Below are 56,242 nucleotides of genomic sequence, written 5' to 3'. Positions count from 1 at the left end.
CCCACCGGAAGTGGTTGCCTCTGGGGCCCGTCCCGCCACCGACTTTCATTGATTCTTCCCGTCAGTTACAACTGGTACAGCACCGCAGCATGCACCGGGAAAGGCGTCAGGATCGCCTGCCCAATGTCCAGTTCAGGAAGCGGCCGGGTAACTCTCAAGAATGTAGTCCGCGGCTGCCGGGCCCGTGATGCGTCGGCGGCTTGTGCGCCAATCGATACCACAGCGCCTCATGGCGGCCCGAAAGATGATGTCCTGCACGGGGGTGATGCTGTGGAGCAGGCACCAGCTCGTGTACAGGCCGTAGAGGCAATCCGGTCCCAAGGGATGCTGCGTTTCATCCGGGACGGTGGCTTCAAGGAGGAATCGTTCAAAGTGTGACTTGGCCATGACGGTTCTTTCCAGGGGGTGCATCAATGTGCCACCGTGCTGCAACAGCGGCTCTCTTTGCGGCCGTGCACCCGGCGGCAAAGGTTCCGTCCCCAAACAGGCTGACTAGGGACTGATACGAATTTACGAAGTTCCGGCCCTACTGTCCAGAGCCGACTCCCAGCTGGCCGGTAGCGTTTTCAGTCCGTAGACGATTGTGCTGTCCATCCGTTCCAGGCGGGCTCCCGGGGCGAGTGCCAGTCCAGGCAGCCGGGACAGGATGGCTTCCAATGCAATCCTTGCTTCAAGCCTTGCAAGGGGCGCACCGAGGCAGAAGTGGACGCCATGGCCAAATGCCAAATGACGGATCTGGCCCCGGTCGACGTCGAACTCTGCAGGGTGCTGGAATTGCCGCTCGTCGCGGTTTGCGGAGCCGATCCACGCCACCACCGGTGCGCCGGCAGGCATCTGAACGCCGCCGAGGGTGGTGTCGGCGACCGTGACCCGGTACATGGACTGGACGGGGGACCGAAAGCGGAGGACTTCTTCGATGGCCTGGGGGAGCAGTGCTGGCTCCTTCACTAGCCGATCGATAGTTCCGGGCACTTCCGTGAAGCAAAGGACCGCGTTGCCGATGAGGTTGGTGGTTGTTTCGTTGCCGGCCACGAGTAGCAGGGCGCAGAAACCCAGCAGTTCGGCCACATTTAGTTTCTGCCCGTCAATTTCGGCTGCGAGAAGGTTACTGATCAAGTCATCGCCGGGACGGCTCCGTCGCTGGTCGATCAGGTCGAGGAAGTACCCGGTCATCTCCCGGTTGGTGGCCTGGTGGTCTTCTGTCTGCGCATTGGTCCGCGTTTGGCTGACGATGACGTCGGACCACTGCTTGAAGCGGTCCCGGTCATCTGCGGGGATCCCCATGAGTTCGGAGATCACGATCACCGGCAGCGGGTACGCCAGCTCTTCGATCAAATCGGCTGTACCGCGGGAAGCGAACCCGTCCAGAAGCTCGTCGGTCAGCTCCGAGATGCGGGGAGCAAGCGCGTCCACTGCTTTCGGAGTGAAGGCCTGGGTCACCAGGGAGCGTAATTGCCGGTGGCGCGGCGGGTCCGTGGTGATGAGGCTTGAGGCGAACAGCTGGCCGGTCTCGGAGGGGTCATCACCGCCCATTCGCGAAGAAAATGTAGCGTGCTCGGAGAGGACCCGCTGCACGTCGTCATACCGGAAGGCGTGCCAACTTCCCGATTTCTCGTCGTGGAAGACTGGTGCGGCTTCCCTCATTCGCTCGTAATGGGGGAAAGGATTCAGCGGGTGCTCATTGGCTGCGGCGAAATCCATGGCTGGCCTCTCTGCTCAGCCTGAGTTTAGCCGAACCGCGTTCCGGCGTCAGTAGGTAAGCGGCGGCTTGGCCTTCAAAAGGGAAGGCTTTCCGGAGCGGCGTACAGGCCCGTTTCGTTACCTTGTGCTTCGGGCCGTGAAGCCAGGTTGCTTTGCGCGTCGGCGCGTTTCACCACCGGTTGAAACGGATCCGGACCGGTGATTGGTTGGGACTAACGGCTTTGAAAGGGAAGAACATGACGGAACATTCTGATCTCACTCCGCAGCGCCTGCGGCACGTCCTGGGCCATTTTGCCTCCGGGCTGACGGTGATTACCGCCGCTACAGAGAGGGGACCGGCGGGATTCACCTGCCAGTCCTTCTCCTCCCTCTCCCTGGACCCGGCGCTGGTTACCTTCAGCCCCGCCCGCAGCTCCAGCACGTGGCCGCTGCTGCGGCACGCCGGGCGCTTCACGGTGAACATCCTGCCTGCCGAACACCATCATCTCGCCGTCCAGTTTGCCCGTTCCGGGACCGACAAGTTCGCTGGCGTGGAGTTTTCCGCCTCGCCGCTGGGAAACCCGGTGCTGGATCAGGCCCTTGCGTGGGTGGACTGCGAACTGCATCAGGAATACGACGGCGGCGACCACACCATTGTGCTCGGGGCGGTGCGCGCACTCGGTGCGCGCGACGGCGGAGAGCCGCTGCTCTTCTTCAAGGGCGGCTACTTCGAAGGAGTGCAGTCACGCGCCGGATTGCTGGAAAGCGTCGCATGATTCAGGTCAGGTCCGGCTGCCACAGGCTGCGGCGGCGCCCCGCCCGCCAGGCAGCCGGGGGCGCGCAGGAGGTACCCGACTTTTCGATGCCGCCCATGCCGACCTTCAGGCGCTAGCCGGGCCGGGTGTTCTTCTGCCACCGGGCCCAGTCGGCGGGTTCGAGGGTCGGCCTGCCAAGGAAGTATCCCTGGCCGGCCGTCATGCCGAGTGAAGTGACGGCATCCAGCTCCGCAGCGGTTTCGATTCCCTCCGCCACGAGGAGAGCGGCTGTCTCGGCTGCAAACCCGACCATTGCCGCCCCCAACGCGCGGTGGCTTGGGTCCGAATCGATGTCCCTGATGATGGCGCGGTCAAGTTTGATGAGGTCCGGCTTGAGTTGGACGATGTGCTGCATGGAGGCAAATCCCGCCCCGGCATCATCGATGGCCACCCGCACCCCTGAACTCCGCAGTGGCGCAAGCACGCCTAGCAGTTGCCCGTAGTCGTCCACTTTCTGGCGTTCTGTCACTTCGAGAACCAGACGCGACGGGTGGATTTCGCCCTGCGAGATCGCTTCGAGGACCCGAGGGTCCAGGCACACGCCCGGAGAGAGGTTGATGGCCAGGTAAATATCCCGCGGAAGCCTCGCCCCGGTGCGGAGCGCTGTGCGCAAGGCCAGGAGTTCCAGGTCCGCCTCCATGCCGACGGAGGCAGCCTGCATGAACCAGGCCTCAGTGGTGGTGCCATCGGAGAAGGGAAACCGACTTAAAGCTTCGGCGCCGACGACGTTTCCGCTCCTGAGGCATTGGATCGGCTGGAAGGCAGTAACGATGCCGTGGCCGGACACCAGGGCTGTGACGCGCTCCCGGATCTGTTCCGCGGTATGGTCCGAGGAGGAAGGGTTGTCAATGGCCCGGGCGGTGCCCTCGAAACCTGTCCCCGTTCCGTCTGCTCCGTAGACCGTTTGGCCGGCAACTTCCATCAGCACCCGGCTGCCGTCCCGGTGCCGGCAGACAAGGACGAGGCCGGTGAAGGTGGACTCGTCCTCGACGACCGGTTGGGATTTGAGGGCAGCTGCAAGGTCTGCGGGATCCAGGACCAGACCGATGGGACTGCCTACCAGCTCCGATGGACTGTATCCGGTCAGCTGCTCGCACATCGGACTGGAAAACGTGATGGTTCCGGTAGCGTCGACTGCCCAAAGCCATTCGCGGCTCGTTCGCATCACTTTGTCGATGTACCCGGACGATTCCGACGCCTGGGCGCGTTCCCGTTTCCGCTGCCGGTTCAGCTGGAGGGCCGCGAAAACGACAATGGGCACCAACGAGAGCGCCGCAATATCCAGGGCCCAGAGCCGGCCGGCGGTCCCGCCGCGGCCGTCAGGCGCGAACAGCGAGGGAATTCGCACCACGAAAGCAAGCACCACCTCTGCCAGGACCACCAGGGCGAGCCAGCACCCGGCGGGGATCCGGCACAGGCCGGCCGGAAGAATTTCGCGGATGCGCCGCAGCTGCCCCGTTCCCGGCGTGACCGCCGCCCGGTTCCTGGCCTTCCCCGTTACCGGGTCCGGCATTTGCATGCAATAAGCACCGGCGTACGACTGATCACGAGACCCCCCTCTGCTGGACAGTTGCCGTCATCATGCCACAAGTGCCACATCTTCGTGATGAAGACAGTCCGCACCCGCCGGTCTTTCCGTCGAGCGATGTCCTCGAGAAGAGTCTTCGGGATGCGTCCGAGCAGTTCGATGCCGCCCTCGGTGAGGAGCGTCAACTCCCGGCCGGACACGGACTGCCCCCTGTCACGACGCCCTCAGCCCGCTCAACGGTTCCAACGTCGAATTAACGGTCAGCACGGCGGGACCCCCGCCCTCCGCGTACGAGATGGCCGAAACCGAGCCCGGGCTGACGACGATCCGCTGGAACTGGTCAAGCTGCGTGCCCAGGGCGTGGGCAACGGCGGCTTTGATCGGGTCCGCGTGGGAGAAGCAGACGACGACGCCCCCGGCGTGCGCGGTGCGCAGCGCCTCCAGCGCTCCGACAATCCTGGCCTGCATCTCCGCGAAGCTCTCGCCGTCCGGAAATCGGAAGGCCGACGGGCTGTGCTGTACGGTCTGCCATTGCGGCAACCCCGCCAGATCGGCGAGCGCGGACCCGGTCCACTCGCCGAAGTCGCATTCGATCAGGCCGGCGTCCTCGTTGACAGGGAGCCCGGTGCGGGCCGAGGTAGGTTCCGCCGTCTCGCGGGTGCGTTCCAGGGGCGAGGAGTAGATGGCGTCGACAGCCAGGCCTGCAAGCCGTTCCGCGACCCGTTCTGCCTGGACCCGGCCTCGATCGGACAGGTGCAGTCCCGGGGCGCGGCCGGGCAACACCGTCCCTGTCGTGGGTGTCTCCCCGTGGCGCACGAGAAACAGGAGGGTGCTTCGCGGTGTCGCTTTCATCGACGGCGCTGCTGCAGTCATCACCCTCCAGCGTAGGCCGTGCCAGGGGCACGTGCGCAGGAATCTTTGCGCATTTCCCTCGATTCGCCGCGCATCCGGGGACTACGGTAGAGAGGTGAGTGATCGTCCCGAGATTTTCACCGTTGGTGAATTGCGTGCAGCCGGCCATGTCCTCAAGGATCTGCGCCACGAGATCCGCGGCAACCTGCTCGCCGCGCTCGCTGCCGGGCGTAATCCGTGGCCGGGGATGTACGGTTTCAGCCGGACCGTCCTTCCGCAGCTCGAGCGGGCCTTGATTGCCGGGCACGACGTCGTCCTGCTTGGCGAGCGGGGGCAAGGCAAAACACGCCTCCTGCGCACCCTTGCGGGGCTGCTCGACGAGTGGTCCCCGGTGATCGAGGGTTCGGAACTGAACGAACACCCTTTCGAACCGATCACGGAACACTCCCGTGCCCGTGTTCTCACCGAGGGTGACCGGCTGCGGGTCTCGTGGCGCCACCGCTCGGAACGATACGTCGAGAAGCTCGCTACGCCGGACACCTCCGTAGCCGACCTCATCGGCGACGTCGACCCGATGCGGGTTGCCGAGGGCCGCCGGCTCGGGGACCCGGAAACCATCCATTACGGACTCGTCCCGCGCTCCAACCGCGGCATCATAGCCATCAACGAACTGCCGGACCTTGCCGAGCGGATCCAGGTCGCTATGCTCAACGTGATGGAGGAGCGCGATATCCAGATCCGGGGTTACGTGCTGCGGCTGCCGCTGGATGTGCTCGTTGTCGCCTCCGCAAACCCCGAGGACTACACCAACCGCGGCCGGATCATCACGCCGCTGAAGGACCGCTTCGGCGCCGAGATCCGGACCCACTACCCGATAGAGCTGGAGGACGAGGTGTCCGTCATCCGGCAGGAGGGGCGGCTGGTGGCCGACGTCCCGCCCGTCATTCTTGAGATCCTGGCGCGCTACACCCGTGCACTGCGGCAATCCCCGGCCATCAACCAGACCTCCGGAGTCTCGGCGCGGTTCGCCATCGCAGGCGCCGAAACAGTCGCCGCCGCGGCGCTGCGGCGTGCCAGCGTCCGCGGCGAGGACCAGGCCGTCGCGCGGATCATCGACCTGGAGACCGCAGTCGAGGTCCTGACGGGCAAGATTGAGTTTGAATCCGGTGAGGAAGGGCGCGAACAGGCGGTCCTCGACCATCTTCTTCGCACGGCCACTGCCGAAGCCGTTCGGGCCCACTTTCACGGACTGGACCTCGGTCCGCTTGTAGCGGCGCTCGACGGCCACCGGACAGTGACCACCGGCGAACACGTCACCGCACGGGAGTTCCTCGAAAACCTTCCGTCCCTTGACTCATCCGGCCTCTATGACGAGATCAGCGGGCGCCTGGGCGCCAGGAACGACGGACAGCGCGCCGCGGCAATCGAACTTGCATTGGAAGGTCTTTATCTCGCCCGGCGGATCTCCAAGGAGTCCGACGACGAGGAAACGGTCTACGGCTAGGAACCAGGTCCGGGGATAGGCGGCATCATGGGTGTGCACAACTCCAAGTACGGCCGGTACAGGGGAGGGCCTGATCCGCTCGCCCCGCCGGTCGACCTTGCGGAGGCGCTCGACGCGATTGCCGAGGACGTCATGGCGGGCTACTCACCCCGGCGCGCCCTTCAGGAGTACCTGCGGCACGGCGGCCGCAACCGTGAAGGTCTCGACGATCTCGCCGGCCGCGTGGAACAGCGCCGCAGTGAACTTCTGGGCCGCCACCGCCTGGACGGCACCCTCAGCGAAGTACAGAAGCTGCTCGATACCGCAGTGCTTGAGGAACGCAAGCAGCTCGCCCGCGACGCCATGATGGACAACACGGACCGCGCTCTCAGGGAGATGCAGCTGCAGAACCTGCCGAAGTCCACCGCGGCAGCGGTCAACGAGCTCGCCTCGTATGACTGGCAGTCAAGCACAGCCCGGGAAGCCTACGAGCGGATCAAGGATCTGTTGGGCCGTGAGGTCCTCGACCAGCGGTTCGCCGGCATGAAGCAGGCCCTCGAAGGCGCCACGGATGAGGACCGCGCGGCGGTTAGCGGGATGCTGCAGGACCTCAACGAACTTCTCGACAAACACCGGCGCGGCGAGGATACGGTGGCGGACTTCCACGAGTTCATGGCCAGCCACGGCCACTTCTTTCCGGAGAACCCGCAATCAGTCGAGGAGCTGATCGATGCACTCGCCCGGCGCGCGGCCGCAGCGCAACGGCTCCTGCAGTCCATGTCCGCCGAGCAGCGCGACGAGCTGATGCGGCTGTCCGCGCAGGCATTCGGCTCGCCCGAACTCATGGACCAGCTCAGTCAACTCGACGACACCCTGCGCGCTCTGCGCCCGGGGGAGGACTGGACCGGCTCCGAACGTTTTGAAGGGCAGGAGGGACTTGGGCTGGGCGACGGCACCGGCGTGCTCCAGGACATCGCCGAACTCGACGATCTGGCCGAGCAGCTCTCGCAGTCCTATAACGGCTCACGCCTTGACGACCTGGACCTTGACGCGCTGGCCCGCCAGCTCGGGCGGAGCGCCGCCGTGACGGCCCGTACCCTCGCCGAGATCGAGAGGGCCATGCAGGACGGCGGCTACCTTCGGCGCGGCGCCGACGGCGACCTTCGCTTGTCCCCGCAGGCCATGAGGCGGCTCGGCAAGTCACTGTTGCGGGACACTGCCAAGCAGCTGTCCGGCCGGCAGGGCCGCCGGGATACGCGCGTGGCCGGGGCGGCCGGCGAGCAGATCGGCTCCAGTCGTCAATGGGAGTTCGGGGACGCCGGGCCGTGGGACGTTACCCGCACCATGACAAACGCCATCCGCCGGACCGTGGCCGGCGGCGGTGACCCGGGCCGCGGGGTCCGCCTCGAGGTGGACGATATCGAAGTGACGGAGACTGAGGCACGCACCCAGGCCGCCGTCGTCCTGCTCGTCGATGTGTCGTTCTCAATGGCCGCAGAGGGGCGATGGGTGCCGATGAAGCGCACCGCCCTTGCCCTGCACCATCTCGTCTCCACCCGGTTCCGCGGGGACCGGCTGCAGCTGATCACCTTCGGCCGCTACGCGCAGACCATGGACATCGGTGAGCTCACGGCCCTGGCATCGCGGCGGGAGCAGGGAACCAATCTTCATCACGGGTTGTTGCTGGCCAACCGCTTCTTCCGCCAGCACCCGTCAATGCAGCACGTGCTCCTCGTGGTGACCGATGGCGAGCCTACCGCGCACCTGTTGCCGGAAGGGGACTCGTGGTTCGACTATCCGCCTGACCCGGAGACCATCCGCGTGACGATCGCCGAGCTCGACCGTCTCGGCCGCGCAGGAACGCAGGCCACGTTTTTCCGGCTGGGCGATGACCCGGGGCTCGAGCGGTTCGTCCAGCGTATGGTCCGCCGCATCGACGGCCGGGTTGTTGCGCCCGAGTCCGGAGAGTTGGGGGCCGCCGTCGTGGGAGAGTATCTCCGTGCCCACTTCCGCGGCCGCCCTTACGACGACGCCGACTGGGCTTCTTAGGGTCGGGAGCCGGGCTAGGCGTGGGGGTGAGCAACCCGGCCTTGTCTGGACCCTCAGAGGTGCAGTTCCATAAAAACGCTGTTCGGATCCAGGGCGTAGTCGGCAAAGGGCGGGCATTCGGTGAATCCGTTGCGGGCATATAGGCGCCGTGCGGGAGCGAAATACTCTTCGGTTCCCGTCTCAAGGTAAAGGCGCCCGCAGTCCCTGCTTCGGGCTTCGCCCACGATGTGCCTGAGCATCAGGGTGGCCACGCCGCGTCCCCGTGCGCCTGCCGTGGTGCGCATGGACTTGATTTCGCCGTGCTTCGCTGAACCGGGCGCGGCGTCGAGGAGTTTGAGCGCGCCACACCCGAGGAGCTCGCCTTCGTCGCGGGCCGTCCAGAAGGTGATCGAGGGTCCGGAGAGCGCTGAGTGGTCCAGCGCGTGCACACTTTCGGCCGGCGAGGTGGCGTACATGTCGGCCAGGTGTTCGCTCAGGAGTTGGTGGACATCCGCGCGCGCCGGGTCGTCCCGGTCAATGTGAATCATCGCCCCAAATTTACCGGTCCCCCCTCGTAATATGCCAAGCCGGCCCCGCCGTTCACTGCACCAGCAGTACCGGTAGCAGCACAAAAGGCCAGGGGACGACGGCGGGGTTCCTCCGCCGTCGTACTCTGCTGTCAGGCACCGATGCAGCCCGGCCGCAGCCCCCGGATCAGTAGCATCGGGCCAGGACGAAGACGTCCATATAACCAGCAAAGGAATAGCGAATGACGAGAATGCTGATTATTGGTCCGCCCGGTTCCGGCAAGGGAACCCAGGCGGAACGGATTTCGGAACGCCTCGGCGTAGTGGCGATCTCAACCGGCGATATCTTCCGGGCCAACGTCAAAGGCGGGACCCCGCTCGGCGTCGAGGCCCGGAAGTACATGGATAACGGAGACTTCGTGCCGGACAGCGTCACGAATGAAATGGTGCGGAGCCGCCTCAGCCAGGACGACGCCAAAGAGGGCTTCCTGCTGGACGGCTACCCGCGCACCGTGGCGCAGGTGGAATACCTCGACGGAATCCTCGCGTCGTGCGACCAGAAGCTTGGCGTAGTCCTCCAGCTGACTGCGGACGACGAGGAACTGGTCTCCCGCCTGATGGGCCGGGCCAGGGAAACCGGCCGGAGCGACGACAACGAAAGCGTCATCCGCCACCGGCTGGACCTGTACCACCAGCAGACGGAGGCCGTGGTGGCCAAGTATGCCGGCCGCGGGATCCTCGCGCAGGTGGACGGGATCGGCGGAATCGAGGAGGTCACGGAGCGGGTTCTGGGCAGCATCGATGACGTGCTCAGGGTGCCGGTCCGAGGACAATAGAAAAATAAAGGGGGAGGACGACGGCGGTTCGCACCCCCGTCGTCCTCCCGCCTTTTGCGGCGGGTACTTCGTGGAACCCACCGTGTTCGCCTCCAACCACGCCGCACCCTTCGGCGGGGGTCAGCTTTCACTCAGCCGGGCCGGGGATAATTAGACGAGGCGCGGCGCCCGGGATCACCGCTGGCGCGCGGCATCGAAATCATCCAGACGGAACTGCGGAGGTCATTTGGCGTTGCTAGTTGATGGAACAGTACGGACGGCTGCCGGGCAGACCGCCGGGCAAACTGCCGGGCAAACCGCCCGGCACAGTGCAGTGGGGCAAAGGCTGGGCGGTTTGGACGTCCTGCGGGGTGCCGCCGTCGGTGCCGTTCTGCTGGGACATTCGTGGCCAGGGGTATTTCAAGGTGCCGGCATCGTCGGAGTGATTGTCTTCTTCGTGCTGAGCGGCTACCTGATCACAGGGGTGCTGCTGAGGGACATCGAACAGCATCGCGAAGTCCGTTACGGCCGCTTCTATGCGCACCGGGCCTTCCGGCTGTTGCCGGCGCTCATCGCCTTCCTTAGCGTCTACGCCGTCGTTGAACTGACGGCGGACGTGCTGGGGGACCGATCCAAGGGGATCATCGGTTACACCCTCCTGGCCGGTTTCGGCTACCTGAAAGACCTGCCGCTGCCTTTTGACGTCAGCATGGCGATCGGGCCGCTCTGGACGCTGGCGGTGGAGGAACAGTTCTACCTGATCTGGCCGGCACTGCTGGTGGTCGCGCTGGGGAGGAACCGCCAGGGACTGCTGATCGGCTGGTCTGCGGCCGTCGTCTTTTCCCTGATGACGGCGAGCGTCCTGGCCATGCTGATCCTGGCTCCGCACCTGCACTCCCTGGTCTATGCGCTTCCTACGACGTGGGGCCTCGGGCTGATCATCGGTTCGGGGCTGCGCCTCTACCGGGTCAAGATGTTCAGCTGGTTCGCGGGCCGCCGGCCCCGGCGGCTGGCCCTGCTTGGCGCTGTTCTTGTCCTCGCCGCGCTGGTGTTCTTTCCCAAGGCCAACGAGTCGCCGGCCTTCTTCTTTGTCGGAGGTCCGCTGGCGATGGCTGCCGCGGCGGTCCTGGTGGTGCTGGCCGCCTCCCGTTCGCAGGTGCTGCCCCGGTGGACGCGGCCGCTGCAGATGCTGGGCACTGTTTCCTATGCGGCATACCTCTGGAACTACGTGGTCATCCTCTGGCTCAACGGCGGTTCCACTGCCGACTTGCCGCCGCTCGTGGCAGTGTCGGCCATCGTGCTGACGCTGCTTGTGGCGGTGGTCAGCTGGCATACGGTCGAAAAGCTGGGTCGCACGGGGCGCGACCGCTTCGACAGGTATTGCCAGGCCAGGGCCGATGCCCGGACGTGACGAGGGTCATGCTTTTGGGATGCGGATTGCTGATCGTCTAAGGTTGATGCCCGATGGCAGCTTTTGATGAAACGTCCGATCAGTCGAGGCCCGCGCAGCCGCGCGGGCCGGTCTTCGTAGATGCATCAGGACGGCGCCTGCGGCTCGTGAAGCTTCTTGGCCTCGGGTCGCTCGGGCTCGTGGCGGCATACGTGGTGCTCCTGGTGGTTGCATTCGTTGGCGGACCCAATGTCGCGGCTCCGTACCTGCCGCTGCCTGCCCGCCCGGCAGCTCCCGCGGCCCAGGACATTCCTCCTTCCCAGTCGGCGCCGACGTCCACCGCCGCGGCCCCGGCCCCCCAGGCCGTCCCGGCCGAACCTGCAGGGCAGGCCGCATTCCAGGCTCCGGTGATTGCGCCGCCGGCCGTTCCGGTGACGCCGCCGGCCGGTGCTACGGGCAGTGCTACTGAAGTGCAGAAGACTGCCCCCTCTGCGCCCGCTACAGTTCCTGCACCGGCCACGGAGCCGACGGCACCAGGCAAGAGCGGGACGGCCCCGGGCCAGGCTGCGCGTCCGTCTACCCCGCCGCAGCCGTGAGTCTGAGCCGCCCGGTCAAGTCCGCAGTCAAATCCGCAGTTCCCGCCAGCGTAAGGGCTCACTGGTTCGTCCTCATCGCCGTCATCTTTGCGCTGGGTGTTGCACTCACCGTCCAGGGATACATGCACCACCTCGCCGGAATCGGCGATGACTCCGTACCGTCGAGCACCTCTGCGGGAAACGTGCCCCAGGCAGTCTCCGGCGGCGGCCCGGTGGTCGATTCCCGTGGCGGGGCGGTCCGCACCGTGAGCCCTCCGGACCACACGCTCGCACTGACGTTCGACGACGGGCCGGACCCTGTCTGGACGCCTCAGATCCTCGACGTCCTGCGGAAGCATCACGTGCGTGCGACGTTCTTCGTTGTTGGCTCGGCGGCGATCGACAACCCGGACCTCGTGCGCCGGATCATTGCCGAAGGCCACGAGATCGGCGTTCACACACTCACGCACACAGACCTCGGCACTGCTCCGTCGTGGCGGCGTGAACTCGAAGTCCAAGGTGCCCAGGAAGCCATCGCCGGCATCACCGGACAGACGACGTCGCTGCTGCGTCCGCCGTACAGCTCGGGGAACGATGCGATCAACGACAGCACCTGGTCGGCAATGCGAACGTCCGCGGACGAGGGCTACATCACGGTGCTGAGCAGCGTCGACAGCGAGGACTGGCGGCGGCCGGGCGCAGCAGCCATCGAGCGGAATCTCGCCCCTTCCGGGCCGCAGGGGCAGGTGCTCCTCATGCATGACGGCGGTAGTGACAGGGCGCAGACAGTCGCGGCGCTCGATTCCGCCTTGTCGCGATTCGCCGGCCAAGGCTATCGCGTGACAAGCGTCGGTGACGCACTCGGTATTGACAGCATGCGGGAGGCCGCCGCCGCGGAGAAGATGACCGGAACGGCGTTCGTGCGGGGCATCCAGCTGAGCGACTTCGTCGTCACCGCCATATCGTGGGGGCTGGTTGCGGCCGGCATCGTGACGCTGGTCCGCGCCGTCCTCGTCATCGGCTTCGCCGCCCGCCACAGCCGGGCTGCGCGGCGTCTTCGGACCGTGAGCAGGGGGCGGCGGCGGGTGGACGTGCCGGTCAGGCCAGAGATCACAGAGCCGGTCAGCGTGATAGTCCCCGCTTACAACGAGGCTGTCGGCATCGAAGCCGCAGTCCGGTCCATCGCCGCCTCGAACCACCCCGTTGAGACCATCGTGGTCGACGACGGCTCAACCGACGGGACCGCGGACATCGTGGAAGCCCTTGGCCTGCCTGGTGTCACCGTGATCCGGAAGGAGAACGGGGGCAAGCCCTCCGCCCTTAACGCCGGGCTCGCTGCCGCCAGCCACGAACTTGTGGTGATGGTCGACGGCGACACCGTCTTCGAACCGGACACGGTCCATGCCCTCATCCAGCCCTTCGCTGACCCGCGCGTGGGGGCAATTTCGGGCAACACCAAGGTGGCCAACCGCGGCGGCATCCTTGGTGCGTGGCAGCACATCGAGTACGTCGTCGGCTTCAATCTGGACCGCCGGCTGTTCGACGTCGCGGAGTGCATGCCAACGGTTCCCGGGGCTATTGGCGGCTTCCGCCGCGACGCCCTCCTGCGGGTCGGCGGAGTAAGCGACGACACGCTCGCCGAAGACACGGACCTCACCATGTCGCTGTGCCGCGACGGCTGGCGCGTCGTGTACCAGGACGATGCCCGTGCGTGGACCGAGGCCCCCGCTACCCTTGGCGCCCTGTGGAAACAGCGGTACCGCTGGTGCTACGGCACGTTGCAGGCAATGTGGAAGCACCGGGGTGCGGTGGTGCAGCGGGGAGCGGCCGGCAAGCTTGGCCGACGCGGGCTCGGCTACCTGCTCGTTCTCCAAGTGCTGCTTCCCCTGTTCGCCCCCGTAGTCGATGTGTTTGCTGTCTATGGACTGATCTTCCTCGATCCACTCCGGATCGCGGCACTCTGGCTCGTCTTCCTCGTCGTTCAGATGCTCATGGCCACCTATGCGTTCCGGCTCGACAAGGAACGGCTCGGGCCGCTATGGACGCTTCCGCTCCAGCAGTTCGTCTACCGGCAGCTGATGTATCTCGTCGTCATCCAGTCAGTGGTCACCGCCTTGGCGGGTGTCCATCTCGGCTGGCATCGGATGGAGAGGTACGGCAGCCTGCGTGTCCCGCCGGCCGCCGGGGGACAAACGTAGCCCGTCCCGTCCTTGGAAACAGGTGCAGGGAGTAGGGTTTGCCATAGTCGACGAAGGAGTCAACATGAGCTACAAATACCGAACCGTCCGGGTTCGCGGTACGGAAATGGTGGGAACAATTGCCCGGAAGCATGGCGGTGCGCCGGAAATTTACGAAACGTCCAGGGACGCAAGCACCTCGGTGGTTCCGGTGTTCTTCGAGGCGACGGGCGAGGTCCGCTTTTTCGACCGGTCAATGCTGGAGGACGTCGTGACGCCGGCCGGCTAGCTAGCTGCGAAAGCCGGGCGGATAGGCCGGTGTGGACGCCTGCCGGGGTGCCGTGCATGATGAAGCCGTGACTTCTGATGACTCAGCCAACCTCGAGGTGCCACGCCGGGCAACTCCGGCCGATGCTGCGGCTGTGGCCCACATGCTCCACGATTTCAACACCGAGTTCGGAACGCCCAGCCCGGGCATCGACGAGTTGGAATCGCGGCTCTCCCGCTTGTTGGGAGGGGAGGACGTGGTGGTGCTGCTTGTCGGCGAGCCGCCAAGCGGACTTGCGGTGGTGAGTTTCCGGCTGAATGTCTGGTACCCGGGGCCGGTCGCGATCCTGGACGAGCTCTACGTTCGTCCAGGCCGGCGGGGCCGGCGCCTGGGCAGCGCCCTGCTCGCCGCGTCATGCGAGCTGATACGGGGCCGGGGCGGCGGACTGCTCGAAATCAACGTCGACGGCGAGGATACAGACGCCCGCCGGTTCTATGAGGCCCGAGGGTTCACCAACACCGAACCGAACGGCACGGAGCCGATGCTGTATTACTACCGGGAGTTCTGAAGAGCAGCCTGGGCGCCAACCGGATTCTCAACGGCGCCTATCCGTGTCAGGATCAGGTATGCCCCACCGCCTGATGCTGCTCGACACCGCCTCGCTGTACTTCCGCGCCTTCTACGGGGTGCCCGACACGATCCGCCGCGCCGATGGCACACCGGTGAACGCCGTACGCGGCCTGCTCGACATCATCGCGCGGCTCACCACCGATTACGAAGCGACGCATCTCATAGCTTGTTGGGACGACGACTGGCGTCCGCAGTGGCGGGTGGACCTGATCCCGAGCTACAAGTCGCACCGGGTCGCGGAGGTGGTGGCCGGTGGCCCCGACGTGGAGGTGGTGCCTGACGCCCTGGATGCGCAGATCCCGATGATCCGCCGCGTGCTCGAGCTCGCCGGCATCGCCGTTGTGGGGGCTGCTGAGCATGAGGCCGACGACGTCGTCGGCACCTATGCCAGCCAGGCCGGCCTTCCGGTGGACGTGGTCACGGGAGACCGCGATCTCTTCCAAGTGGTCAGCGACGACCGTGACGTGCGGGTGATTTACACCGCGCGCGGCATGAGGAACCTCGAGGTCGTCACCGACGCCGTCATCGTCGGCAAGTACCGCGTGCTGCCCGAACAGTATGCGGACTATGCGATCCTCCGCGGTGATTCCTCCGACGGGCTGCCGGGTGTTGCCGGGATCGGCGAGAAGACCGCCGCGTCGCTTCTCGGGGAGTACGGCACGCTCGCGACGCTGCTTGAGGCGGCTGCGGATTCGCAGAGCGGGCTGTCCGCGCCAGTACGGGCCAAGCTCGAAGCGGCAACGGACTACCTCACAGTGGCACCCGAGGTCGTGAACGTCGTTCGCGACCTCGGGCTGCCGACCCTCGAGGAGGCGGGCGCGCAGCTGCACCCTATAATCGGCGATTCGCGCGCGGAACTGGAGCGTCTTGCCTCCGAATGGAACCTCGGAGGTTCGGTCAGGCGGCTCCTCGAAGCGCTCGACCGACGGGACTAAAGAACGCGGCGACCGGGGACAATTGAATCAAAGCCAACGAAACGAGAACACCATGACCACGCTCAAAGAACGCCTCCATGGCGACGTCGTAATCCACATGAAGGACCGGAACAAGGTGGCGCTCACCACGGTGCGCAACGTCCTCGGCGAGATCGAAACACGCGAGAAGTCGGGCAAGACCCCGATCGAACTGGACGACGCCCAGGTAACCGGGCTGCTCCAGAAGGAGGCGGCCAAACGCCGCGACACAGCGAAGATCTACACCGAAGCCGGCGAAGCCGACCGCGCCGCGGCGGAAATCGCCGAAGCCGAGGTCATTGAGGCCTACCTGCCCAAAGCCCTGACACGGGATGAGGTCGAGGCCATTGTCGACGAGGTGATCGCCGGCCTGAAGGCCGACGGCCAGGAGCCATCCATGCGCCAGATGGGCGCCGTGATGAAGCCGGTCACGGCCAAGGTCGCTGGGCGCTTTGACGGCAAGACCGTCAGCGAGATCGTCCGAACCCGCCTCGCTTAGCGCGGCCGGGGGAGCCTGCCCGGATCGCAGCGCCTTAGCTCTGGTGCACGAGGGCTAACGCGACGAGAATGGGCTCGTGCTCCTACCTCGCCCCGGCGGGGACGTCAACGCGATGAGCGCCGGCGCCCGAAGGATCCAGCGCATCTATCTCACGTTGACGCTGGGCAATACCGTTGCGGCATCCTTCATCTGGGGTATCAACACACTTTTCCTGCTGGACGCCGGGCTCAGCAACCTGGAGGCCTTCGCCGCCAACGCCTTCTTCACGGCAGGCATGGTGCTGTTCGAGGTGCCCACCGGAGTGGTTGCCGACGGCTGGGGGCGCCGCGTTTCGTTCCTGCTCGGCACGGTCACCCTGGCCGTATCCACCTACTTCTACTACCTGCTCTGGCAGCTCTCCGCCCCCTTCTGGTGGTGGGCACTGGTGTCGGTCCTGCTCGGTCTGGGCTTCACCTTTTTCTCGGGGGCAGTGGAAGCCTGGCTGGTGGACGCGTTGCGTTTCTCGGGCTACGAGGGCGGCCTGGAGGCGGTACTGGGACGCGGTGTGATGGTTTCGGGTGTTGCGATGCTTGTCGGTTCTGTGGCTGGCGGCGTCATTGCCCAGGCCACCAACCTCGGTGTGCCGTTCCTGATCCGGGCGGGGGTGCTCCTGGCCATGTTCGTGGTGGCCTTCAGGCTGATGCACGACGTCGGTTTCACGCCGGAGCGATCGGCCCACCCCGTGCGGGCGGTCCGTACCGTCCTTGCCGCCTCGATCGAGAACGGTTTGAAGAACCCGCCCGTGCGATACGTGATGCTGGCCGCACCGTTCAGCGCCGGAGTCGGGATCTACGTTTTCTATGCCTTGCAGCCCTACCTGCTGGAGCTCTTCGGCGACCCACGGGCCTACTCCGTGGCGGGGCTGGCGGCGGCAGTGGTGGCCGGGGCCGAGGTGCTCGGCGGCTGGCTGGCGCCCCGGATCCGGCGCCTGGTGCGAAAGCGCACCACCGTGTTGATCATCAGCGTCGGGCTTGCCGCAGTGATTTTGGTGGTGCTCGGGTTCACCCGGATGTTCTGGGCGGCGCTCGCCCTGCTGACACTCTGGGCGGTGGTGGACGCCGCGGGCGTCCCCGTACGGCAGGCCTACCTCAACGACATGATCGCCTCGAAACAGCGGGCAACCGTGCTGAGCTTCGACTCGCTCATCGGCTCAAGCGGTGGCGTGGTGGTGCAGCCTCTGCTCGGCCGGGCAGCCGATGCCTACGGCTACGCGGCCTCGCTGGCGATCGGCGGCGTGATCCAGCTGGTGTCGGTGCCCTTCCTGTTAGCGAGCCGCCGCCAGGGACCCCCGGCCGACCTTGCCAACGTCCCCGCCGGCACTCCGGAGTCCTCACCGTCGTAGCCGCGCGGACCCAAAACATTCAGTGTTGAGTGTCACTCCGGGCGGGGGTAACGTGACCTTCACCCAACTCGCACCACCATGACTCGGGAGTAACCATGCCTAAGGTGAGACGTCGAATTGCCGCCCTCACGGCGGCCCTGGCAATGAGCGTGACGAGCGGGGCGGTCACGAGCCCCGCTTTTGCCGATCCGCGGGAAACTGAAAAGAACGCGACCGCCACAGGCTATGGCGGCGCTGTCAGCACCGTTGACCCGGAGGCCTCCGCGGCGGCGATCGAGGTGCTGCGGAAGGGCGGCAACGCGGCGGACGCCGCTGTGGCCGCAGCCGCGACCCTGGGGGTGACCGAGCCGTACAGTGCCGGGATCGGCGGTGGCGGCTACTTTGTCTTCTACGACGCGAAGACTGGAAAGGTGGGTACCATCGACGGCCGCGAGACCGCCCCGGCAGCGATGCCCAAGGATGCTTTCATCGACCCGGCGACAGGCAAGCCCTACAACTTCACGCCCGAGCTCGTCACGAGTGGCGTCTCAGTCGGCGTCCCGGGCACGCCGGCCACCTGGGAGCGTGCGCTCGAGCGCTGGGGAACTCTGGACCTTGGTGACGCCCTGAAGCCCGCTATTAAGGTGGCAACCCGCGGATTTGTGGTGGACAAGACGTTCCGCCAGCAGACTCTCGACAACAAAGACCGCTTTGCAGCCTTCACATCCACCAGCAACTTGTTCCTCCCCGGCGGTGACGCACCCGCCGTCGGCAGCATTTTCCAGAACCATGACCTGGCCGCCACCTATCGCCTCCTCGCGAAAAAGGGAACCGACGCCTTCTACGGCGGCCCGCTCGCGGAGGAGATCGTCTCCGCGGTGAAGGCCCCGCCGAAGACGGCCACCACGGCGCTACCTGTTCCGGTCGGCTTCCTGGAGACCGAAGACCTGGCAGCCTACGAGGCGCTGGACCAGGATCCCACGCACGTGGAGTACCGGGGTCTGGACGTGTACGGCATGGCCCCGTCGAGCAGCGGCGGCACCACCGTGGGCGAAGCGCTGAATATCCTGGATCCGTCCAACCTTTCTGCGATGTCGAAGCCTTCTGCGCTGCATCACTACCTTGAGGCGAGCGCGCTGGCCTTTGCGGACCGCGGCAAGTACGTGGGCGACCCGGCGTTTGTGGACGTCCCCACCGGGGAACTGACCGATCCATTGTTTGGCAAGGAGCGTGCATGCCAGATCAATCCGGCGGAGGCGGCCACCAAGCCCGTCGCGCCGGGAGACATCGCGTCCTATGACGGCGTGTGCCCGGCCGCCGCTGCTGCGCCCGCCGACGAGAAGGACACTGAGAATATCTCCACCACGAACATGACGGTTGCGGACAAGTGGGGCAACGTGGTGGAGTACACGCTCACCATCGAGCAGACCGGCGGCTCCGGAATCGTGGTTCCAGGCCGCGGGTTCCTGCTCAACAACGAGCTGACCGACTTCTCCACCGTCTACAAGGAGGAGGACCCGAACCGGATCCAGCCGGGGAAGCGCCCGCGTTCCTCGATGTCGCCCACGATCATCCTGAAAGACGGGGATCCGTTCCTGGCCCTCGGTTCGCCCGGCGGATCGACCATCATCACCACTGTGCTCCAGACCATCCTCAACCGGGTGGACTTGGGCATGGACATCTCGGACGCGATCGCGGCGCCGCGGGCAGCGCAGCGCAACACGGCCAATGTCACGGCTGAGCCCGCATTTATCGACGCCTATGGTGCGGATCTGACCGCGCTCGGCCACAAGCTGGTACCCGCCGGGGACGCCTTTACCTCGGCGGCGGAAATCGGTGCGGCGACAGCCATTGAGTTCGGCCCCGACGGCCGCATGGTTGCTGCGGCCGAGCCCGTGCGGCGCGGCGGCGGCTCGGCGATGGTGGTTAAACCGTCGCCGTGATGCGTTCGCAAATGGAGGCCGACGGCGGCAGTGACTCCCGCCGTCGGCCTCTATTTTTTTGCTATTTCCGGGAAGGCGAACTGCGGCCATAATGGCGGTATGAACGCTGGGGAGACCCCCGGGGACGGCCATTAGCTACGACCGCGACGAAGGCCTCCCAGGCACCGTCCCGGCCCCTCAAAACAGCCGGGAGCCGGCGGGAGCCGGCATAGCCGCCCTCGCAGGCGCCGCCTTCGGGGCCGGCATCTCGATCGCTTCAAACCAGGAGAATTCGACATGCTCAAGGAACGTGAAATCGCAGCGGTCCTCCCTGCCAAGGACATCGCGAGGGCACGTGACTTCTATCGGGACGTTGTGGGGCTGGACGACCCGGAGGTCATGGATGACGAAAATGTGATGTACCGCTGCGGCAACGGAACAACATTCCTGCTCTACCAGACCGACAACGCGGGCACCGCAAAAAACACCCAGATGGGCTGGATGACGGACAACATCGAAGCCGAGGTCGAAGAACTGCGCGGCCGCGGCGCCACCTTCGAGGAGTACGACTTTCCCGGCCTGAAGACAGAGCACGGCATTGCCACCAATGCAGTCGGCAAAGCCGCGTGGTTCCTGGATACGGAGGGCAACATCCTCAACATCTTCCAGCGCGCATAACCGGACGGGTGGCCCCCGGCATCCTGAGGCGGGGGCCACCCGCATGTGCGCTCCTGGCGGCCCGATGGCGGTAGCCTGACAGCAGTGACCCGCACGCTGCCTACGCCGAAGGATTCCTCCATGCGCCTCGCCATTTTGGACGATTACCAGTCTGTCGCCAGGGATTACGCACCTTGGGAACGGCTTGCGGCCGACGGCGTCGAGGTCACTGTCTTCGCGGAGCCGTTTGGGGGCGACGCCAGCGCAGTGGCGGGCCTGCGTGGCTTCGACATCATCGTCGCGATGCGGGAACGGACCGCCTTCGGGCGCGAGCGCCTGGCGCAACTGCCTGACCTGAAACTGCTGGTGACCACCGGGATGGCAAACCAGTCGATTGATCTTCGGGCGGCGGAGGAGCGGGGCGTCGTGGTGTGCGGGACCGGCGGCTCCCCGACGGCGGCACCGGAACTGACGTGGGGACTGCTGCTGGCGCTTGCACGCAGCATTCCGTTCGAGGACCGGAGCCTGAGGGACGGCTGCTGGCAGTCCACCGTTGGCTTTGAGCTCGCCGGTAAGACCCTGGGAGTGCTGGGCCTGGGCAAAATCGGCCGTCGGGTCGCCGCGTACGGTCAGGCGTTCGGCATGGACGTCATCGCGTGGAGTCCCAACCTCACCGGCGAGGCCGCCGCGCAGGCCGGCGTCGGGAAGGTCAGCAAAGAGGCGCTCTTCCGCGATTCGGACGTTGTCTCGGTGCATGTGCGGCTCTCGGAACGCTCCCGGGGCGTTGTGGGCGAAGAGGAGCTCCGCCTCCTGGGGCCGCGTGGTGTGCTGGTCAATACCTCCCGCGGACCCCTGGTCGATGAAGAGTCCCTCATCCGGGGACTGCACGAAGGATGGATCGGCGGAGCCGCCCTGGATGTTTACGACGTGGAACCGCTGCCGGCGGGCCACCGTCTGCTGTCGGCGCCGCGGACAGTCCTGACACCGCACATGGGATATGTCACGGAGCAAAGCTACCGGGAGTTCTACGGTGGTGCTTTTGAGGACGTGCAGGCCTGGCTCCATGGAACTCCGATCCGGCTGCTGACGGCTGCTCGCGCTGACAACTGAGCCGCACCCGGCCGCTACAGGAGGGCCGCGCCGATGTCCTGGCCGATCCGGCGGAGCAACGCGGCCGAAAGCCCGGGGTCCTTCGAAGAGTCCTGGTCGGTGTAGTCGGCCAGCGTGTAGACCCGGGCCAGGGCCATTTCCGGCCACCGCTCCGGCGGGAGGAGCGAACGCCCGGCGACAGCGATGATCGGCCGGGGTCCGGAACGGCGGGCGACGGCGGCGGGCAGCTTCCCGGCCAGGGTCTGTTCGTCGATGCTTCCTTCGCCGGTGATGACAACGTCGCAGTGCTCCTTGCGGGAGTTGAAGTCCAGCAGATCCAGGAAGTAGTCCGCCCCGGACACCTGTTTGGCTCCCAGCAGCAGGCAGGCGTAGCCGATTCCTCCGGCACTTCCGGCCCCTTCATGCGTGGCCCGGGACGCGGCGTCCTCGAATCCGGCGTCGGCCATCGTGCGGACGAAGTGCGCCAGGCCCTTGTCGAGCAAAGCGACGTCGTCAGGTCCGGCACCCTTCTGGGGGCCAAAGACTGCCGGCGCACCCTGGGCGCCGAGCAACGGATTGTGGACATCGCTGGCGACGATGAGCTCGGTGTCCGCCAGTTCGGGGAGTGCGGTCCGGTGGACGGAATGGATGCGGTCCAGCGCCCGGCCGCTGCCGTAAAGCAGCCGGCCCTCCGCGTCACGGAAGCTGAATCCGAGGGCAGTGAGCATTCCCATGCCCCCGTCGGTGCTGGCGCTGCCGCCCAGGGCCAGCACGATTCGGGCCGGGTTCAGGCTGAGGGCAAACAGGATTGCTTCGCCGAAGCCCCTGCTGGAAGCATCCAGCGGCTCCAGCCTGCCGTCGGGCAGGAGCCCGAGGCCGCAGGTGTTGGCAACCTCGACGACGGCGGTGACGCCGTCGAACGCGATGCTTGCCGGAACGTGTTGGCCGGTGGGCCCGGCCACCGTGTACTGGTGCCGGGTGAAGCCGGAGGCGACGGCGGCGTCGACGCTGCCGTCACCTCCGTCAGCCAGCGGGAGCAGTTCGCAATGGACCGTCCCAACCCCCGCCCCGCCCGAGGCACGTAGCCCGGCCGCCAGGGCGTCGGCCACCTCGCCGGCAGTGAGGCTGCCTTTGAACTTGTCGGGAGCGATAAGCGTTCGCACGGTCTTCGGGGCGGTTGCGTTGGTCATGTCAGATGGATTCCGAGTAGGCGGGACGGCGGTCGGCAGCGTTCACGTCGCCAGTGTGCCTGGGCGCATGGTGGCCGTATTCGGTGAGGTCGTCGTCGAGGCCGGCGACGTCATCGGGGTGGATGGGGTGCTCGGCGGGCATGGGCTCGACGGTTTCGCCGGCGAAGACCCGGCGGGCGCGGTCCGCATCCAGGGTACGGTCCCACCAGGCGATGAAGAGGGTGGCGACGGCGTTGCCGGTGAAGTTCACCAGGGCCCGGCATTCGGACATGAACTTGTCGATGCCGAAGATGAGCATGATGCCGGCCGCCGGGATGGTGCCGATGGTGGTCAGGGTGGCGGTCAGGGCGATGAAGCCGCCGCCGGCCACGCCTGCTGCGCCCTTGGAGGTGAGCAGCATGACTGCAAGGAGCCCGAGCTGCTGGCCGATGGTCAGGTCGGTGTTGGTGGCCTGGGCGATGTAGAGGGCGGCGAGGGAGAGGTAGATCGCGGCGCCGTCGAGGTTGAAGCTGTAGCCGGTGGGGACAACCAGCCCGACCGTTTCCTTCTTGACGCCGGCGTGCTCGAGCTTGCGCATCAGTCCCGGGAGGGCCGGTTCGGCGGTGGAGGTGCCCAGGATGAGCATGTATTCCTCTTTGAGGTGGCGGATCATCGTGAAGATGTTCAGCTTCAGGAAGGCCATGACGGATCCCAGGATCACGACTACGAAGAGGATGGACGTGACATAGAAGAGGGCGATCAGGCCGCCCATGCTGGTCAGGGAGGAGACGCCGTACTTGCCCACGGCGTAGGCCATCGCACCGAAGGCTCCGATCGGGGCGGCTTTCATGATGAAGCCCAGGATCTTGAACATGACCCCGGTCAGGCGCTGCACGCCGTCCAGGACCGGGGCGCCGACCTTGCCCATGGCGTTCAGGGCGATGCCGAAGACGACGGCGATGAAGATGATCTGGAGGATGTCGCCTTCAACGAAGGGCCCGATGATGCTGTTGGGAATGATGTGGGTGAGGAACTGCCACCATTCCTGGTGTGCGCCGGCGTCGATGAGTTTGGCTGCGGAGTCCGAGGTCTTGATGCTGCTGGCGTCCGCGTTGACGCCGTCGCCGAGCCGGAAGATGTTGATGGCGACCAGGCCGAAGATCATCGCGAAGATGGTGCCGACCTGGAAGTACGTGAGGGCCTTCAGCCCTGTCATGCCGACTTTCTTGAGGTCCGCGACGCTGGCGATGCCGCCGACGATGGTCAGGAACACGATCGGGCCGATGAGCATCTTCATCGAGTTCACGAAGGTGGTGCCGATGGGTTCCATGGCGATGCCGACGGTCGGCGCGAGCCAGCCGACGAGAATGCCGATGAGGATGGCTGTCAGTACCCAGAAGTACAGCTGCTTGTACCACCGTGTCCTGGGTGCCGGTTTCTTAGCCGATTGCTTTGTGGCTGGAGCCGCAGCGCCGGCCTGGGTGATGTGTTCCATGATTCCTACCTCGTTGTGGAATGTGGCTGGAGGGTGCTTGATGGTTGGGGGCGTGCCGGAATGAACGGCGGCGGTATTGGCCGCCGTCCACTCCGGGGTGTGTCGGACTGCAGGGGCCGGCCCCGGCTGGTCCCGCTTCTGGCTAGACGGCGGCCAGCGTGCGGGTGAGGGCCTTGATGATTGCTTCGGTGACGTCGTCGGTGTTGGCGTCGCCGCCGACGTCGCGGGTCAGGTGGCCGGCGCCGGTGGCCTGCTCGATTGCTGCCTCGACGAGCCGGGCCTCTTCATGCAGGCCGAAGTGGTCCAGCATCAGGGCGGCGCTTGCAATTGCGCCGATGGGATTGCTGACGCCCTTGCCGGCGATGTCCGGGGCCGAGCCGTGGACCGGTTCGAACATGGACGGGAAGCGCCGCTCCGGGTTGAGGTTCGCGCTGGCCGCCAGCCCCAGGCTGCCCGCGAGCGCCGAGCCGAGGTCCGAGAGGATGTCTGCATTCAGGTTGGAGGCGACGACGACGGAGAGGTCCTCGGGGTGCAGGATGAACTTGGCGCTCATCGCATCGACGAGGACGCTTTCGGTGGCCACGTCCGGGTAGTCCAGGGCGACGCGCTGGAAGGTTTCGTCCCAGAGGACCATGCCGTACTGCTGGGCGTTGGACTTGGTGACGGAAGAGACCTTCTTCACCGTGCGGGTCCGGGCGAGGTCGAAAGCGAAGCGCATGATGCGCTCACAGCCTTTTTCGGTGAAGAGGGCGGTCTGCAGGGCCACCTCGTTGCCGGGACCCCGGCCGCTCAGGTTGCGTCCGCCGAGGCCGGCGTATTCGCCCTCGCTGTTCTCGCGGACAACGATCCAGTCCAGCTCGGTGGTGTCGGCCTTGCGGAGCGGGGACTGGATGCCCGGAAGGAACTTGACCGGGCGGATGTTGGCCCACTGGTCGAAGTTCTGCGTGATGTTCAGGCGCAGGCCCCAGAGGCTGATGTGGTCCGGAACGTTTTCCCAGCCGACGGCCCCGAAGTAGATGGCGTCGAAGTCCTTGAGGGCTTCCAGGCCCTTGGGGTCCATCATCTGGCCGGTCTTTTCGTAGTAGCCGCAGCCCCAGGGGAACTCGGTCCACTCGAAGGCGAATTTGCCGTTGGAGTTCTCTGCCAGAGCGTCCAGGACGCGGCGGCCGGCGGAGACTACTTCCTTGCCGACACCGTCTGCGGGGATCGAAGCGATGCTGAATTTCTGGGTGGCGCTCATGGGCCTACCTCCTCGTTGAGTCTGTTAGCAGCGTCACACTGCCTTCCTCTTCAAGTAGAAGGCCTGGGCACATGGGGCGTCCAAGACCAAGATTCGATACGGCAAATAGGCTCAGCCTATTGATCGGCGTGCAACTCCGCGACCTTCAGGAATGCCCTGGCGGCCGGTGTCAGGTCTTCCTTCCGGCTCAGGATTGCCACGTCGAGGTGGGACACGGGTTCGATGAGCAGGGTGCGCAGCCCGGCCTTGTGCGCGGTCGGCGCCCAGGAGGACGGCATCACCGCATGCCCCACCCCGGCGAGCACCAGCGGCAGGATTGAGGTCCGGTGGGCGACCTCGACGACGATCTCCGCATTCACGCCACGTGCCAGTGCGTCGTCCACCAGCCACCGCATCAATGACCCGCGCTGGCTCGCGATCAGGCGGTGCCCGCCGAGGTCCTCCCGCTGGATCGCCGTTCCCGGGCTGAAGGTGTCGGCCTGCGGGTTCACGATCAGGATCAGCGGCTGGCGCTCCAGCTCCAGGACCTGAACCCCCGGTACCCGGATGGGCGTCGAGGCACCGGCCAAGCCGATTTCCGTGCTGCCGCTGCGGACGGATTCGATGACTTCCTCGGGTGTGAACGCGGCACCGACGTTGAGCCGGACCGAGGGGTGCAGCCGGGTGAATCCGGCGATCATCGAAGTCAGCGGCTCGATCCCGGGCGAGGGCATGGTGATGATGTCCAGCCGCCCGCTGCGCAGACCCTGCAGTGACTGCACGGCGGACTGCGCGGCATCAAGGTCCCGCATCACCAGGCGCGCCGGTCCAACCAGTTCCCGGCCGGCCTCGCTGAGCACCGCCCTGCGTCCGATGCGGTGGAAGAGCGGCACGCCGAGGTCCTTCTCCAGGCCGGCAATGGTCTGGGAGAGGGACGGCTGGGCGATCAACAAGTGCTCTGCTGCGCGGTTGAAACCGCCATGGTCAACAACGGCCAGAAAATACTTCAGCTTTCGTGTGTCCACTCCGGCCCCTTCGCGAATTTGGTCCTGACAGCCTACGCCCGTGACAATCGACCATGCCGTATCCGCAGCTCCGGCTCAATGCCGATGCCCTCGAGAACAATATCCGCGTCATGGCGTCCTGGTGCCGGGAACGCCGGGTCGATCTTTCACCGCACGTCAAGACCACCATGTCCGCTCCGATCATCAGCCGCCAAGTGGCGGCCGGGGCAGTCGGCGTCACGGTTGCCACCGTGGACCAGGTGGCCGCCGCGCTGGGCTGGGGTCACCAGCACGTCCTCATCGCCAACGAAGTCGTCGACCGGCACGGCCTGGCACGCATCCGGACCTGGCTGGAGGAGGACGCCGGGCGGGAAATCCGCTGCTTCGTGGACTCTGAAGCGGGTATCAACGCCGCGGCGCAGGTGTTCATCCCCGAAGGGGGCGCCACCCTTGAGGTGATGCTCGACGTCGGAACCCCTGGCGGGCGCACCGGAGTCCGCGCGCTTCAGGAAGCTGTCCGCCTGGCCCGCCTGGTCCGCGACGCACCCGGCCTCAAGCTGGTTGGTGTCGCTGGCTACGAAGGTGTCGCGCCCAACACCAGGGCGGCCGACACGATCGCCGCCGTCGACCGGCACTGCCGGCTGGTGCGGGATGTCTACTTGGAAGTTGCACCGTTTTTTGAGACGGCCGCCCCCGTCTACTCCATGGGCGGATCGGCATTTCCGGACCGTGTGGTCGAGTTCCTGCCGGAACCCGGCCAGGTGCCCGGAACCCGGCGGGTCCTGCGGTCGGGTTGCTACGTCACCCACGATCACGGCACCTACGCCGATGTCAGCCTTGTGCCCGGCCTGACCCCGGCGCTGACCGTCCGCGCCGTCGTGCTCTCGATCCCCGAAGAAGGGCTCGCCGTCGTCGGCGCCGGCAAGCGGGACCTGCCTTACGACGCCGGGCTGCCGGTGGTCCTGGCTGCCCACACCGCTGACGGTGCCCCGAGGGACGGGGCAACCGCTGTGGTGCGCAACCTCTACGACCACCACGCAGTCCTCACCGGCGTGACCGGCCTGGACGTCACAGACCTGGTGGACTTCGGCATCTCCCACCCCTGCTCCGCGTTCGACCGCTGGCCCGAATACGTCGTCACCGACGGAAACGGACGGGACCTCGAGCTGTGGCACACGGATTTCCACCGGTCTTCGCTGGCGGCGCCAGCGTCGTGAAGCAAACCGCGGCACCGGAGTAATCCGCCGGGGATCACCCGGCGAAAAGGCCGCCCAGGTTCCGGTACTTTGCCAGTCGACGCGGGAGAAGCGCGTTGATCGCGACGGAGGACAACGTGGCGAGTTCGTATTCGATGGCCTGTCCCAGGCGCCGGCAGAACGCCCTTGCTTCAAGGGCTGCATCGCCGTGTCCTGAGTCCCCGCGTTCGTCCACGATGTGCTCCACCAGCCCGTTGGCGTGCAGGGCGCCAACGTTGACGCCCTGTGCTTCGGACATGGCCGGTGCGAAGTCGGTGCTGCGGTGGACGATGGCGCTGGCACCCTCGGGCGGAAGAGGCGACAGCCACGCATGCTGGGCGGCAATGATGCGGTCTGCAGGCAGAAGGGCCAGCGCCCCACCGCCCGCACCCTGGCCCAGCAGGACTGAGACGGTGGGAGAGTTCAGCCCGATCATGTCATGCAGGGACCGGGCAATCTCGCCGGCCAGGCCGCCTTCCTCGGCCTCCTTTGACAGCGCCGCGCCGCCGGTGTCGATGACCGTTAGCAGCGGCAAACCGAGCTCCTCGGCCAGCCGCATGCCGCGACGGGCCTCACGGAGCGACGCCGGTCCCATCGCGGTCTGCTGCGAGGGCCTGGGCCGGGTATGGCCGATGACCACGCAGGACTCCTGGCCGAAGCGGGCCAGGGCAAGTTGCAGTCCGGGGTCCTTTTCCCCCTGCCCGGTGCCGTTGAGCGGCAGCACATCGCGCGCGCCGTAGCCGAGCAGTTGGCGCAGGTCCGGCCGCCGCGGGTTCCGGGAGATTTCGATCGATTCCCAGGCGCCGGCTCCGGACGGTTTGACCGAAAGGGTCTTCGGCGGCTCAATCCGGCCGTGCGGGCCGGTGACCAAAATGCCGAGGGCACGGTCCACGACGTCGGACAGTTGCGAGGGCGGGACCACGGCGTCAATGAGGCCCTTGTCGAAAAGGTTTTCCGCCACCTGCACGTTCTCTGGAAACGGCGTGCCGTGGAGGGCCTCGTAGACCCGCGGCCCGAGGAAGCCGAGGAGGGCCCCGGGCTCGGCCACAGTGATGTGGCCCAGGGATCCCCAGGACGCCATAACGCCTCCGGTGGTCGGGTGCCGCAGGTACACGAGGTAGGGCAGGCCGGCCTGGCGGTGGGCGCGGACGGCGGCACTGATTTTGACCATGGACAGGAAAGCGATGGTTCCTTCCTGCATGCGGGTGCCGCCCGACGCGGGACCGGCCAGGAGCGGCAGGCCCTCACGCGTCGCCCGTTCGACGGCGGTGACGATGCGTTCCGCGGCTGCCTGGCCGATGGAACCGGCGAGGAAGCGGAATTCGCTGACGATGACGGCTACGCGCCGGCCGCGGATGAACCCTTCGCCGGTGAGGACGGATTCATCCACGCCGGTCTTTGCGCGGGCGTCTGCCAGTTCCTGGCGGTATTCCGGACCGGGATCGGGGTCAACCACCGGGGCGTCCCAGCTTCGGTAGGAGCCGGGATCCAGCACGGTGGTGATGAGTCCGGCGGCGTCCAGGTGCCTGGCTTTCTGTTCAGTCAGCATGTTCAGCGCCCTTTCTGCTCCGTGCCGGCGGCAGTGCTTTTTGTACCGGCAGGCTGCAGTCCAAGCCACTGCCGGATCTGCTCCCCGTCCTGGTCCAGCAGCGGGGGTGCGGTGTGCGTGGTGAGGGTCGTTTCTGCGGTGTCGGCGGGGCTGAAGAACCGCAGCGGCGGACCGGGCAGGCTGACGGTGCCCAGGATTTTGTGGTCGACGTCGATCACCAGGCCCTGCGAATGCACCTGCTCCCAGGCGTACACCTCGTCCAGGGTGCGGACCCTGCCGGCCGGGATTCCGGCGTCGTTGAGTTTTGCGAGGAGCTCCTCCGCCTCGTAATCGGAGAATGCCTGCTCCACCTCTTCGATGACTTTCTCGCGGTTGCGCACCCGGTCCGCGTTGCTGGCGAATTCGGGACGCGCTGCGTCGATTCCGAACGTGGCGGCGAACGTGTTCCACAGTTTTTCGCTGCCCACGCTGATCTGGACCCGTCCCTGCCGGCAGTGGAACAGTCCGTACGGGGCGATGGAGGGGTGGTGGTTGCCCTGCGCCTTCGGGACCTCGCCGGCCACCGTGGCCCTGGTGCCCTGGAACGCGTGCACCCCGATGAGCGCGGCAAGCAGCGAGGTGCGGACGATCTGGCCCTGCCCCGTGCGCTCACGCTGCAGCAGGGCTGCGAGGGTGCCGAAGGCCCCGTACATGCCGGACAGGAGGTCGGCGATGGGGACGCCCACCCGCTGCGGGTCGTCCGGCCCGGAACCGGTCAGGGACATCAGGCCGGCTTCGCCCTGCAGGATCTGGTCATAGCCGCTGCGCCGGGATTCCGGCCCGTCGTGTCCGAAGCCCGTGATCGACAGGATCACCAGTGCCGGGTTCAATGCGTGCATTTCCGCGGCGGAGAAGCCCAGCCGGTCCAGGACGCCGGGCCGGAAGTTCTCGATGACCACGTCGGCGCGTTCCAGCAGTTCGCGCAGGACTGTCCGCCCGTCGTCGTCCTTCAGGTCCAGGGCGATGGATTCCTTGTTCCGGTTGCAGGACAGGAAATAGGTCGCCTGCGGATCGTCCTCCGGGCCGACGAAGGGCGGGCCCCAGCCACGGGTGTCGTCCCCCGTGCCGGGGTTCTCCACCTTGATGACCCGGGCGCCGAGGTCGGCAAGCATCATGCCTGCGTGCGGGCCGGCCAGGGCGCGGCTCAGGTCCACCACGAGGTAGCCCGACAGGGGACCCCCTGCCTGGGGAGTGGATTCAGTGCTCTTCATGGTGTTCCTTCTCTTGCTTCTGGATACCTGGGTTGCTGCTGTTGCGTGCCGGCCTACAACCAGCCCGGGACCACCATGACCAGCCAGGCGATGGCCGGTCCGGCGACGACGACGATGCCGCTGTAGGCAAGGATCTGCTTGTAGAACCTGTCCTTGTCCACGTCTTCGGGGGCATTGGCCAGCACCAGGGCGCCATTGGTGGAGAAGGGGGAGACATCAACGATCGTGGAGGCGACGGCGAGGGCGGCGATGACGCCCACTGCGCCGATTTCGCCGGTGGCCAGGAACGGAACAGCCAGCGGAATGAGGGCCGCCAGGATGGCGGTGGAGGAGGCGAAGGCTGAAACGATGCCGCCGATGTAGCAGATGAGCAGGGCTGCCAGCAGCGGCATGCCGAGATGGGCAACGCCGTCGGATACGAATTTGATGGTGCCGGCTTCCTCGAGGACGCCCACGAAGGTGAGCATGCCGCAGATGAGCAGGACGGTGGACCAACTGATCTTGTTCACAGCGCCCTTCTGGGCGGCGGGGGACACCAGGGCCAGGACGATCGCGATGGTGATGGAGACGAAGCCGACGTCGACCTTGAAGCCGAGCGAGATGACAGCGAGGGCGATCAGCCCCAGGATCGTGACGAGTTGCGGCACGTTGGCGCGGGCTCCGTTCGCGGGGGCCGCAGCGTCGCCTGCTGCGGGCGTGCCGGAGCCGCTCGAGGTGCCCTTGGCCGAAACGCCGGCGGGGGAGATGTCCGAGCCGGAGCCCTGGAGGGTGACACCAGCTGCGCGGGCGCCGACACTGACGGACATCCGAGTTTCGGCGGCCTGTTCGACCACCCTGCCTGCCTTCGTGGAGCGGAACTTGTTGCCGCCGCCGAGGACGAGGGACAGCACCACTGCAATGGCAAGGTTGAAGAAGAAGCTGGCCAGGAAGATGGCCATGGGGCTGGCTTCCAGGTCGGTCTTGGCGATGATGCCGTTGACCGTCACGCCGTACACGGCGATGGGGGAGAATCCGCCTGCCTGGGCCCCGTGGATGACCATCATGCCCATCATGAGCGGATTGATCTTGTGTTTTGCGGCAAAGCTCAGTGCGATCGGAGCGATGATGGCGACGGCGGCCGGAGACAGCGCACCAACGGCGGTGATCAGCGCGGTGATGGCGAACATGACCCAGGGGATGAGCGCCACTTTGTTGCCAACGAGCCGCACGGCGGCCCGGACCAAGAGATCAATAGTGCCGTTGTTCTGCGCGATGGCGAAGAGATAGGTGACGCCGACGATGGTCAGGAATAGACCGCCGGGGAAGTTGGCAAGGATGTCATTGGTAGACATTCCGAGGACGACCGACCCCAGCAGGAATGCGCCCACAAAAGCCAGGGCGCCCATGTTGAGGGGCAGCACCGTGGCCAGCAGGAACATCACCGCCAGGATGATGATGGAAAGGACGGGAGCGGACATCGTTGTTCCTCCGGATCAAGGGGTGGATGTGTGAGCTGGATTACTGGCTCACTGGCCTAGCCTCCTAGACACTAGGTGACTTTGTCAATAGTTCTTCGGTAGGCTAGGGGCAGGACATCGCCGGAAGGACGCGCCGTGCCAAAGAAAGCAGCAACGCAACAGATTTCTCGGGTCTCCAGGCCCCGCCTCTATGAGCAGCTCGTCGAGCAGCTCATGGACTTCATTGAGGCCGCCCAGCTGGGCCCCGGAGATACCTTGCCCGCAGAGCGTGAGCTCGCTGAGCGGCTGGGAGTCTCGCGCGCCACCCTGGCCCAGGCCCTGGTGGCACTGGAGGTGCTCGGTGTGATCGATGTCCAGCACGGCACCGGGGCGGTGCTGGTCTACCGCCCCAATGTCCCGTCCGTTATCAAGGGGCTGCGCGAGCACCGTAGCCGGCTGCCGGAGATCGTTGAGGCGCGGAGCACCCTCGAGGTCAAGCTCGCCGAGCTTGCTGCCGCCCGGCGCAGCGCCGGGGACATGAAAGCCATCGACAAGGCGCTCGATGCAATGGCCGAAGAGGTTGCCTCAGGAGGCCGGGGTGCGCACGGCGACGAACTGTTCCATCAGGCCGTGACCGCCGCAGCACACTCCGCAGTGCTGGCCCAGTTGATGACATTCATCGCCGGAATGGTCCTGGAAACGCGACTTGAGTCGCTTGGTCAGCCGGGCCGCCCGGAGCAGTCGCTCGCGTCCCACCGGAAGATCGCCGAGGCCATCAGGGCCCAGGACGCGGCCGCGGCGGCCGCGGCAATGCTGGAGCATATAGAGCTCGTCTCCGACGTTGCCCTGCTGAAGAATTCCTGAACCGACCCTGAGGCAAGAGGGGGGCTGAATTCGACCAGTGCGCAACACTTGCAGGTTCAACTAACCGACTGTACGGTTAACTTCAATCTTCAAGTAATGTGCTCCCTTATCGAATGCTGAGGCCCCAGATGACCGTTGTGTCCGAGACCCTCACGCCGCCTTTCCCGGCACTGCCCGCCGCTACCGTTCGCAGCACGGTCACCGTTCCGCTGCGCTTCCCTGACGGCTTTACGGCCACCGCCGAGGTGCTGACTTTTCACGGGCTGGCCGACGGGCAGGAACACCTGCTGCTCGCCCTGGGCGACTGGGGGCGGATGCTCCCGGAACCGTCTTCGGCATATTCGGCGCCGCTGGTCCGGCTGCACAGCGAATGCCTGACCGGTGACGTATTCGGCAGCGAGCGGTGCGACTGCGGTCCGCAGCTGCGCGAAGCGGTGGAAGAAATCTCAGCTGCCGGCGGCTTCCTCCTGTACCTCCGCCAGGAAGGCCGGGGCATCGGCCTGTACTCAAAGCTGGACGCCTACGCCCTGCAGGACACCGGACTGGACACGTACGAGGCGAATCTGGCCCTGGGCCACGGCGAGGACGAGCGCGACTACACGGCTGCTGCCCAAATGCTTGGCGCCGTCGGCGCAACCACCGTCCGCCTGCTCACCAACAACCCTGACAAAGCCGCCCAGCTCACCGCCCTGGGCATCGGCGTTACTGAGCAGGTACCCACCGGGGTCCACCTTTCACCGGCCAATCACGCGTATCTGGCCGCTAAACGGGACCACACCGCGCACACCCTCGACCTCCCGCAGCCAGCCGTTGCCAGCCACGACGAAATGCTGGCCCGTGTTGATGCGCTGATTCCCCGCCTGCGGGAGCGCGCTGGGGAAACGGAGCGGATCCGCCACCTTCCGGAATCCACGATGGCGGACCTGAAGGAGGCGGGCGTCTTCCAGGTCCTCTCCCCAACGGCAGTCGGGGGCTTCGGCCTGGGAGCGGAGACGTACGTTGAGGTTGTGCGCCGGCTCGCGCGGGGCTGCCCCTCCACGGCGTGGACCGTGGGACACCTCATCGAACACGTCTGGATGCTCGCCCGGTGGCCCGGGAAGGTCCAGGACGAGGTCTTCGCCAGCGGACCGGCTCCTTTGGCCGCTGCCACCGGTGCCCCTGTGGGGGCGGCAGTCAAGGTTCCCGGAGGGTATTCCATCTCGGGCCGCTGGACCTTCGCCTCGGGAGTCATGCATTCGGAATGGGCCCTCCTGGCCGTGCAACATGATGACGTCCGGCTGCAGTGCCTGGTGCCGGTCTCCGACCTCGAGCTGCTGGACACGTGGCACACCGCCGGCCTCAGGGGAACCGGAAGCAACGACCTCCGGGCAGAGGCGCTGTTTGTACCGGAACACCGGGCGATTGGCTGGGCCCTCCTGGGTGCGGCGGACAATCCGGGCAGCCTGATCCATCAGGACCCGATCATCCACACGCCCATGGCCACCCTCCTGAACCTGGTGGCGCCGGCCACCGCGCTGGGAGCCGCCGAGCACGCCGTCGAACTTTTCCGCGAGCGCATCCTGGTGCGCAAAGTCAAGAACACACGGGAGGCCCGTCAGGCGGATTCCCCCCTTGCCCAGGCGCGGTACTCGCGGGCCTACGGGCTCGTCGCCACGGCCCGCCTGCACTGGGAGGAAGCGATCCGGGTGGTCACTGCCTCCTATCAGCGACGGCCCACAACCATGACCGACCACGAGCGGGCAGCCTTCCGCCTCTCGCTCGGCCTCAGCGGGACGGCGTCTGCCGAAGCGGTCCGCGTCATCATGGCGGGATCGGGCGGAAGCGCGCACCGACTTTCAAATCCGCTCCAGCGGATCCAGCGCGACGTCGACGTTCTGCTCAACCATCCGACGTTGACCCTGGACCCTATCCTGGAGCAGGCGGGCCGCGGCCTGCTGGGCCTCGGGATTACTGTTCCGTCGTTCTAGCGATTGAAGGTCGCCGCGCTACTGCCCCACGACGGGGAGCAGTTGACGGTTCCTGATCCGTGACTCGCCGAACTGGAGCGCCAGCGGTTCGACTTCCCACGACCTGCCGCTGCGCGCCCTCGGGCTGCCGACGGCAACATGCGGTGTCCAGTGCGGAGACCGGAAGCCGAGGGCGCGGGAGCTGAGGATGAAGTCATCGACGTTGTCCACCAGCAGCCCGTCCAGCAGGTCATGGAGGGCCTGGACGAGTGAAATCTGGTAGTCGTGGACCCGCTCCGGGACGTCGACTTCAAGACATGACACACTGCCGCCGCCCAGCACGATCAGCCGTTCGGTGCTGCAGGAAAAACCTTCCAGCACAGGCAGGCCGTGCAGCCAGGCAACCGTGCTGCGGGCGGCGGCCGACGCGCTGGTGATACCCCTGGTCCACTCCGAGACGTCCTGGCAGAAGTCATCGAGCACTCCGAGGTGGAGCAGGGTCATGTGCAGTCCCCGCGGCCGGCGCAGGGCGCGGACATAGCGGCCGAGTCCCTCGTAGTCGGAGGGGCCGGAACCGACGCTGACCACCGGCGCCTCCACTGTGATACGTGCAACCGGGTACATTCCGGGCCCCTCCTGACCGCGCTAACAGGTGGCTGTGAATGCCATTATCCGCCTGCTCGCCCGCAGACGGGCTCAGCCCGCCAGTGGGCGCAGGCCTTCAAGCAGGGGAGTGGTGGGCCTCCCGGCCAGCCGTGCGAGGTCTCCGGTGGTCAGGGCAAGTGCTCCCTCCCGGATGTTGCCGTCCAGGGCTGCGAGGAATCCGGCCGTGGCAGGGTCAAGGCCGGCGGCCTCCAGGGCGCTGACGTGCTCTGCTGAACTCACGGGCAGGTAGCTGACTTTGCGCTCCAGGACCGTCGAGAACGCAGACGCCAGTTCCCCGAACGTCCAGGCGTAGTCGCCGGACAGTTCATACACGTGGCCTTCGTGACCGGGCGTGGTCAGGACTGCGGCGATGGCTGCGGCGTAGTCCGCCCGGGTGGCGCTGGCCACCCGGCCCTCGCCGGCGCTGCCGAGCAACGTTCCGGTCTCGCGGGCCGTGAGCAGGGCCGCGGCGTAGTTCTCCGTGTACCAGCCGTTGCGCAGGAAGGTGAACGGAAGGCCGCTGGCGCGGATGGCTTCCTCGGCCTTCGCGTGGTCAGGGGCCAGAACGAGTTCGGTGGTGTCAGCGGCCAGGACGCTGGTGTACAGAATGTGGGCAACCTTGGCCCGGACAGCCGCGCCGATGACGGTTTCGTGCTGGGTTGACCGGTTCTGGATATCGCTGCCGGAAATGAGAAGGAGGGTGTCGCCTTCGTTGAGGGCGGCGTCAACGGTGGCCGGATCGTCGTAATCCACCGTCGCTGTCCTGACGCCGTGAGCCGCCAGTTCCGCCAGCTGCTGAGCGGAACGCCCCGCGGCCACGATCTGCTCTGCCGGTACGCCGCGTCCCAGCAATTCCTTGACGACGAGTCGGCCCAGCTGGCCGGTGGCTCCTGCAATAACGATGGACATGGGATTCTCCTAGGTTGCCGTGGGCGCCCCGCTCGGTGCGCCTTCTGTCATGGCCAACCTCCGTCGACAGGGAACAATTCCGCCGCCGGATGACGCACTTTGAAGTGCAATAGGCACCTTCAGGTAAGTGTCGTATCAGCATAACCAGGGCCGGCTAGAGATAATCACCGGCCCTTTCGCGGGCGATTTCCAACACGGTGGAGTGAAAGGCAACCTCTGCCGGAGCGTAGACCTTGTCCTCGCGCTGCGCCAGCAATACCCGCCGGAGCGGCGCCGCTGAACCGAGGCTCAGCACTTTCACGTCGGGATGTTGGAGGGCCACTGCGGTCTTGGGCACCATGGCCACGCCCATTCCCACACTGACCATTGCCTGGGCCTCCTGGTAGTCGTTGGCCAGGAAAGCAATCACCGGTTCGAACCCGGCGTCGTGGGCGGAACGCTGAAGCACCTCCACGACAGGGTGGGCCTCGGCGCGCACGATCCAGGACTCGTTGCGCAGGTCCTCCATGCTTACCTGCTCCCGGTCGGCGAGTCGGTGGCCGCGGGCCACCAGGATCACGGTGCTTTCCTGGAAGACCTCTGTTATGCGGATGGAATCGTCCTGGAACGGACTCCAGGGGTAGTCCCAGAGCAGGCAAAGCCCCGTGACCCCGGACTGCAAATCTGCCACGAGTTCATCGAAGCGTGCGCTTCGCAAAGAGAGGCTGATGGCAGGGTAGCGCTTCTTGAAGGTCCGGATGACGACGGGTAGGAATGATCCGGCCAGGGTGGGGAAAGTGCCAACCGTCAGGGACCCGCGTTTGAGGCCGGCGATCTGCCCCAGGTCGGACCGGGCTGCCTGCATCTGCCAGACGATCTTGCGGGCATGGCCGGCCAGCACCTGGCCGGCCTCGGTGGGCACCACCCCGCGGGAGCGGCGGTTGAGCAGGGGCTGCCCCACTTCCTGTTCGAGCTTGCGCAACTGTTGGGAGACGGCGGAGGGCGTGTACATCATGAGCTCGGCCGCGGCGGTAATGGAGCCCTGCTCGACCACCTCCAGGAGCAGCGCAAGCCGCCTTATGTCGAACAAATCCTGGCCGTCGTCGTTAAGCAACGCTTCACCCTTCTGCAAATTCGGTCCATTCCCTGCCGGAACATGCCCTCCGTTCCGAATATTGGGGGCTATTCCACGCAAAACCGAGGATGAAGGGATGAATCCAACCCTTCAACTGATTATGAATTAAGCAATTCTACATCCCCCATCAAAAATCCAACATTGTCTAAAAGTGTGATCTGGGTCAATCTCATTTCAGGCCCTCAACCAGGATCTGAGGCACGAGGAGGAGCAGGAAAAAGCATGAACATCGAAGCCCAATGGATGCGCGGAGGGACCAGCAAGTGCTGGGTTTTCGAGGCGGAGCATCTTCAGGAGAGCGGGACCAGCCTCGATGTGCTGTTGCCCCGGCTGTTCGGCAGTCCGGACCCGCGCCAGATTGACGGGGTAGGCGGGGCGACTTCCACCACCAGTAAAGCGGTGATTCTGCACCGGCCGGTCAGCGCCGGCGTCGATGTTGAGTACACCTTCGCCCAGGTGGGCATCGAAGACGCCGCGGTGGACTGGGGCAGCAACTGCGGGAACGGCTCGGCGGTCGTGGGGCTGTACGCCATCGAGAAGGGGTGGGTGGTCCCCAACGGCGACGTTACCCGGATCGTCACCCGCAACACCAACACCAACCAGATCATCGTCCAGCGGATTGCCACCCCTGCCGGCGCCCTGGCGTCCGCCCCGGAGGCCCGGATGCCCGGTGTACCCTTCCCCGGCCACGCGGTGGGGCTCGGCTTCCAAGACCCTGCCGGCAGGACCACCGGGGCGCTGCTGCCTTCCGGGGCGGCCACTGACACCATTAGTGCTGGCGGAGCCCGTTGGACGGTGTCGATGGTCGACGCCGGAGCGCCCGTGGTGATGGTCTGCGCCGAGGAGTTGGGACTGGACCTTGCCAGGTACGACAGCTGGCGTGCCGGGGTCGAGCGGCAGCTGGAAACCCTGGAGCAGATCCGGCGGCAGGCTGCGGTGCGGATGGGGCTGGTCCCTACCGCAGCCGAAGCTGCCCGGGCCATCCCCAAGCTCGCCATCGTAGGTGCGCCTGCCCGGCCCGACCCCGGCTGCGACGCCAACGTCATGATGCTCTCCATGGGCAAACCCCACCCGGCCCTGGCCATCACCGGCAGTATCGCCCTGACCCTGGCCGCCCGCACCCCCTCCAGCGTGCTGCACGCCATCACGGGCGGCGCGGGGGCACCCACGCTCCGGCTGCGCACCCCTGCCGGGGTAATCGAGACGTGGACCGAGGAACACAACGGGACGCTCCTCGTAGGCGTCGACCGCACGGCCCGCACCATCGCCACCACCACCATCCATCTCCCCGAGATTCCCGGCAGCGCCGTCGCTGCCGCCCTCGCCGGAGCCACCCGCTAAAGGAGACCATTATGACCAAGACTGAGCACCGCACCGCTGTCGCTGCGGGCGAGACCCGGGGCAACGACGCCCCGCGCCCAACCCGTCGCCGCCGTTTCGTACTGGTGGCGGCGGCAGCGGGTTTCGCGATCCTGGCTTTGATTGTCCTCGTGCTGGGAGGTGATATCTTCAACTCTTCGGCCACCCCGGAACCGGAGCACGCCATGACCGCTGTCCAGATCATCCCACTCGTGATCCTCGTCGTAATGTTCATCGTCGCCACCAAGTGGCCGTTGAACATCGGCGTGATGGGGCTGGTTGCCTCCTTCGGCGTCGGCTATTTCATGCTCGGAATGACAGACAAGCAGATCCTTGAGGAGTTTCCCGCCAGCATCGTCCTGACGATCATCGGGGTGACCTACTTCTTCAGCATGGCCCAGCGGAACGGGACTATCGACATCATCGTCCAGAACTGCGTGCGCCTTGTCAGGGGCAAGACGATGCTGCTGCCCTGGGTGTTCTTCCTGATCGCAGCCGCGCTGACATCGCTGGGAACCTTCTCTCCGGCAGCAGTCGCACTGCTGGCACCGGCGGCCATCGGCTTCGCCTACGAGTCGCGCATCCACCCCGTGCTGATGGGGGCGTTCATCATCAACGGAGCCCATGCCGGCGGCTTTTCCCCGCTGTCCGTGGCCGGCGTCCTGGTCCACGACATCGCGCTGAAGAATGGATTTCCCATCTCCCAGGGCGCACTCTTCACAGCCAGCTTCGCCCTCAACCTTATTCTCTCGGTCCTGACAATCGTCCTGTTCGCCCTCATCGGCCGGTTGCGCGACGGCGAAGGCGGCCAGCATGCCGACGTCGACACCGCCCGGACCCGCCGTCCCCGCGGGCAGCAGATCCTCACCCTGGCACTGATCGCAGTGATGCTTGTGTGCACCCTGGGCTTCCACATGCCGATCGGCTTTGTGGCACTTTCCGCCGGACTACTGCTGGCGCTGGTCAACATCAAAGAACATCAAACGTTCATCGGCGGCGTCTCCTGGTCGACAGTCCTGCTGGTGGCGGGCATGATCACCTACGTCTCCCTGCTTCAGCATGTGGGCGTCATTGACACCCTCGCCGAGCAGGCCCTGGCACTGGGCGCACCCCTGCTGGTGGCGCTGGTCCTCTGCTACGTCATTGGCGTCGGCTCAGCCTTTGCCTCCTCCACGGCTCTGCTGACCGCATTCATTCCCCTGGCCGGCCCGCTGCTGGCCACGAGTTCGCTGAGCGCCTCCGGAACGGTCGCGGCACTGGCTATCGCTGCCACGGTGGTGGATGTCTCTCCCTTCTCCACCGACGGCGCGCTGGTGGTGGCCAACGCCCGCGACGACGACAGGCAGCGCGTTTACCGGCAGCTGATGGCCTATGCCGGCGGAGTGGTGCTGGTGGCCCCGGCCCTGGCCTGGGTCCTGCTGGTACCCACCGGCATTATGTAGCCGAACACCGGCGCAGCCGGAAAGACGGCCCTGGCACCAGCAGCCGGCCGGACCTGGACCGCAGTGGGGCGGCGAATGATGATCACCGGGATCATCGCCTATTCGCAACGTGCGCCGCCCCACTGCACTAACGACAAGATGACTCGCAGGGCCTGGGTGGAGACTGTCCAGCCAGGCCCGCATGGCCTTTCCAAAGCCGCCAACTGCTAGGACCACCCATGACCATTCATTCGCGCGTATCACCGCCGCAGACAATGGCGCAGCCACTGGAACCGGCACTGAACTGGACCAGGATTTACCGCAACGACGAGATCGAACTGCATAAGGACGGAGAGATCGTTACTTCGTCAGTACTCGCCCTTGATGACGAAGTAGGATCCCCGGATAACGCCCGCCAGCTTTGATTTCTGGCGGGCGAACTTGAAGCGTGATGCCAGTTCCTCCGGAATCTCCATCCCGTCAGCGAGCTTGAATCCGACAGCCCGCTTCCCGCCGTCCTCGATGCTGTACATGACGTTGATCGATAGTCCGGACTCGTAGAACACGTAATCCATCCGCAAACCGTCCACCTCGAAGGCTGTCGCTTCGAGGGGGCGGGAGCCGATGACAATGTCGCGTTCCTCCTTGAGGATGCGGCTCACCCGGTCGAGCACCTCCGGAACCTCGCCCGCGGGGCTCACGGTGAAGACGTGGTCGTACTTGTTGCGATAGTAGCGGCCCTCGTTGGCGCGCAATCCGGCAAGCGCCTCGGCCACCGGAGACGATTCCAGGCCGACTGTAGAAACATTCTGGAAGTCAACCACGTAGGGCATTCGTCCTCCTCGCTAGATGTGTTGGGACCAACGATAACGTGACGAGGAACTGCGCGGGTCCGAACGCACGCGTGAGGCGGGCCGGGCCCTTGGGGCCGGCCCAGTGCGCAGCGGGAGCTGATGCTGGGTGGAGACGTTTAGGGCAGACTGGTGGCGTGAACGGAAACCGGTGGGTGCTGCACGTCGATCTCGACCAGTTCATCGCGGCGGTCGAAGTGCTCCGGCGGCCGGAGCTGGCGGGCAAGCCGATCATTGTGGGCGGACGGGGCGACCCCAGGGAACGAGCCGTGGTGTCGACCGCATCCTATGAAGCCAGGGCGTTCGGTGTGGGTTCCGGAATGCCCTTACGCATTGCGGCGCGCAAGGTGCCCGACGCTGTCATCCTGCCCGTCGATCAGGAGGCTTACCTCGCGGCGTCTGAAACGGTGATGGCAACCCTCCGCGCGCAGCCCGGCGCCACCGTGCAAGTGCTGGGTTGGGATGAAGCCTTTGTGGGCACCGAGACAGATAATCCGGAAGCATACGCCCGGCGGGTGCAGGCCGCGGTTCTGGAGCGAACGCAGCTGCATTGCAGTGTCGGCATCGGTGACACCCTGGTCCGAGCCAAGGTCGCCACCGGTTTCGGCAAGCCGGCCGGCGTCTTCCGACTCACCGCCGGGAACTGGCTGGACGTCATGGGCAGCCGGCCCACCAAAGACCTGTGGGGCGTCGGAACCAAAGTGTCTGGCCGGCTGGCCAAACTCGGCATCAACACAGTCGCCGAGCTCGCCGCGTGCGACCCCCAGGGCCTGGTCCCGGAGTTCGGCCCCAAGATGGGTCCCTGGTATGCGGAGCTCGGCCGCGGAGACGGTGCCAGCGTCGTGGACGACACCCCGTGGGTTGCCCGCGGGCATAGCCGGGAGACCACCTTCCAGCGGGACGTGACCGAGCCCGCCCAGGTGGACGAGGCCGTGAGGGAGCTGACAGCGCGTGTCCTTGAAGATGTTTGGGCTGAAGGACGGCCGGTGGTTGCGCTGACCCTCAAGGTTCGGTACGCACCTTTCTTCACCAAGACCCACGCGAGGAAGATTCCCGGGACGTCCGACCCGAACGACATCCTCGCGCAGGCCCTGGACCTCGCGTCCGGAATCGAAGCGGGCCGTCCCATCCGGCTCCTGGGCCTGCGGGCCGAAATGGCAATGCCCGAGGACGCCCGAAAGGGACGCACGCCGACGCGCGGAGGTTGGTGACGGCGTCGTTCCTTCCCTTCCAGCCCGTAAGGGCGGTTGCTAATTACGGAGGAACCAGGGGCAAAGTCCGGGGCAAGTCCCGCCGTTGCGCAGGAGTGATGTCTTCACCACCCCGCCGTGCCCGGGCCACCCTTGAACGGGCCAACGATCTGCTTGGTGATCCAACCGCCGTAGAAGTCACCCTCCTGCGAGGTCACCAGCTCGCCGTTGACCTCGCAGGAGTCCATGCGCCCGGGGTAGAGGGCTACCCGGGTGCTGAGGGCCTCGAATCCCCGGGTGGGTTTCGGGTAGGTCCACCCGGCGCGGGGAACGACTATTCCGCCGGCAACGACGTCGAAGTAGTGCGCTTCTCCCTTGAACTCGCAGAAGCTGGTGCCCTCGACCGGGACGAGTGCACCGGCGGGGAATGCGTCCATTGGCAGATAGTAGACCGGCGGATGACTCGTCTCCAGGACACGCACCGCATCGGTGGTGTCGACGACCACCTGCCCGCCAAGCCGCACGATAACCCGCTCCGAGCGGGGCTCGACCCTTGGCGGCCGCGGGTAGTCCCACACCGATTCCTGGCCGGCCTTGGGTTTGATGGGCTGGGGACGCCGGAAAAATCCGGAAGAGCCGTGAGCAGGAGTCATGTCCCCATGGTGCCAGCTTCCGCTGGGATTCCACCGTGAACGCCGGAGGTCCCGGCAGCACGCCGTGCTCCTGGACCCAAAAATCCGCCGCGCCTCCCTGGCGGATCGGGAGGAAAATTGTGTGTAGTGATCCTGGCCCAGGCATTCAGCCCGGGCCTTCAACGGGAGGATGACATGGATGATTTCGTCGCTTACCTTGATACCTCGGAGGTCCGCGCCGGCAAGCTTGAGGAACTTAAAGCAGCCATGGCAGAACTTGCCGCGTTCGTTGAACAGAATGAGCCTCGGATCATTTCCTACAGCGTCAGTTTCTCAGAGGACGGCTCCACCATGAGCGTCCTCCATTTTCATCCTGATCTGGCCTCGTTGGAGTTCCACCTGAAGGTGGCGGGGCCTAAGTTCCCGCCAGTTGCTCCGCTTATCAAAATGAAGACGATCGAAATCTTCGGCCGCCCGGGCGAGGACCTCGTGGCCCAACTTCGAGAGAAGGCACAACTCCTCGGCACGGGAACCGTCATTATCCGTGACGTTCACGCCGGCTTCGCCCGCTTTGCCCGCGGCCAGTTTCCCCTGCCTTAGGCCGGTCGCGTGTGAGGCCGCCGGGCAAGGATGACTGCCTGAGGTGACCGCTCAAGCGGGCCGGGTCCGCGTGTCATTTGGTCGTCAACAGGCATGCGGCAAGGCTATCGCGGCCCTGCTCCGGAGTAGGCTTTGGCCGCCCCCGCTCATAGTCAGGACCTGAGCGGCCAGGGGCGCCATCCGCGGGCCACCTCCCGTAGCCGGACCTCCGCCTCCTGGAGTCGGGCGGCATCCGCCGGGCCCGGTTCACCACTACCGCTTTCTGACCCGGAACCGTCGACGGCGGTCAGTGCGTATTCGCTCCACCTGCGGCGACCCACGGGATAGCGCTCGCTGTAACCACCCGCCGCGACCGCCAGCACCAGCATCTCCATCCGGTCAGCCACCGTCTCCGCAGGTTCGTCACACGCATCGCAGCCGCAGACCGGAAACGGAAAATCATGCAACAGGCCGGCGTGGATCAGGACACCCGGGTAGCCGGTCAGCACAAACGTGAGCGGCGCTGCCGTCGTGCGCCGTGCCGTGAGCCGGACAGCCTGCAGCACCTCCCCGGCGTCCGTGAGCAACTCTGCGGCATGACGAGGGTCGTTATCGACGTCCACGTCGTACAAGGCTGACAGGTGGTCGATCAGTGCCAACGCGATAACATGAAGCCCCGCGAACCGCTCGGGATGGCTGTCAACGCTGTATGAGTCAGGGGCGGGACCGTCGGCACCCCACCGCCCGCCGTAGGGGATGGGTGCACCTTCCGGCGAGTAGTAAGTCGTCGTCGGCAGTGCCGGCCGGACATAACGTGACTCTTCTGCAGGCGGCGGGACCGGCACGGGCCGGATGGCAGGCGGGTCCTCCGGTTCCCGGGCCCAGTCCGAGAGCTTGGCGACGAGGCCCCGGACTGAGTCCTCGTCCGCGGTGCGCAGAGCCCCCAGTAGGCGGCCCACCTCGAACTTCGTCTGCCCGTTCCCAACCAGGGGAGACCCGGCCTCGTAGGAGGTCCACTCTGCATCCGGTCTCAGCCGGGCAATGGTGTTTCCGGTGAAAACCGCTGCCGCGGCGCTGACAGCGGTTTCGCTCCCGATCTCGGCAGAGAATGCGTGCAGGAACCACATAAGCCGCGCCGGGTCGTCGGCCAACTCTTCCGCCCTCACGTCGTGGCCGGCGCAGAATCCGAGGAACACGGAGTAGCCTGCGAGGTGCCTGACCGGGGCTTCGCGGCCGGTCACCTCCGCATAAAGTGCTGCGCCGCGCGGGGTCGGTGCGGGCAATCCGGTGGCCGGCCCCTCGAACAAATCCTCCACGGACCCCATATCCAGATCCTAGCCCGCGAGGCAAAGAAGGATCGGGCATGGATGGAGGAGTGATACCGCATTTGGGCCGGAGAGCTTGAGCGACCCGGTCTACCATTTCCCGCATGGGACGCGGGCCATTTTGGGTGGGCATTGCCCAGGTGATTGTCACGGACGCGGCCGGCACGAAGGTCATTGATACAACTGCCCCGATGAATGACGCCGGCGGCTTCGCTTACACCTTTGAGGTTCCGCTCCAGGCGGCTATCGGAGACGCGGCCGTCGAGGCTACGCCATACGGCATCGATTGGTGTGATGACACTGGCGGGAACAACCGCGCCGGGGCAGCGGCAACTCTGCAACTGGTCTCATGTGCCGCACGTATTGAGCCTCTCGGCATCACGCGCTAAGGTCCTCCCGGCCACCAATGGTGGAAACCAGGACCCGGGACGGAACTCCTACGTCGTGGATTGCCTCAGGCGGGGAAACAGCGCCTCCGAATTGCCGCGGTCTATCGCCGCGCGCAGGGAGGGGGCCAGAGGGTAATTCTCGTACTGCATGTTCAGGAACTCGATCGCCGCCGTTGGGGCGAAGGGGAAGTCTGTTCCAAAAGTGATGCGGCCCGGGTCAGCTACCTCGAGCAGGCTGGGAAGCGCCGCCGGGCTGGCGGACAGGGCGACGTCATAGTAAAACCGCCGCAGGACGGATTGCTTCTTATCTGTCAGCGCCGCAAGCGCGCTGAGGGCCAGGTCCTTGTCATTGAGCATCGTCAGCAGGATCCTGAACGCGATGTAAGGCACGAAGCCGCCCGCGTGGGCCAGGATGAACTTGACTCCCGAGTACTTCTCCATCGCACCGGACAGGATGAGGCTGAGAGCAGTGCGGGTAGTGTCGAGCAGGAAATCTGCGGCGAAGGCGGGTACGCCGGGCACCGCTGGAGCGGGCAGTTCACCGGGGTGGATGAAGACGACGGCCCGGCGGTGGTTTAGGAACTCCAGCAGAGGCTCGAAGCCCGGATCGCCCAGGTAGCGGCCGTCGTTATTAGCCAGCAGAACGATCCCGTCCGCGAGCAGGGTGTCCAGGGCGTAGTGGGCTTCCGCCAGGGCACCCTCCACGTCCGGCAGCGGGAGCGTGGCGAAGAACCCGAACCGTTCCGGCCGACCGGCCACCACTTCCGCACTGTACTCGTTGACTTCCCGCGCCCGCAGCCGCGCCTCCGCCGCGTTCCCGAAATATACGCCGGGTGTGGATAGGGACAGGATGCCAGTCTGCACGTCGTGCCTGTCCATGAACTTCAACGCGGAGCGCTCGGACCACGACGGCAGGCCCACGCCACCGGGGCGGATGCCCATTTCCTGCATCCAGCCCGCATAGCCCGGCGGAACGATGTGCTGGTGAGTGTCGATGCGGTACGGCCGGCTCATCCGGATCCTTGTCCATGTGCTCGTTTCGCTGGTCCGGGCCCTCCAGGATCAGCGCATGCGAACAATCTACTCGCTCAGCGGACTCCGGCCCAGGCGCCGGCTGCCAGGCGGAGCCTGGGAAGGGCGTCGGCAAAGGCTTGAAGCTATGTCCGCGGCTGCATACGCTGCAGAAGGAAAGAGCCCGGAGGAACAGAAAGGCGCCATAGTGGCAACCCGCGATACCCGTTCAGTCGGCGCGCCGTGCCGGATCGATACTTTCCAGCCGGATCCCCGGGCAGCCATGGAGTTTTACGGCCCGCTCTTCGGCTGGACCTTTGACAGTCCCGCCCCTATGCCGGCCGGTCTCGAGGGCAACTACTATGCCGCTCGCCTTCACGGGCGGCCGGTTTCCGGGATCGGCCAGGCACCGGCGCTGTCCCGGCCCGCGTGGAATACCTACGTGCGCGTCGACGACGTCGGTCAGGCTCTCGATCGTGCGGAGCACGCCGGAGGTACGCTCATCGCAGGACCGTTCGGTGAGGGCACAGCGGGCAGTCTGGCTGTGGTCTCGGACGCCACGGGAGTGCCTTTTTGCCTCTGGCAGGCCGACGGGAGCGACGACGCCGTGCTTGCCGATGAGCCGAACAGCTGGGCGATGAGCTCGCTGCACACTACCGAGGTCGGGAAAGCGCAGGCGTTCTACGGCACCATGTTCGGCTGGGAACTTGAACCGGTGCCGGATGCCCCCTTTGCGCTGTGGCGCCGTTCAGGCCAGGTGGTCGCCGTCGTGACCGCGACCGACGGGGTTGCCGTTCCTCCGCATTGGAGCGTCAATTTCGCTGTCAGGGATGCGGATTCCGTCGCCCGGCACGCTGAAGCGCTGGGCGGCAGCATCCTGATGGCGCCGATGGACACGCCGGGATTCCGCAACGCAGTGATCGGCGACCCCCAGGGCGGCTTCATCGCGGTCAGCGCACCCGCGAGCTGACCCGTTGAACTTTGTAGGCACAATAGAAGCGTGACTTTTCCGCTCCCTCCGGCCGCCGCACGCCCCGACGCACCCTTTGATCTGGGTGTCATCGGCGCGGGCCTGGCCTTCGCCGCATCGCTGGGGGAGCTGGCCGACGCCCTGCGTGCGGGAGGAAAAGGCGGAACCGCGGTGGTCCAGGCGCCACCCGGTACCGGCAAGACCACCCTGGTCCCGCCATTGCTTGCCAACATCGCAGCCGACGCCGTTTCCTGTGGTTCAGGGGCTGCCGCCGGACGGGACCGTGGGCCGCGCATCGTCGTCACCCAGCCGCGACGTGTGGCTGCGCGATCGGCGGCACGCCGCCTGGCCGCCTTGGACGGCAGCCGGCTCGGGGACCGCATCGGCTACACGGTCCGCGGCGAGCGCGTAGCCGGTGCAGGCACCGCAATCGAGTTCGTCACGCCCGGCATACTGCTGCAGCGGCTCCTGTCCGACCCGGGCCTGGAAACCGTGGACGCCGTGGTGCTTGACGAGGTGCACGAACGAGGGCTGGAGACCGACCTGCTGCTCGGCATGCTCGCGGAAGTCCGCGAGCTGCGCGGCGACCTCATGCTGGTGGCCATGTCCGCCACACTGGATGCACCGCGCTTTGCCGCCCTGATCGGGTCGGGGCAGGACGGGAAGCACGACGGCGCCGCCCCGGCGCCCGTCGTCGACTGTCCGTCCGCGCTGTACCCGCTCGAAACCGAATGGGCGCCCGCCGCTGTGGCGCGGCTGGACCCGCGGGGCGTCACCCGGTCGTTCCTGGACCACGTGGCGGACACCGCCGCGTCATCACATGCCGCAGCGCTTGCCGCCGACCCGGGCGTGGATGCCCTGGTGTTTGTTCCCGGCGCGTGGGAGGTCTCGCACGTTGCCGGACGCCTCCGCGGCAGGGTGGATGCCGACGTGCTGGAGCTGCACGGCCAGGCAAACGCGGCGGAGCAGGACCGTGCAGTGTCGGGGCGGGAGCCTGGCGGGCGTGCCCGGATCATCGTCTCCACCGCGCTCGCCGAATCCTCGCTGACCGTGCCGGGAGTCCGGCTGGTCATCGACTCCGGGCTGTCCCGGGAGCCGAGGCGCGACACAAACCGCGGCATGTCCGGCCTAGTGACTGTGTCCTGCTCCCGCGCCTCCGCTGAACAGCGCGCCGGACGCGCCGCCCGCCAAGGTCCGGGGCGCGTGGTCCGTTGCTATGACCAGAGGACCTTCGGCGCCGCCCAGGCCCACCAGACCCCGGAAATCGCCGTGGCCGACCTGACCGGAGCAGCGCTGCTCCTGGCCTGCTGGGGATCACCCGGCGGAGAAGAGTTGCCGCTTCCGGACCCGCCGCCGGCGGCCGCCATGGGTGAGGCAGTTGAAGTCCTCCGCGAACTGGGCGCCATAGGTCCGGAGGGCCTCGCCACGGGGCTGGGCAAGACCCTGGCACGGATTCCCGCCGATCCGCGCCTGGCCCGCGCCCTGCTGGACGGCGCCGCAACGGTGGGCCACCGGGCCGCTGCGGAGACTGTCGCCGTCGTCGCCGGTGACCAGCGCGCTCCGGGCGCCGACCTCACACGGCTGCTGGCCACGCTCCGTTCAGGCAACGATCCGGTTGCCCGGCGCTGGAAAGAGGACGTCCGGCGGATGGAAGCGATCGTCCGCAAGGAAATCGCCGTCGTCGAACAATCGCTGGCCGTGGCCCCGGTGACCGGCGCAGAGGCCGTCGGGTTCGTCGTCGGCCTCGCTTTCCCGGACCGGGTGGCGCGCCGCGTGCCCGGTCCCGGGGAGCGGTACCTGCTCTCGTCCGGTACGCGGGCAGGCCTTCCGGCTGGCAGCCCGCTGTCCGGCCATGAGTGGCTGGCGGTCGCTGAGGTCTCGCGCGCGGAAGGCCGGGACGCGGCGGGAACCGGCGCCGTCATCCGCTCTGCCGCGCCCCTGTCCGCTGACACGGCAGAGGCCGCAGCCCGGCACCTGCTGGCTGAAACCGTCGAAGCCGCCTTCGAACAAGGACGGCTCAAGGCCCGCCGGGAGCGCCGCCTGGGTGCGATCACGCTGTCCTCGACGCCGGTGCGGCCCTCAGCCGCCGAGGGGCGGACAGCCGTGGCCCGCGCGCTGGAAAAGGAAGGCCTGCGAACCATCGGATGGTCCACGTCGGGGGACGCCCTGCGCCGTCGCCTCGCGCTGCTTCACCGGGAACTGGGCAGCCCCTGGCCGGATGTCTCCGAGCAGGCGCTGCTGTCCCGCCTCGACGACTGGCTGGCACCCGAACTCGAAGCGCTTGCCGGCGGGACCGCCACGGCCGGAATCGATCTCACGGAACCGCTGCGCCGACTTTTGCCGTGGCCGGACGCAGCCCGCCTCGGAGAGCTGGCACCGGAGGCGCTCGAAGTGCCCAGCGGTTCGCGTGTCAGGATCGATTACCCGGACGCGGAGCACGACGACGGCCGGCCGGTTGTGGCGGTCAAGCTGCAGGAATGCTTTGGCTGGGCAGAAACCCCGCGGTTGGCGGCAGGCAGGGTCGCGGTGTTGTTCCACCTTTTGTCACCGGCAAGGCGGACCCTCGCCGTGACGGATGACCTCGCGTCGTTCTGGTCGGGGCCGTACGCGCAGGTGCGGGCGGAGATGCGCGGCCGCTACCCGAAACACCCGTGGCCGGAGGACCCCTGGACGGCGCCGGCGACGGCCCGGACGAAGAGCAGGATGTAGCGCCGTTCCCGGGTCGAAGGAGTTGCAGGCGCGTGCCCCTCGACCGCGGCCAGTGGCCGGCTGTCCGGCCACCTGTCGCCCAGCTTCTGGACCATGGGCTCGATCTGACGCCCGCCACAGCACCAGATCCACTGAATCCATGCTCGCCGATCCTTGAGTCGCCCGAAAGGTACCTCCGGCACCTGTAGACGAAGCCGGAACAGGAAGACGCCTGAGGTTCTTACGGATTCCTTAAAGGCGGGAGGCGAAGCTTGTTATGGCGGCCAACCGTCCGCTGTGCCCTGAAGGAAGTCGAACATGACCGAAGTCCACCGCGACCGCACCGAACCGAGCCCGGCAAGGAATGTCAGCACTGCCAGCAGCGGCTCAGCGGAGACCCGCCCAGTCATGCTCAAACTTCCCCAGGCACGGCACTGGATCATCGCCGCGATTCTCCTGGGCGCCGCGGTTCTCGTGCTGGGCCTGACCGTGCAATTCCTGCCAGGGGAGAGTGTTGTTGAACTGGGCGTCGACCAGGACCTCAGCCGCCATCATGCCGCGGTCCTGACGGCCGCAGCGATGGTTTTGAACGTTGCCTTTGGCCCTCTTTTCGGTGTGGGTGCCATTGCCCTGATCGCCGTGACTGTCCTCCTGGTCCGCAAATCGGTGGCGGATGCGATCGGGTTCGGCGTGGTGGCGGCGTCGGGGTGGGCGGCAAGCGAATTCTTCAAGCTCATCATCAGGCGCGATCGGCCCAACCCCGGCATGCTGTTTGACCCGTTGGCTCCGGAAACCGGCTCAAACAGCTTTCCCAGCGGTCATGTCTCTTTTGCCATTACGCTGGGTTTCGCCCTCTATTGCCTGGCCCGGGAGACACGTTGGGCCCGTCCCGCGGCGGCCGCAGGCGTAGTGCTGGCACCCGTTGTGGCTTGGTCGCGGCTGTATATCGGGGTCCATTACCCTACGGATGTGGCCGCCTCCTTCCTAGCGGCCGGCGCGGCCCTTGTCCTTCTCACTGGCCTGTGGAACCGGTTCGCGGCCAGGATCCTTCAGCGTTTGCCCGTCAACGCGGCAACCCGACAATTTCTGTCCTAAGGAGGGCGTCATCCATATTGTTCAGGCCTTTGCTGCAACCCCGTCCTTCGCAATACCTACGAGCGGACTGTCCCTTCTTGATCCTGCGGGCCTGCTCCAGGACCTGGGACCTGCCGCATTAGGGGTCATCGCCGCCATGGTCTTTGTCGAATCCGGTGTCCTGTTCCCTTTCCTGCCCGGTGACTCCCTGCTGTTCACCGCAGGTCTGCTGCACCAACAGCTTCAGCTCACCCTGCCGGTACTGATCGGCATTGTCACGGCGGCGGCCGTGGCCGGGGACCAGGTGGGTTACCTGCTTGGCCGCAAATTCGGCAGGCGATGGTTCAGGGACGATGCCAAGGTATTGAAGACCGCCCATCTCACCCGGACCGAGGAATTCTTTCGCCACTACGGTGGCCCGGCCCTCGTCCTGGCCAGGTTCGTTCCCCTCGTCCGAACATATGCGCCGCTGACTGCCGGTATCGCCCGCTACGGGTACACGGCCTTTACGCTGTGGAACATCGTCGGTGCCATGGCCTGGGCTGTGTCCGTGACCCTGCTGGGCACGTGGCTGGGCCACTTTGAGATCGTCGCCCGGAACATTGATGTGATCGCCATTGTCATGGTTCTCGTTTCCGTGCTCCCCTGGGGTGTGGAACTAGTCAAACGCCGCCGCACTCTACGGGCCGCCGAGCGGGAAGACGCCTGGAACGAATCACCAGCCAAAGAACCAGCCACGGAAGAATAGCCGTCATGACAACGGATATCCTGCCTGTCCTGCTTCTGGTCGAAGACGATGCCGTCCTAGGTCCCCTCATCGTTGAACTTCTTGGCGTCGACTACCGGATCCGGCTGGTTGCCAATGGCAGGGACGGTCTTCATCTCGGCCTGACGGAAGAGTGGGACGTGATGATCATTGACCGCGGGCTGCCCGGCATGGACGGCGTGGAGCTCATCACTGCCTTGCGCTCGAAGGGAGTCGGGGTTCCGATCCTCATTTTGACTGCGCTGGGTTCCACTGAAGACAAAGTCAACGGCCTGGATGCAGGTGCGAACGACTACATGACCAAGCCGTTCGACGTCGCAGAGCTCAGCGCCCGGCTCCGCGCCTTAACCCGGAGCTTCACCCGCGCCCGGCCCCTGTTCAGCATCGGGGATTGGGAACTGGACACAACGTCCCGGTCCATCCGCTCCGTGTACGGGCCGTTGGTTTCCCTCACGGCGAAAGAGACCGAACTCCTTGCCGCGTTCGCCAGCGAACCAACACGGGTCTTCACCCGTGACGAGCTGCTTTCGTCCCTGTTCCAGCCCTCTGACCAGCCTGGCGTCATCGACACCTACGTCCACCACCTTCGCCGAAAGATCTCCAGGACCGTCATCCGCACCGTCCACGGTGTGGGATACCAGATCGGTGAAGCCCATGAATGAGACACCCGCCGATGGCGACGGTCCCGACCGTGCAACCCTTCGGCGGGCCGCGCTCAAGGTCGCCGTCCGGATCAGCGCAGGGTGCGCCGTCATGGTTCTCTGCCTTCTCGCCGGGGCCGCCTTCTACCTTACGAACCAGCTCGCCCACCCCGCAGTGCCAGGCTCGGGAGTGCAGGCCCCGGATTATGCCTACCTCGATGCGAAGGACTTGTTCGAAGCCCTGATCATCGCCGGCGTCGCCGGCATCGTCCTGGCCGGAGGCGTCGGCTGGGCCAGTGCACGGAGCGCCATTAAGCCGTTGGCAAAAGCACTCGCACTGCAACGGAGGTTTGTCCAGGACGCCAGCCACGAATTGCGCACGCCGCTGGCCATTCTGGATGCCCGCATCCAACTCGCCCAGCGCGATACAACCGCGGATTCGAAACCTGGCCAGGCGCTGGCCAGGATACGCGACGATACAGCGGCGCTGACGGCCATCGTCGACGAACTCCTGCTTACCGCGACCGGGGCGCAAGAGGAACCGCCGGCGGAACCGACAGACGTGGCCGACGTCGCCGTCTCCGTGGCCGAAAGCCTGGAGCAGGTAGCGGGCAACCACGGCATCAGCGTGATCGTTCGCAACGAGGGGAGGCCTCTTGCCCGGATCGACAAGGGGAGCCTGCGCCGCGCCATGCTGGCACTCGGGGACAACGCCCTGGCGCACACCCCCGCCGGCGGCCGGATCACGATCACAACTGGCTCTGACAAGCACCACGCACTCATAACGGTGGCGGATACCGGCACCGGAATAACCGGAGTGGACCAGGACAGGATTTTCGAAAGGTTCGTCAGGTCCCAGCGTCACCATGGCACACAGCGCAGCTTCGGTATCGGCCTGGCCCTGGTCCGCGACATCGCCTCAAGCGCTGGCGGGCGTGTTCAGATCGCCCGGACCGGTCCGGAAGGCACCACTATGCGGTTGGTGGTGCCCTTGGCTGACAGCAGAAGCCAACCCGGATAGCTCTCGTGAGTCTATTGACCGGCGATACTTAGCGATATATCGTTAATTATCGCCGATGGTCGGTGATAAGAATCGGAAGGATGATGCCATCATGAGAGGCATTCACGATAAATTTTCAGACAACGGCCCGGAACGGGGACGTTTCGAGCGCGGCCGCAGCCGCCGCGGACCCCATGGACATGGCGGCGGGGGCGGATTCGGACGGGGCTTCGGACCAGGTTTCGGACCCGGCTTTGGGCCCGGTTTCGGCCCGGGCGGCCCACGGAGGGCCAACAGGGGCGATGTCCGCGCAGCAATTCTTTCCCTGCTGGCCGAAGCGCCCTCCAACGGATACGGGCTGATCAAGACGATCGCGGAAAAGACCTCCGGAGCCTGGCGTCCGAGCCCCGGCTCCGTTTACCCGACGCTCCAGCAGCTCGTCGATGAAGAACTCATCACGCCCGTTGGTGAGGGCAGGCGCACCGAGTTCACCCTCACCGATGCCGGCAAGGCGTATGTGGAGGACCATGCAGACGAGCTGGGCAATGCCTGGAACACCGACCCGGAGGGCACGGGTCCCGCGTTTCACCAGAGCGTAGGCAAGCTCATTGGCGTGATTCATCAGTTCCGGGTTGCGGCGACGGACGAACAGCGCCTGGCCGCCGTCGAAAAGATTGACGAAGCCCGCCGTGCGCTGTATTTGATCCTGGCGGAGTAGATCGCCGGACCTCAAAGTGCCCCGGTGAGGTAACTGATACACACAGGAAACCTTGCGTCGTTGCCGCGAAACATTGCACGGTTACGCTCATTCCTACCTGGACAGCGGTCCATGCAGCGAACGGAAGGACACACCATGATGACTCTTTTGGGCACTTTGACACTCTCCCTTCATTCCGGCCGGAAGGACAAGGATCCGCATGTCGGCGGGGCTGGCTCCAAGGGCGCTTTCCCCAGCGGGCAGCTCACGTCCACCCCCTGGGAAGGCTGGTGGCACGACGAAAGCTAACCCCGCGGGCAGGGGCTGCACCTCAGCCTCTTGAAGTTCGGCGCCTTCAGGGTGTCGAATCGTCTTACAGAGGCCGCACGGCGGCTCACGACTAAGACGCCTGGAGTTGCTCATGTCGGTAAAAAGCACAAATGGCCGGGCCAAGAGCCCGGCCCGCGGAACCTCTGATTCACGGCGGCCGGACGCCTCCACCGGGGTTCCTGCCGATTCGCCGGCGAAGGTCCGAAACGTGGTTCTTGTGGGCCACTCCGGTGCCGGCAAAACGATGCTGGTGGAAGCGCTGCTGGCCGCGACCGGTGTGATCTCACGGATGGGATCGATCGAGGACGGCACGACGGTCAGCGACACCGAGCCCTCCGAGGTGCACCAACAGCGCTCGGTGGTGCTCTCCGTAGCCCCTCTCGTGGTGGACGGCATCAAGGTCAACCTCCTTGATACGCCGGGCTACGGTGACTTCACCGGCGAACTCCGCGCAGGACTGCGGGGAGCAGACGCGGCCCTGTTTGTGGTGTCTGCCATCGAGGGCATCGACGCCGCCACCACTGCACTGTGGGCCGAGTGCGACCAGGTGGGGATGCCCAGGGCGGTCGTGATCAGCCGGCTGGACCACCCGCGCGCAAACTTCGAGGCAACGCTCGCCGAATGCCGGCGCTCGTTCGGTGACTCGGTGGTGCCGGCGTACCTCCCAGTGCGCGCCGGAGACGCCACCACCGGGCTCCTGGGACTGCTCTCCCAAACAGTGTCTGACTATTCCGCCCGCGTACCGGTACCGGAAGTGCGCCAAGCCAGCGCGGAGGAGATGACGGCGTCCGAAAGTGCCCGCGGAACACTCATTGAGGGCATCATCTCGGAAAGCGAGGACGAGACCCTCATGGACCGGTACCTTGGCGGTGAGGAAATAGACGTCGACGCACTCGTCAGCGACCTGGAAACCGCGGTCGCCCGCGGCACATTCTTTCCCGTGCTGGCAACCTCCGCCGAAACGGGACTTGGCGTTGCCGAACTCCTGGACATGCTGACCCGTGCCTTTCCCTCTCCGCTGGAGCGCAGCCTGCCGCAGGTCACCGGGCTGGACGGCGAACCGGTCCCGCCGCTGGCGTGCGATCCCGCCGGTCCGCTGGCCGGCGAGGTAGTCCGGACCACCATCGACCCGTTCCTGGGCCGGGTCTGCCTGGTGCGGGTCTTTTCCGGAACGCTGCGCGAGGACTCCGCCGTGCACGTCAGCGGCCGCGGGCTGGCCGACCGGGGCCACGAGGACCACGACAGCGACGAGCGCCTCACCCACCTCTACTCCCCGGCGGGGTCGAGCCTCCGGCCGGTGCCCTATTGCGTGGCGGGGGACATCTGCGCAATCGCCAAGCTTGCCAATGCCGAAACCGGGGACACCGTCTCAGCCCGGGAGGCGCCGCTGCTGGTGGTTTCGTGGGACATGCCGGAGCCGCTGATGCCCGTGGCCGTGGAAGCAGCAACCCGCAGCGACGAAGACGCCCTGGCCAAGTCCCTGGGGAAGGTTGCAGCCGGTGACCCGACCCTGCGCGTGGAGCGGAACGCCGAAACCCATCAGCTGATCCTCTGGTGCATGGGCGAAGCCCACGGCGAGGTGGTGCTGGACAGGCTGCGCGAGCAGGGGGTCAAACTACAGACAGTCGAGGTGGTTACGCCGCTGCGCGAAACGTTCGCGGCGCCGGCTTCCGGCCACGGCCGGCACGTCAAGCAGTCAGGAGGCCACGGCCAATACGCGATCTGCGACATTGACGTCGAGCCCCTCGAACGTGGAGCCGGCTTCGAATTCGTGGACAAGACCGTGGGCGGGGTCATCCCGGGGCAGTACATAGGTTCGGTTGAAAAGGGTGTCCGGGCTCAAATGCAGAAGGGTGTGGCAGCGGGGTTCCCGGTGGTGGACATCCGGGTGACGCTCACCGGGGGCAAGGCGCACAGCGTCGATTCTTCGGATGCGGCTTTCCAGGCGGCAGGGGCGCTGGCGCTGCGGGAAGCAGCGGCCGCGGGCAGGATCCAGCTCCTCGAACCTGTCCTGGCGGTGACCATCAGCGTCGCCGACGACTATGTGGGGGCAGTGATGAGCGATCTCTCGTCCCGGCGCGGGCGGCTGACCGGGACGGCCTCGGCCGACGGCAGCGGCACCCAGATCAGCGCTGAGATACCGGAACAGGAACTTCTGCGCTACGCGGTGGATCTGCGGGCATTAACAGCCGGCACCGGCCGTTTCCGGCGCACCTACCTGCGGCACGAGCCCCTG

At 66.2% G+C, this 56,242-nt stretch carries 51 protein-coding genes (1 of these 51 running past the window's edge); 32 read left to right on the top strand and 19 right to left on the bottom strand.

What is annotated here, in order from left to right; all coding sequences use genetic code 11:
• Positions 1-132 precede the first annotated feature (132 nt).
• Positions 133-387, bottom strand: a complete 255-nt coding sequence (locus tag ACFVWT_RS08100; RefSeq protein ID WP_390246800.1) for a hypothetical protein — start codon at positions 385-387, stop codon at positions 133-135.
• Between the two features lie 123 nt (positions 388-510).
• On the bottom strand, positions 511-1,701 hold the full coding sequence (locus tag ACFVWT_RS08095; RefSeq protein ID WP_390246798.1) for a cytochrome P450: 1,191 nt from the start codon (positions 1,699-1,701) through the stop codon (positions 511-513).
• Positions 1,702-1,937: 236 nt separating this feature from the next.
• Here ACFVWT_RS08095 and ACFVWT_RS08090 point away from each other — a divergent pair, with 236 nt between their 5' ends.
• The gene (locus ACFVWT_RS08090; RefSeq protein ID WP_390246796.1) at positions 1,938-2,456 is read left to right on the top strand and encodes a flavin reductase family protein; all 519 of its coding nucleotides are present in this window, start codon (positions 1,938-1,940) and stop codon (positions 2,454-2,456) included.
• 112 nt (positions 2,457-2,568) lie between these two features.
• Here the strand turns inward: ACFVWT_RS08090 and ACFVWT_RS08085 are convergent, their stop codons facing one another.
• Both ACFVWT_RS08085 and ACFVWT_RS08080 read right to left on the bottom strand, forming a co-directional pair.
• Positions 2,569-4,008 (bottom strand): EAL domain-containing protein, encoded by a 1,440-nt coding sequence (locus tag ACFVWT_RS08085; RefSeq protein ID WP_390246794.1) that lies wholly within the window; start codon positions 4,006-4,008, stop codon positions 2,569-2,571.
• Positions 4,009-4,236: 228 nt separating this feature from the next.
• Positions 4,237-4,896 (bottom strand): MSMEG_4193 family putative phosphomutase, encoded by a 660-nt coding sequence (locus ACFVWT_RS08080; RefSeq protein WP_390246792.1) that lies wholly within the window; start codon positions 4,894-4,896, stop codon positions 4,237-4,239.
• Between the two features lie 94 nt (positions 4,897-4,990).
• On the opposite strand from ACFVWT_RS08080, the gene ACFVWT_RS08075 reads away from it, so the two are divergent.
• Both ACFVWT_RS08075 and ACFVWT_RS08070 read left to right on the top strand, forming a co-directional pair.
• Complete coding sequence (locus ACFVWT_RS08075) at positions 4,991-6,379, top strand: sigma 54-interacting transcriptional regulator (protein ID WP_390246790.1); 1,389 nt, start codon at positions 4,991-4,993, stop codon at positions 6,377-6,379.
• 27 nt (positions 6,380-6,406) lie between these two features.
• A complete protein-coding gene (locus ACFVWT_RS08070) occupies positions 6,407-8,407 on the top strand; it encodes a VWA domain-containing protein (RefSeq protein ID WP_390246788.1) in 2,001 nt (666 codons plus the stop codon).
• A 53-nt stretch (positions 8,408-8,460) separates the two neighbouring features.
• Here ACFVWT_RS08070 and ACFVWT_RS08065 read toward each other — a convergent pair whose 3' ends face one another.
• Positions 8,461-8,934 (bottom strand): GNAT family N-acetyltransferase, encoded by a 474-nt coding sequence (locus tag ACFVWT_RS08065; RefSeq protein WP_390246786.1) that lies wholly within the window; start codon positions 8,932-8,934, stop codon positions 8,461-8,463.
• A gap of 230 nt (positions 8,935-9,164) precedes the next feature.
• Here ACFVWT_RS08065 and ACFVWT_RS08060 point away from each other — a divergent pair, with 230 nt between their 5' ends.
• From ACFVWT_RS08060 to ACFVWT_RS08005, 12 genes are all read left to right on the top strand, one after another.
• Entirely contained in the window at positions 9,165-9,749 is a 585-nt protein-coding gene (locus ACFVWT_RS08060; protein ID WP_390247137.1) for an adenylate kinase, read from the top strand.
• 334 nt (positions 9,750-10,083) lie between these two features.
• Positions 10,084-11,139, top strand: coding sequence for an acyltransferase family protein (locus tag ACFVWT_RS08055; RefSeq protein WP_390246784.1), 1,056 nt, complete (start codon positions 10,084-10,086; stop codon positions 11,137-11,139).
• Between the two features lie 53 nt (positions 11,140-11,192).
• Positions 11,193-11,714, top strand: coding sequence for a hypothetical protein (locus tag ACFVWT_RS08050; protein WP_390246782.1), 522 nt, complete (start codon positions 11,193-11,195; stop codon positions 11,712-11,714).
• Entirely contained in the window at positions 11,711-13,891 is a 2,181-nt protein-coding gene (locus ACFVWT_RS08045) for a bifunctional polysaccharide deacetylase/glycosyltransferase family 2 protein (protein WP_390246780.1), read from the top strand. Before ACFVWT_RS08050 ends, ACFVWT_RS08045 begins: the two co-directional genes overlap by 4 nt.
• A gap of 64 nt (positions 13,892-13,955) precedes the next feature.
• Entirely contained in the window at positions 13,956-14,159 is a 204-nt protein-coding gene (locus tag ACFVWT_RS08040; protein ID WP_390246778.1) for a hypothetical protein, read from the top strand.
• A 142-nt stretch (positions 14,160-14,301) separates the two neighbouring features.
• Positions 14,302-14,706, top strand: a complete 405-nt coding sequence (locus ACFVWT_RS08035) for a GNAT family N-acetyltransferase (RefSeq protein WP_390247135.1) — start codon at positions 14,302-14,304, stop codon at positions 14,704-14,706.
• Positions 14,707-14,764: 58 nt separating this feature from the next.
• On the top strand, positions 14,765-15,703 hold the full coding sequence (locus tag ACFVWT_RS08030) for a 5'-3' exonuclease H3TH domain-containing protein (RefSeq protein WP_390246776.1): 939 nt from the start codon (positions 14,765-14,767) through the stop codon (positions 15,701-15,703).
• Positions 15,704-15,755: 52 nt separating this feature from the next.
• Positions 15,756-16,220: a GatB/YqeY domain-containing protein gene (locus ACFVWT_RS08025; RefSeq protein ID WP_390246774.1), complete on the top strand. Its 465-nt coding sequence runs from the start codon at positions 15,756-15,758 to the stop codon at positions 16,218-16,220.
• Positions 16,221-16,332: 112 nt separating this feature from the next.
• Entirely contained in the window at positions 16,333-17,601 is a 1,269-nt protein-coding gene (locus ACFVWT_RS08020; RefSeq protein ID WP_390247133.1) for an MFS transporter, read from the top strand.
• A gap of 95 nt (positions 17,602-17,696) precedes the next feature.
• Positions 17,697-19,523: a gamma-glutamyltransferase gene (gene ggt, locus ACFVWT_RS08015; RefSeq protein ID WP_390246772.1), complete on the top strand. Its 1,827-nt coding sequence runs from the start codon at positions 17,697-17,699 to the stop codon at positions 19,521-19,523.
• A gap of 276 nt (positions 19,524-19,799) precedes the next feature.
• Positions 19,800-20,180, top strand: coding sequence for a VOC family protein (locus ACFVWT_RS08010; RefSeq protein WP_390246770.1), 381 nt, complete (start codon positions 19,800-19,802; stop codon positions 20,178-20,180).
• Positions 20,181-20,300: 120 nt separating this feature from the next.
• The gene (locus ACFVWT_RS08005; protein WP_390247131.1) at positions 20,301-21,269 is read left to right on the top strand and encodes a D-2-hydroxyacid dehydrogenase family protein; all 969 of its coding nucleotides are present in this window, start codon (positions 20,301-20,303) and stop codon (positions 21,267-21,269) included.
• 14 nt (positions 21,270-21,283) lie between these two features.
• On the opposite strand, the gene ACFVWT_RS08000 is transcribed toward ACFVWT_RS08005, so the two are convergent.
• The 4 genes from ACFVWT_RS08000 to ACFVWT_RS07985 all read right to left on the bottom strand — a co-directional run bounded on the left by ACFVWT_RS08000 (position 21,284) and on the right by ACFVWT_RS07985 (position 26,156).
• Entirely contained in the window at positions 21,284-22,438 is a 1,155-nt protein-coding gene (locus tag ACFVWT_RS08000) for a glycerate kinase (RefSeq protein WP_390246768.1), read from the bottom strand.
• A 1-nt stretch (position 22,439) separates the two neighbouring features.
• Positions 22,440-23,912, bottom strand: coding sequence for a C4-dicarboxylate transporter DctA (gene dctA, locus ACFVWT_RS07995; RefSeq protein ID WP_390246766.1), 1,473 nt, complete (start codon positions 23,910-23,912; stop codon positions 22,440-22,442).
• Positions 23,913-24,054: 142 nt separating this feature from the next.
• Positions 24,055-25,152, bottom strand: coding sequence for a tartrate dehydrogenase (locus ACFVWT_RS07990; protein WP_390246764.1), 1,098 nt, complete (start codon positions 25,150-25,152; stop codon positions 24,055-24,057).
• 116 nt (positions 25,153-25,268) lie between these two features.
• A complete protein-coding gene (locus tag ACFVWT_RS07985; RefSeq protein WP_390246762.1) occupies positions 25,269-26,156 on the bottom strand; it encodes a LysR family transcriptional regulator in 888 nt (295 codons plus the stop codon).
• A 53-nt stretch (positions 26,157-26,209) separates the two neighbouring features.
• Here ACFVWT_RS07985 and ACFVWT_RS07980 point away from each other — a divergent pair, with 53 nt between their 5' ends.
• On the top strand, positions 26,210-27,352 hold the full coding sequence (locus tag ACFVWT_RS07980) for an alanine racemase (RefSeq protein ID WP_390246760.1): 1,143 nt from the start codon (positions 26,210-26,212) through the stop codon (positions 27,350-27,352).
• A gap of 34 nt (positions 27,353-27,386) precedes the next feature.
• Here ACFVWT_RS07980 and ACFVWT_RS07975 read toward each other — a convergent pair whose 3' ends face one another.
• The 3 genes from ACFVWT_RS07975 to ACFVWT_RS07965 are packed head-to-tail and all read right to left on the bottom strand — an operon-like array spanning position 27,387 to position 31,626.
• A complete protein-coding gene (locus tag ACFVWT_RS07975; protein ID WP_390246758.1) occupies positions 27,387-28,919 on the bottom strand; it encodes a carboxyl transferase domain-containing protein in 1,533 nt (510 codons plus the stop codon).
• A gap of 2 nt (positions 28,920-28,921) precedes the next feature.
• Positions 28,922-30,169, bottom strand: a complete 1,248-nt coding sequence (locus ACFVWT_RS07970) for a CaiB/BaiF CoA transferase family protein (RefSeq protein WP_390246756.1) — start codon at positions 30,167-30,169, stop codon at positions 28,922-28,924.
• 53 nt (positions 30,170-30,222) lie between these two features.
• The gene (locus ACFVWT_RS07965) at positions 30,223-31,626 is read right to left on the bottom strand and encodes an SLC13 family permease (protein ID WP_390246754.1); all 1,404 of its coding nucleotides are present in this window, start codon (positions 31,624-31,626) and stop codon (positions 30,223-30,225) included.
• 135 nt (positions 31,627-31,761) lie between these two features.
• On the opposite strand from ACFVWT_RS07965, the gene ACFVWT_RS07960 reads away from it, so the two are divergent.
• Positions 31,762-32,469 carry a FadR/GntR family transcriptional regulator gene (locus tag ACFVWT_RS07960; protein WP_390246752.1) on the top strand — a complete coding sequence of 236 codons (708 nt, stop codon included), beginning with the start codon at positions 31,762-31,764 and terminating at the stop codon, positions 32,467-32,469.
• 128 nt (positions 32,470-32,597) lie between these two features.
• Positions 32,598-34,436 (top strand): GTP cyclohydrolase II RibA, encoded by a 1,839-nt coding sequence (gene ribA / locus ACFVWT_RS07955; RefSeq protein ID WP_390246750.1) that lies wholly within the window; start codon positions 32,598-32,600, stop codon positions 34,434-34,436.
• Between the two features lie 18 nt (positions 34,437-34,454).
• Here the strand turns inward: ribA and ACFVWT_RS07950 are convergent, their stop codons facing one another.
• The 3 genes from ACFVWT_RS07950 to ACFVWT_RS07940 all read right to left on the bottom strand — a co-directional run bounded on the left by ACFVWT_RS07950 (position 34,455) and on the right by ACFVWT_RS07940 (position 37,062).
• Positions 34,455-35,039, bottom strand: coding sequence for a hypothetical protein (locus tag ACFVWT_RS07950; protein ID WP_390246748.1), 585 nt, complete (start codon positions 35,037-35,039; stop codon positions 34,455-34,457).
• A 72-nt stretch (positions 35,040-35,111) separates the two neighbouring features.
• Positions 35,112-35,969, bottom strand: a complete 858-nt coding sequence (locus ACFVWT_RS07945; protein ID WP_390246746.1) for an SDR family oxidoreductase — start codon at positions 35,967-35,969, stop codon at positions 35,112-35,114.
• Positions 35,970-36,123: 154 nt separating this feature from the next.
• Positions 36,124-37,062 (bottom strand): LysR substrate-binding domain-containing protein, encoded by a 939-nt coding sequence (locus ACFVWT_RS07940; RefSeq protein WP_390246744.1) that lies wholly within the window; start codon positions 37,060-37,062, stop codon positions 36,124-36,126.
• 243 nt (positions 37,063-37,305) lie between these two features.
• Between ACFVWT_RS07940 and ACFVWT_RS07935 the strand changes: the two genes are divergently transcribed.
• Positions 37,306-38,424, top strand: a complete 1,119-nt coding sequence (locus ACFVWT_RS07935) for a PrpF domain-containing protein (RefSeq protein WP_390246742.1) — start codon at positions 37,306-37,308, stop codon at positions 38,422-38,424.
• Positions 38,425-38,435: 11 nt separating this feature from the next.
• On the top strand, positions 38,436-39,884 hold the full coding sequence (locus ACFVWT_RS07930; RefSeq protein WP_390246740.1) for an SLC13 family permease: 1,449 nt from the start codon (positions 38,436-38,438) through the stop codon (positions 39,882-39,884).
• A 347-nt stretch (positions 39,885-40,231) separates the two neighbouring features.
• Here the strand turns inward: ACFVWT_RS07930 and ACFVWT_RS07925 are convergent, their stop codons facing one another.
• Positions 40,232-40,696 (bottom strand): phage tail protein, encoded by a 465-nt coding sequence (locus ACFVWT_RS07925; protein ID WP_390246738.1) that lies wholly within the window; start codon positions 40,694-40,696, stop codon positions 40,232-40,234.
• A 173-nt stretch (positions 40,697-40,869) separates the two neighbouring features.
• Between ACFVWT_RS07925 and ACFVWT_RS07920 the strand changes: the two genes are divergently transcribed.
• Complete coding sequence (locus ACFVWT_RS07920) at positions 40,870-41,925, top strand: DNA polymerase IV (RefSeq protein WP_390247129.1); 1,056 nt, start codon at positions 40,870-40,872, stop codon at positions 41,923-41,925.
• A 104-nt stretch (positions 41,926-42,029) separates the two neighbouring features.
• On the opposite strand, the gene ACFVWT_RS07915 is transcribed toward ACFVWT_RS07920, so the two are convergent.
• Positions 42,030-42,557 (bottom strand): DUF427 domain-containing protein, encoded by a 528-nt coding sequence (locus ACFVWT_RS07915; RefSeq protein ID WP_390246737.1) that lies wholly within the window; start codon positions 42,555-42,557, stop codon positions 42,030-42,032.
• A 126-nt stretch (positions 42,558-42,683) separates the two neighbouring features.
• Here ACFVWT_RS07915 and ACFVWT_RS07910 point away from each other — a divergent pair, with 126 nt between their 5' ends.
• The gene (locus tag ACFVWT_RS07910; RefSeq protein ID WP_390246735.1) at positions 42,684-43,136 is read left to right on the top strand and encodes a hypothetical protein; all 453 of its coding nucleotides are present in this window, start codon (positions 42,684-42,686) and stop codon (positions 43,134-43,136) included.
• Positions 43,137-43,288: 152 nt separating this feature from the next.
• Here ACFVWT_RS07910 and ACFVWT_RS07905 read toward each other — a convergent pair whose 3' ends face one another.
• Complete coding sequence (locus ACFVWT_RS07905) at positions 43,289-44,440, bottom strand: DUF6226 family protein (protein WP_390246733.1); 1,152 nt, start codon at positions 44,438-44,440, stop codon at positions 43,289-43,291.
• Positions 44,441-44,544: 104 nt separating this feature from the next.
• Between ACFVWT_RS07905 and ACFVWT_RS07900 the strand changes: the two genes are divergently transcribed.
• Positions 44,545-44,829: a hypothetical protein gene (locus tag ACFVWT_RS07900; RefSeq protein ID WP_390246731.1), complete on the top strand. Its 285-nt coding sequence runs from the start codon at positions 44,545-44,547 to the stop codon at positions 44,827-44,829.
• Positions 44,830-44,877: 48 nt separating this feature from the next.
• Here ACFVWT_RS07900 and ACFVWT_RS07895 read toward each other — a convergent pair whose 3' ends face one another.
• On the bottom strand, positions 44,878-45,843 hold the full coding sequence (locus tag ACFVWT_RS07895; RefSeq protein WP_390246729.1) for an amidohydrolase family protein: 966 nt from the start codon (positions 45,841-45,843) through the stop codon (positions 44,878-44,880).
• Between the two features lie 145 nt (positions 45,844-45,988).
• Between ACFVWT_RS07895 and ACFVWT_RS07890 the strand changes: the two genes are divergently transcribed.
• The 9 genes from ACFVWT_RS07890 to ACFVWT_RS07850 all read left to right on the top strand — a co-directional run.
• Positions 45,989-46,810 carry a VOC family protein gene (locus tag ACFVWT_RS07890; RefSeq protein ID WP_390246727.1) on the top strand — a complete coding sequence of 274 codons (822 nt, stop codon included), beginning with the start codon at positions 45,989-45,991 and terminating at the stop codon, positions 46,808-46,810.
• 30 nt (positions 46,811-46,840) lie between these two features.
• A complete protein-coding gene (hrpB, locus tag ACFVWT_RS07885; protein ID WP_390246725.1) occupies positions 46,841-49,519 on the top strand; it encodes an ATP-dependent helicase HrpB in 2,679 nt (892 codons plus the stop codon).
• A 297-nt stretch (positions 49,520-49,816) separates the two neighbouring features.
• Positions 49,817-50,593 (top strand): phosphatase PAP2 family protein, encoded by a 777-nt coding sequence (locus tag ACFVWT_RS07880; protein ID WP_390246723.1) that lies wholly within the window; start codon positions 49,817-49,819, stop codon positions 50,591-50,593.
• Between the two features lie 136 nt (positions 50,594-50,729).
• The gene (locus ACFVWT_RS07875; RefSeq protein ID WP_390246721.1) at positions 50,730-51,320 is read left to right on the top strand and encodes a DedA family protein; all 591 of its coding nucleotides are present in this window, start codon (positions 50,730-50,732) and stop codon (positions 51,318-51,320) included.
• A 5-nt stretch (positions 51,321-51,325) separates the two neighbouring features.
• Positions 51,326-52,000 (top strand): response regulator transcription factor, encoded by a 675-nt coding sequence (locus ACFVWT_RS07870; protein WP_390246719.1) that lies wholly within the window; start codon positions 51,326-51,328, stop codon positions 51,998-52,000.
• Positions 51,993-53,000 (top strand): sensor histidine kinase, encoded by a 1,008-nt coding sequence (locus ACFVWT_RS07865; protein ID WP_390246717.1) that lies wholly within the window; start codon positions 51,993-51,995, stop codon positions 52,998-53,000. Before ACFVWT_RS07870 ends, ACFVWT_RS07865 begins: the two co-directional genes overlap by 8 nt.
• Before the next feature lie 91 nt (positions 53,001-53,091).
• Positions 53,092-53,697 carry a PadR family transcriptional regulator gene (locus ACFVWT_RS07860; RefSeq protein WP_390246715.1) on the top strand — a complete coding sequence of 202 codons (606 nt, stop codon included), beginning with the start codon at positions 53,092-53,094 and terminating at the stop codon, positions 53,695-53,697.
• A 135-nt stretch (positions 53,698-53,832) separates the two neighbouring features.
• A complete protein-coding gene (locus ACFVWT_RS07855; RefSeq protein WP_390246713.1) occupies positions 53,833-53,985 on the top strand; it encodes a hypothetical protein in 153 nt (50 codons plus the stop codon).
• Between the two features lie 112 nt (positions 53,986-54,097).
• On the top strand, positions 54,098-56,242 hold the 5' portion of the coding sequence (locus ACFVWT_RS07850; RefSeq protein ID WP_390246711.1) for an elongation factor G-like protein EF-G2. It continues 36 nt past the right edge of the window; 2,145 of the gene's 2,181 nt are visible here — the first part of the coding sequence; it begins with the start codon at positions 54,098-54,100; its stop codon lies off the right edge, out of view.

The organism is Arthrobacter sp. NPDC058288, from assembly GCF_042880995.1.
Taxonomy (GTDB): domain Bacteria; phylum Actinomycetota; class Actinomycetes; order Actinomycetales; family Micrococcaceae; genus Arthrobacter.
This window is presented reverse-complemented; position numbering and strand designations above follow the sequence as displayed.

What these genes read in the sequence shown, in the direction of transcription:
- ACFVWT_RS07895 (WP_390246729.1), bottom strand. Translation starts at nt 45,843, where the DNA reads ATGAGCCGGCCGTACCGCATCGACACTCACCAGCACATCGTTCCGCCG.
- ACFVWT_RS07965 (WP_390246754.1), bottom strand. Translation starts at nt 31,626, where the DNA reads ATGTCCGCTCCCGTCCTTTCCATCATCATCCTGGCGGTGATGTTCCTG.
- ACFVWT_RS08065 (WP_390246786.1), bottom strand. Translation starts at nt 8,934, where the DNA reads ATGATTCACATTGACCGGGACGACCCGGCGCGCGCGGATGTCCACCAA.
- ACFVWT_RS08090 (WP_390246796.1), top strand. Translation starts at nt 1,938, where the DNA reads ATGACGGAACATTCTGATCTCACTCCGCAGCGCCTGCGGCACGTCCTG.
- ACFVWT_RS08025 (WP_390246774.1), top strand. Translation starts at nt 15,756, where the DNA reads ATGACCACGCTCAAAGAACGCCTCCATGGCGACGTCGTAATCCACATG.
- ACFVWT_RS08030 (WP_390246776.1), top strand. Translation starts at nt 14,765, where the DNA reads ATGCCCCACCGCCTGATGCTGCTCGACACCGCCTCGCTGTACTTCCGC.
- ACFVWT_RS07870 (WP_390246719.1), top strand. Translation starts at nt 51,326, where the DNA reads ATGACAACGGATATCCTGCCTGTCCTGCTTCTGGTCGAAGACGATGCC.
- ACFVWT_RS07890 (WP_390246727.1), top strand. Translation starts at nt 45,989, where the DNA reads ATGTCCGCGGCTGCATACGCTGCAGAAGGAAAGAGCCCGGAGGAACAG.
- ACFVWT_RS08040 (WP_390246778.1), top strand. Translation starts at nt 13,956, where the DNA reads ATGAGCTACAAATACCGAACCGTCCGGGTTCGCGGTACGGAAATGGTG.
- dctA (WP_390246766.1), bottom strand. Translation starts at nt 23,912, where the DNA reads ATGGAACACATCACCCAGGCCGGCGCTGCGGCTCCAGCCACAAAGCAA.
- ACFVWT_RS07975 (WP_390246758.1), bottom strand. Translation starts at nt 28,919, where the DNA reads ATGCTGACTGAACAGAAAGCCAGGCACCTGGACGCCGCCGGACTCATC.
- ACFVWT_RS08035 (WP_390247135.1), top strand. Translation starts at nt 14,302, where the DNA reads ATGCTCCACGATTTCAACACCGAGTTCGGAACGCCCAGCCCGGGCATC.
- ACFVWT_RS08085 (WP_390246794.1), bottom strand. Translation starts at nt 4,008, where the DNA reads ATGCCGGACCCGGTAACGGGGAAGGCCAGGAACCGGGCGGCGGTCACG.
- ACFVWT_RS08010 (WP_390246770.1), top strand. Translation starts at nt 19,800, where the DNA reads ATGCTCAAGGAACGTGAAATCGCAGCGGTCCTCCCTGCCAAGGACATC.
- ACFVWT_RS07925 (WP_390246738.1), bottom strand. Translation starts at nt 40,696, where the DNA reads ATGCCCTACGTGGTTGACTTCCAGAATGTTTCTACAGTCGGCCTGGAA.
- ACFVWT_RS08020 (WP_390247133.1), top strand. Translation starts at nt 16,333, where the DNA reads ATGAGCGCCGGCGCCCGAAGGATCCAGCGCATCTATCTCACGTTGACG.
- ACFVWT_RS07880 (WP_390246723.1), top strand. Translation starts at nt 49,817, where the DNA reads ATGACCGAAGTCCACCGCGACCGCACCGAACCGAGCCCGGCAAGGAAT.
- ACFVWT_RS07990 (WP_390246764.1), bottom strand. Translation starts at nt 25,152, where the DNA reads ATGAGCGCCACCCAGAAATTCAGCATCGCTTCGATCCCCGCAGACGGT.
- ACFVWT_RS07905 (WP_390246733.1), bottom strand. Translation starts at nt 44,440, where the DNA reads ATGGGGTCCGTGGAGGATTTGTTCGAGGGGCCGGCCACCGGATTGCCC.
- ggt (WP_390246772.1), top strand. Translation starts at nt 17,697, where the DNA reads ATGCCTAAGGTGAGACGTCGAATTGCCGCCCTCACGGCGGCCCTGGCA.
- ACFVWT_RS07900 (WP_390246731.1), top strand. Translation starts at nt 44,545, where the DNA reads ATGGGACGCGGGCCATTTTGGGTGGGCATTGCCCAGGTGATTGTCACG.
- ACFVWT_RS07930 (WP_390246740.1), top strand. Translation starts at nt 38,436, where the DNA reads ATGACCAAGACTGAGCACCGCACCGCTGTCGCTGCGGGCGAGACCCGG.
- ACFVWT_RS07865 (WP_390246717.1), top strand. Translation starts at nt 51,993, where the DNA reads ATGAATGAGACACCCGCCGATGGCGACGGTCCCGACCGTGCAACCCTT.
- ACFVWT_RS07945 (WP_390246746.1), bottom strand. Translation starts at nt 35,969, where the DNA reads ATGTCCATCGTTATTGCAGGAGCCACCGGCCAGCTGGGCCGACTCGTC.
- ACFVWT_RS08080 (WP_390246792.1), bottom strand. Translation starts at nt 4,896, where the DNA reads ATGACTGCAGCAGCGCCGTCGATGAAAGCGACACCGCGAAGCACCCTC.
- ACFVWT_RS07860 (WP_390246715.1), top strand. Translation starts at nt 53,092, where the DNA reads ATGAGAGGCATTCACGATAAATTTTCAGACAACGGCCCGGAACGGGGA.
- ribA (WP_390246750.1), top strand. Translation starts at nt 32,598, where the DNA reads ATGACCGTTGTGTCCGAGACCCTCACGCCGCCTTTCCCGGCACTGCCC.
- ACFVWT_RS08095 (WP_390246798.1), bottom strand. Translation starts at nt 1,701, where the DNA reads ATGGATTTCGCCGCAGCCAATGAGCACCCGCTGAATCCTTTCCCCCAT.
- ACFVWT_RS08050 (WP_390246782.1), top strand. Translation starts at nt 11,193, where the DNA reads ATGGCAGCTTTTGATGAAACGTCCGATCAGTCGAGGCCCGCGCAGCCG.
- ACFVWT_RS07980 (WP_390246760.1), top strand. Translation starts at nt 26,210, where the DNA reads ATGCCGTATCCGCAGCTCCGGCTCAATGCCGATGCCCTCGAGAACAAT.
- ACFVWT_RS07875 (WP_390246721.1), top strand. Translation starts at nt 50,730, where the DNA reads ATGGTCTTTGTCGAATCCGGTGTCCTGTTCCCTTTCCTGCCCGGTGAC.
- ACFVWT_RS08070 (WP_390246788.1), top strand. Translation starts at nt 6,407, where the DNA reads ATGGGTGTGCACAACTCCAAGTACGGCCGGTACAGGGGAGGGCCTGAT.
- ACFVWT_RS08100 (WP_390246800.1), bottom strand. Translation starts at nt 387, where the DNA reads ATGGCCAAGTCACACTTTGAACGATTCCTCCTTGAAGCCACCGTCCCG.
- ACFVWT_RS07935 (WP_390246742.1), top strand. Translation starts at nt 37,306, where the DNA reads ATGAACATCGAAGCCCAATGGATGCGCGGAGGGACCAGCAAGTGCTGG.
- ACFVWT_RS07970 (WP_390246756.1), bottom strand. Translation starts at nt 30,169, where the DNA reads ATGAAGAGCACTGAATCCACTCCCCAGGCAGGGGGTCCCCTGTCGGGC.
- ACFVWT_RS08005 (WP_390247131.1), top strand. Translation starts at nt 20,301, where the DNA reads ATGCGCCTCGCCATTTTGGACGATTACCAGTCTGTCGCCAGGGATTAC.
- ACFVWT_RS08060 (WP_390247137.1), top strand. Translation starts at nt 9,165, where the DNA reads ATGCTGATTATTGGTCCGCCCGGTTCCGGCAAGGGAACCCAGGCGGAA.
- ACFVWT_RS08000 (WP_390246768.1), bottom strand. Translation starts at nt 22,438, where the DNA reads ATGACCAACGCAACCGCCCCGAAGACCGTGCGAACGCTTATCGCTCCC.
- ACFVWT_RS07950 (WP_390246748.1), bottom strand. Translation starts at nt 35,039, where the DNA reads ATGTACCCGGTTGCACGTATCACAGTGGAGGCGCCGGTGGTCAGCGTC.
- ACFVWT_RS07855 (WP_390246713.1), top strand. Translation starts at nt 53,833, where the DNA reads ATGATGACTCTTTTGGGCACTTTGACACTCTCCCTTCATTCCGGCCGG.
- ACFVWT_RS07915 (WP_390246737.1), bottom strand. Translation starts at nt 42,557, where the DNA reads ATGACTCCTGCTCACGGCTCTTCCGGATTTTTCCGGCGTCCCCAGCCC.